The 54,462-nt window shown below is 74.8% G+C and carries 55 protein-coding genes (1 of these 55 only partly in view); 21 read left to right on the top strand and 34 right to left on the bottom strand.

Going from position 1 to position 54,462, the window contains the following annotated elements:
• Positions 1–133: 133 nt before the first annotated feature.
• The 7 genes from ACFC0B_RS37810 to ACFC0B_RS37840 form a co-directional block, all read right to left on the bottom strand.
• Positions 134–1,843, bottom strand: coding sequence for a DoxX family protein (locus ACFC0B_RS37810; protein ID WP_376097029.1), 1,710 nt, complete (start codon positions 1,841–1,843; stop codon positions 134–136).
• A 312-nt stretch (positions 1,844–2,155) separates the two neighbouring features.
• Complete coding sequence (gene rlmB / locus ACFC0B_RS37815; protein WP_376097032.1) at positions 2,156–3,151, bottom strand: 23S rRNA (guanosine(2251)-2'-O)-methyltransferase RlmB; 996 nt, start codon at positions 3,149–3,151, stop codon at positions 2,156–2,158.
• A gap of 139 nt (positions 3,152–3,290) precedes the next feature.
• On the bottom strand, positions 3,291–4,685 hold the full coding sequence (gene cysS / locus ACFC0B_RS37820; protein ID WP_376097035.1) for a cysteine--tRNA ligase: 1,395 nt from the start codon (positions 4,683–4,685) through the stop codon (positions 3,291–3,293).
• A gap of 117 nt (positions 4,686–4,802) precedes the next feature.
• Entirely contained in the window at positions 4,803–5,198 is a 396-nt protein-coding gene (locus ACFC0B_RS37825; protein ID WP_376097038.1) for a PPOX class F420-dependent oxidoreductase, read from the bottom strand.
• Positions 5,199–5,391: 193 nt separating this feature from the next.
• On the bottom strand, positions 5,392–5,892 hold the full coding sequence (gene ispF / locus ACFC0B_RS37830) for a 2-C-methyl-D-erythritol 2,4-cyclodiphosphate synthase (RefSeq protein WP_376097041.1): 501 nt from the start codon (positions 5,890–5,892) through the stop codon (positions 5,392–5,394).
• Complete coding sequence (gene ispD, locus ACFC0B_RS37835; protein WP_376097197.1) at positions 5,882–6,640, bottom strand: 2-C-methyl-D-erythritol 4-phosphate cytidylyltransferase; 759 nt, start codon at positions 6,638–6,640, stop codon at positions 5,882–5,884. Before ispD ends, ispF begins: the two co-directional genes overlap by 11 nt.
• 259 nt (positions 6,641–6,899) lie before the next feature.
• Positions 6,900–7,382, bottom strand: coding sequence for a CarD family transcriptional regulator (locus ACFC0B_RS37840; protein ID WP_030244332.1), 483 nt, complete (start codon positions 7,380–7,382; stop codon positions 6,900–6,902).
• A 416-nt stretch (positions 7,383–7,798) separates the two neighbouring features.
• Here ACFC0B_RS37840 and ACFC0B_RS37845 point away from each other — a divergent pair, with 416 nt between their 5' ends.
• Positions 7,799–8,458: a DUF461 domain-containing protein gene (locus tag ACFC0B_RS37845; RefSeq protein WP_376097044.1), complete on the top strand. Its 660-nt coding sequence runs from the start codon at positions 7,799–7,801 to the stop codon at positions 8,456–8,458.
• 89 nt (positions 8,459–8,547) lie between these two features.
• On the opposite strand, the gene ACFC0B_RS37850 is transcribed toward ACFC0B_RS37845, so the two are convergent.
• Together ACFC0B_RS37850 and ACFC0B_RS37855 are read right to left on the bottom strand one after the other, a co-directional pair.
• On the bottom strand, positions 8,548–9,240 hold the full coding sequence (locus tag ACFC0B_RS37850) for a response regulator transcription factor (protein ID WP_030305055.1): 693 nt from the start codon (positions 9,238–9,240) through the stop codon (positions 8,548–8,550).
• A gap of 2 nt (positions 9,241–9,242) precedes the next feature.
• A complete protein-coding gene (locus ACFC0B_RS37855) occupies positions 9,243–10,526 on the bottom strand; it encodes a sensor histidine kinase (protein ID WP_376097047.1) in 1,284 nt (427 codons plus the stop codon).
• 307 nt (positions 10,527–10,833) lie between these two features.
• Here ACFC0B_RS37855 and phoU point away from each other — a divergent pair, with 307 nt between their 5' ends.
• Both phoU and ACFC0B_RS37865 read left to right on the top strand, forming a co-directional pair.
• The gene (gene phoU / locus ACFC0B_RS37860) at positions 10,834–11,517 is read left to right on the top strand and encodes a phosphate signaling complex protein PhoU (RefSeq protein ID WP_376097050.1); all 684 of its coding nucleotides are present in this window, start codon (positions 10,834–10,836) and stop codon (positions 11,515–11,517) included.
• Between the two features lie 190 nt (positions 11,518–11,707).
• Entirely contained in the window at positions 11,708–11,884 is a 177-nt protein-coding gene (locus tag ACFC0B_RS37865; protein WP_376097053.1) for a hypothetical protein, read from the top strand.
• A 162-nt stretch (positions 11,885–12,046) separates the two neighbouring features.
• Here the strand turns inward: ACFC0B_RS37865 and ACFC0B_RS37870 are convergent, their stop codons facing one another.
• Together ACFC0B_RS37870 and ACFC0B_RS37875 are read right to left on the bottom strand one after the other, a co-directional pair.
• On the bottom strand, positions 12,047–12,634 hold the full coding sequence (locus ACFC0B_RS37870; RefSeq protein ID WP_376097056.1) for a lytic polysaccharide monooxygenase: 588 nt from the start codon (positions 12,632–12,634) through the stop codon (positions 12,047–12,049).
• A 233-nt stretch (positions 12,635–12,867) separates the two neighbouring features.
• Positions 12,868–13,626 (bottom strand): phosphoglyceromutase, encoded by a 759-nt coding sequence (locus ACFC0B_RS37875; protein WP_376097059.1) that lies wholly within the window; start codon positions 13,624–13,626, stop codon positions 12,868–12,870.
• A 148-nt stretch (positions 13,627–13,774) separates the two neighbouring features.
• Between ACFC0B_RS37875 and ACFC0B_RS37880 the strand changes: the two genes are divergently transcribed.
• A complete protein-coding gene (locus ACFC0B_RS37880) occupies positions 13,775–15,124 on the top strand; it encodes an MDR family MFS transporter (protein WP_376097062.1) in 1,350 nt (449 codons plus the stop codon).
• Positions 15,125–15,154: 30 nt separating this feature from the next.
• Here the strand turns inward: ACFC0B_RS37880 and ACFC0B_RS37885 are convergent, their stop codons facing one another.
• Positions 15,155–15,709, bottom strand: a complete 555-nt coding sequence (locus ACFC0B_RS37885) for a YbjN domain-containing protein (protein WP_376097065.1) — start codon at positions 15,707–15,709, stop codon at positions 15,155–15,157.
• Between the two features lie 72 nt (positions 15,710–15,781).
• Positions 15,782–17,167 carry a D-inositol-3-phosphate glycosyltransferase gene (mshA, locus tag ACFC0B_RS37890; protein ID WP_376097068.1) on the bottom strand — a complete coding sequence of 462 codons (1,386 nt, stop codon included), beginning with the start codon at positions 17,165–17,167 and terminating at the stop codon, positions 15,782–15,784.
• A gap of 286 nt (positions 17,168–17,453) precedes the next feature.
• Here mshA and ACFC0B_RS37895 point away from each other — a divergent pair, with 286 nt between their 5' ends.
• A complete protein-coding gene (locus ACFC0B_RS37895) occupies positions 17,454–18,287 on the top strand; it encodes a class I SAM-dependent methyltransferase (RefSeq protein WP_376097071.1) in 834 nt (277 codons plus the stop codon).
• A gap of 152 nt (positions 18,288–18,439) precedes the next feature.
• Here ACFC0B_RS37895 and ACFC0B_RS37900 read toward each other — a convergent pair whose 3' ends face one another.
• Entirely contained in the window at positions 18,440–18,991 is a 552-nt protein-coding gene (locus tag ACFC0B_RS37900) for an O-acetyl-ADP-ribose deacetylase (RefSeq protein ID WP_376097200.1), read from the bottom strand.
• 241 nt (positions 18,992–19,232) lie between these two features.
• On the opposite strand from ACFC0B_RS37900, the gene ACFC0B_RS37905 reads away from it, so the two are divergent.
• Positions 19,233–20,747, top strand: a complete 1,515-nt coding sequence (locus ACFC0B_RS37905) for a PP2C family protein-serine/threonine phosphatase (protein WP_376097074.1) — start codon at positions 19,233–19,235, stop codon at positions 20,745–20,747.
• 106 nt (positions 20,748–20,853) lie between these two features.
• Here the strand turns inward: ACFC0B_RS37905 and ACFC0B_RS37910 are convergent, their stop codons facing one another.
• The 4 genes from ACFC0B_RS37910 to ACFC0B_RS37925 form a co-directional block, all read right to left on the bottom strand.
• On the bottom strand, positions 20,854–21,207 hold the full coding sequence (locus tag ACFC0B_RS37910) for a DUF2516 family protein (RefSeq protein ID WP_376097203.1): 354 nt from the start codon (positions 21,205–21,207) through the stop codon (positions 20,854–20,856).
• Between the two features lie 126 nt (positions 21,208–21,333).
• Positions 21,334–21,852, bottom strand: a complete 519-nt coding sequence (locus ACFC0B_RS37915) for a hypothetical protein (protein ID WP_376097077.1) — start codon at positions 21,850–21,852, stop codon at positions 21,334–21,336.
• 20 nt (positions 21,853–21,872) lie between these two features.
• Positions 21,873–22,286 carry a helix-turn-helix domain-containing protein gene (locus ACFC0B_RS37920; RefSeq protein ID WP_376097080.1) on the bottom strand — a complete coding sequence of 138 codons (414 nt, stop codon included), beginning with the start codon at positions 22,284–22,286 and terminating at the stop codon, positions 21,873–21,875.
• Positions 22,287–22,375: 89 nt separating this feature from the next.
• Positions 22,376–23,488: a MerR family transcriptional regulator gene (locus ACFC0B_RS37925; protein WP_376097083.1), complete on the bottom strand. Its 1,113-nt coding sequence runs from the start codon at positions 23,486–23,488 to the stop codon at positions 22,376–22,378.
• 171 nt (positions 23,489–23,659) lie between these two features.
• Here ACFC0B_RS37925 and ACFC0B_RS37930 point away from each other — a divergent pair, with 171 nt between their 5' ends.
• The gene (locus ACFC0B_RS37930; RefSeq protein ID WP_376097086.1) at positions 23,660–24,277 is read left to right on the top strand and encodes a YceI family protein; all 618 of its coding nucleotides are present in this window, start codon (positions 23,660–23,662) and stop codon (positions 24,275–24,277) included.
• Between the two features lie 235 nt (positions 24,278–24,512).
• Here the strand turns inward: ACFC0B_RS37930 and ACFC0B_RS37935 are convergent, their stop codons facing one another.
• The gene (locus ACFC0B_RS37935) at positions 24,513–25,478 is read right to left on the bottom strand and encodes a LysR family transcriptional regulator (protein WP_376097089.1); all 966 of its coding nucleotides are present in this window, start codon (positions 25,476–25,478) and stop codon (positions 24,513–24,515) included.
• Positions 25,479–25,624: 146 nt separating this feature from the next.
• Here ACFC0B_RS37935 and ACFC0B_RS37940 point away from each other — a divergent pair, with 146 nt between their 5' ends.
• The gene (locus ACFC0B_RS37940; RefSeq protein ID WP_376097092.1) at positions 25,625–26,857 is read left to right on the top strand and encodes an MFS transporter; all 1,233 of its coding nucleotides are present in this window, start codon (positions 25,625–25,627) and stop codon (positions 26,855–26,857) included.
• A 10-nt stretch (positions 26,858–26,867) separates the two neighbouring features.
• The gene (locus ACFC0B_RS37945; RefSeq protein ID WP_376097095.1) at positions 26,868–27,353 is read left to right on the top strand and encodes a macro domain-containing protein; all 486 of its coding nucleotides are present in this window, start codon (positions 26,868–26,870) and stop codon (positions 27,351–27,353) included.
• On the opposite strand, the gene ACFC0B_RS37950 is transcribed toward ACFC0B_RS37945, so the two are convergent.
• Entirely contained in the window at positions 27,341–27,880 is a 540-nt protein-coding gene (locus tag ACFC0B_RS37950) for a GNAT family N-acetyltransferase (protein ID WP_376097098.1), read from the bottom strand. The two genes, ACFC0B_RS37945 and ACFC0B_RS37950, sit on opposite strands and share 13 nt — an antisense overlap.
• A 180-nt stretch (positions 27,881–28,060) precedes the next feature.
• Between ACFC0B_RS37950 and ACFC0B_RS37955 the strand changes: the two genes are divergently transcribed.
• Positions 28,061–28,855, top strand: coding sequence for a TetR family transcriptional regulator (locus ACFC0B_RS37955; protein WP_376097101.1), 795 nt, complete (start codon positions 28,061–28,063; stop codon positions 28,853–28,855).
• 39 nt (positions 28,856–28,894) lie between these two features.
• On the opposite strand, the gene ACFC0B_RS37960 is transcribed toward ACFC0B_RS37955, so the two are convergent.
• On the bottom strand, positions 28,895–30,208 hold the full coding sequence (locus ACFC0B_RS37960) for a GNAT family N-acetyltransferase (protein WP_376097104.1): 1,314 nt from the start codon (positions 30,206–30,208) through the stop codon (positions 28,895–28,897).
• A gap of 134 nt (positions 30,209–30,342) precedes the next feature.
• On the opposite strand from ACFC0B_RS37960, the gene ACFC0B_RS37965 reads away from it, so the two are divergent.
• Complete coding sequence (locus ACFC0B_RS37965) at positions 30,343–31,068, top strand: dienelactone hydrolase family protein (protein ID WP_376097107.1); 726 nt, start codon at positions 30,343–30,345, stop codon at positions 31,066–31,068.
• 21 nt (positions 31,069–31,089) lie between these two features.
• On the opposite strand, the gene ACFC0B_RS37970 is transcribed toward ACFC0B_RS37965, so the two are convergent.
• The 4 genes from ACFC0B_RS37970 to ACFC0B_RS37985 form a co-directional block, all read right to left on the bottom strand.
• Positions 31,090–32,568 (bottom strand): C40 family peptidase, encoded by a 1,479-nt coding sequence (locus ACFC0B_RS37970; RefSeq protein WP_376097110.1) that lies wholly within the window; start codon positions 32,566–32,568, stop codon positions 31,090–31,092.
• A gap of 281 nt (positions 32,569–32,849) precedes the next feature.
• The gene (locus tag ACFC0B_RS37975) at positions 32,850–33,950 is read right to left on the bottom strand and encodes a hypothetical protein (protein ID WP_376097113.1); all 1,101 of its coding nucleotides are present in this window, start codon (positions 33,948–33,950) and stop codon (positions 32,850–32,852) included.
• A gap of 69 nt (positions 33,951–34,019) precedes the next feature.
• Positions 34,020–35,855 (bottom strand): threonine/serine exporter family protein, encoded by a 1,836-nt coding sequence (locus ACFC0B_RS37980; protein WP_376097116.1) that lies wholly within the window; start codon positions 35,853–35,855, stop codon positions 34,020–34,022.
• A 127-nt stretch (positions 35,856–35,982) separates the two neighbouring features.
• Entirely contained in the window at positions 35,983–36,702 is a 720-nt protein-coding gene (locus tag ACFC0B_RS37985) for a DedA family protein (RefSeq protein ID WP_376097119.1), read from the bottom strand.
• 367 nt (positions 36,703–37,069) lie between these two features.
• Here ACFC0B_RS37985 and ACFC0B_RS37990 point away from each other — a divergent pair, with 367 nt between their 5' ends.
• Positions 37,070–38,227, top strand: a complete 1,158-nt coding sequence (locus tag ACFC0B_RS37990) for an acyl-CoA dehydrogenase family protein (protein ID WP_376097122.1) — start codon at positions 37,070–37,072, stop codon at positions 38,225–38,227.
• 86 nt (positions 38,228–38,313) lie between these two features.
• Here the strand turns inward: ACFC0B_RS37990 and ACFC0B_RS37995 are convergent, their stop codons facing one another.
• Entirely contained in the window at positions 38,314–38,580 is a 267-nt protein-coding gene (locus ACFC0B_RS37995) for a hypothetical protein (protein WP_376097125.1), read from the bottom strand.
• Positions 38,581–38,731: 151 nt separating this feature from the next.
• Here ACFC0B_RS37995 and ACFC0B_RS38000 point away from each other — a divergent pair, with 151 nt between their 5' ends.
• The gene (locus ACFC0B_RS38000) at positions 38,732–39,049 is read left to right on the top strand and encodes a cupin (protein WP_376097128.1); all 318 of its coding nucleotides are present in this window, start codon (positions 38,732–38,734) and stop codon (positions 39,047–39,049) included.
• A gap of 33 nt (positions 39,050–39,082) precedes the next feature.
• Here the strand turns inward: ACFC0B_RS38000 and ACFC0B_RS38005 are convergent, their stop codons facing one another.
• Positions 39,083–39,697 carry a TetR/AcrR family transcriptional regulator gene (locus ACFC0B_RS38005; RefSeq protein WP_376097131.1) on the bottom strand — a complete coding sequence of 205 codons (615 nt, stop codon included), beginning with the start codon at positions 39,695–39,697 and terminating at the stop codon, positions 39,083–39,085.
• A gap of 109 nt (positions 39,698–39,806) precedes the next feature.
• Between ACFC0B_RS38005 and ACFC0B_RS38010 the strand changes: the two genes are divergently transcribed.
• Complete coding sequence (locus ACFC0B_RS38010; protein ID WP_376097134.1) at positions 39,807–41,354, top strand: MFS transporter; 1,548 nt, start codon at positions 39,807–39,809, stop codon at positions 41,352–41,354.
• An 89-nt stretch (positions 41,355–41,443) separates the two neighbouring features.
• Here ACFC0B_RS38010 and ACFC0B_RS38015 read toward each other — a convergent pair whose 3' ends face one another.
• Both ACFC0B_RS38015 and ACFC0B_RS38020 read right to left on the bottom strand, forming a co-directional pair.
• Positions 41,444–41,722 carry a type II toxin-antitoxin system RelE/ParE family toxin gene (locus tag ACFC0B_RS38015; protein WP_376097137.1) on the bottom strand — a complete coding sequence of 93 codons (279 nt, stop codon included), beginning with the start codon at positions 41,720–41,722 and terminating at the stop codon, positions 41,444–41,446.
• Between the two features lie 6 nt (positions 41,723–41,728).
• The gene (locus ACFC0B_RS38020; protein ID WP_376097140.1) at positions 41,729–42,010 is read right to left on the bottom strand and encodes a type II toxin-antitoxin system Phd/YefM family antitoxin; all 282 of its coding nucleotides are present in this window, start codon (positions 42,008–42,010) and stop codon (positions 41,729–41,731) included.
• 400 nt (positions 42,011–42,410) lie between these two features.
• Between ACFC0B_RS38020 and tatA the strand changes: the two genes are divergently transcribed.
• The 3 genes from tatA to ACFC0B_RS38035 all read left to right on the top strand — a co-directional run bounded on the left by tatA (position 42,411) and on the right by ACFC0B_RS38035 (position 44,800).
• Entirely contained in the window at positions 42,411–42,722 is a 312-nt protein-coding gene (tatA, locus tag ACFC0B_RS38025; RefSeq protein ID WP_376097143.1) for a Sec-independent protein translocase subunit TatA, read from the top strand.
• 153 nt (positions 42,723–42,875) lie between these two features.
• Complete coding sequence (locus ACFC0B_RS38030; protein ID WP_376097146.1) at positions 42,876–44,180, top strand: hypothetical protein; 1,305 nt, start codon at positions 42,876–42,878, stop codon at positions 44,178–44,180.
• A 5-nt stretch (positions 44,181–44,185) separates the two neighbouring features.
• The gene (locus ACFC0B_RS38035) at positions 44,186–44,800 is read left to right on the top strand and encodes a potassium channel family protein (RefSeq protein ID WP_376097149.1); all 615 of its coding nucleotides are present in this window, start codon (positions 44,186–44,188) and stop codon (positions 44,798–44,800) included.
• Here ACFC0B_RS38035 and ACFC0B_RS38040 read toward each other — a convergent pair.
• From ACFC0B_RS38040 to ACFC0B_RS38050, 3 genes are all read right to left on the bottom strand, one after another.
• A complete protein-coding gene (locus tag ACFC0B_RS38040) occupies positions 44,797–45,171 on the bottom strand; it encodes a VOC family protein (RefSeq protein WP_376097152.1) in 375 nt (124 codons plus the stop codon). The genes ACFC0B_RS38035 and ACFC0B_RS38040 overlap by 4 nt on opposite strands.
• A 71-nt stretch (positions 45,172–45,242) precedes the next feature.
• The gene (locus tag ACFC0B_RS38045; RefSeq protein ID WP_376097155.1) at positions 45,243–45,371 is read right to left on the bottom strand and encodes a hypothetical protein; all 129 of its coding nucleotides are present in this window, start codon (positions 45,369–45,371) and stop codon (positions 45,243–45,245) included.
• Positions 45,368–46,393 (bottom strand): hypothetical protein, encoded by a 1,026-nt coding sequence (locus tag ACFC0B_RS38050; protein WP_376097158.1) that lies wholly within the window; start codon positions 46,391–46,393, stop codon positions 45,368–45,370. The genes ACFC0B_RS38045 and ACFC0B_RS38050 overlap by 4 nt, the downstream gene beginning before the upstream one ends.
• A 199-nt stretch (positions 46,394–46,592) precedes the next feature.
• Between ACFC0B_RS38050 and ACFC0B_RS38055 the strand changes: the two genes are divergently transcribed.
• Positions 46,593–49,100 (top strand): helicase C-terminal domain-containing protein, encoded by a 2,508-nt coding sequence (locus tag ACFC0B_RS38055; protein ID WP_376097161.1) that lies wholly within the window; start codon positions 46,593–46,595, stop codon positions 49,098–49,100.
• A gap of 22 nt (positions 49,101–49,122) precedes the next feature.
• Here the strand turns inward: ACFC0B_RS38055 and ACFC0B_RS38060 are convergent, their stop codons facing one another.
• On the bottom strand, positions 49,123–49,395 hold the full coding sequence (locus tag ACFC0B_RS38060) for a hypothetical protein (protein ID WP_376097164.1): 273 nt from the start codon (positions 49,393–49,395) through the stop codon (positions 49,123–49,125).
• Between the two features lie 129 nt (positions 49,396–49,524).
• Between ACFC0B_RS38060 and ACFC0B_RS38065 the strand changes: the two genes are divergently transcribed.
• The 3 genes from ACFC0B_RS38065 (at position 49,525) to ACFC0B_RS38075 (ending at position 53,980) form a co-directional block, all read left to right on the top strand.
• The gene (locus ACFC0B_RS38065) at positions 49,525–49,929 is read left to right on the top strand and encodes a hypothetical protein (protein ID WP_376097167.1); all 405 of its coding nucleotides are present in this window, start codon (positions 49,525–49,527) and stop codon (positions 49,927–49,929) included.
• Positions 49,930–50,044: 115 nt separating this feature from the next.
• Positions 50,045–51,682 (top strand): DNA repair helicase XPB, encoded by a 1,638-nt coding sequence (locus ACFC0B_RS38070; protein ID WP_376097170.1) that lies wholly within the window; start codon positions 50,045–50,047, stop codon positions 51,680–51,682.
• 237 nt (positions 51,683–51,919) lie between these two features.
• Complete coding sequence (locus ACFC0B_RS38075; RefSeq protein WP_376097173.1) at positions 51,920–53,980, top strand: HelD family protein; 2,061 nt, start codon at positions 51,920–51,922, stop codon at positions 53,978–53,980.
• Between the two features lie 83 nt (positions 53,981–54,063).
• Here ACFC0B_RS38075 and ACFC0B_RS38080 read toward each other — a convergent pair whose 3' ends face one another.
• A protein-coding gene (locus tag ACFC0B_RS38080; RefSeq protein WP_376097176.1) for a copper homeostasis protein CutC crosses the window boundary here: on the bottom strand, positions 54,064–54,462 show its 3' portion. It continues 288 nt past the right edge of the window; 399 of the gene's 687 nt are visible here — the last part of the coding sequence; the start codon falls outside the window, past its right edge; it ends in the stop codon at positions 54,064–54,066.

Raw genomic sequence — 54,462 nt, forward strand, 5'->3', positions numbered from 1 at the left:
GGGGCGCATGTGCGGCGGCGGGGGGGCGCGGGGGGCCCGGGGGTGGGGGGGGGGGGCCGCGGGGGCGGGGGGGGGGCCCCCCCCCCCCCCCCCCGGGCCCCCCGCCGTCACCGGGCCGTTCGCCCGGCCCGTCTCAGGTCGCCGTCGGCGCCCCCGGACGGGCGGAGGACCCGGCGGCGCCGCCGCCGGACAGCTGCGCCAGCGGCGCGCTGCCCAGTACTCCGCCCAGCAGCCCCGAACCGGAGCCGCCGGCGCCGCTCGGGGCGCCGGCCCCGGCACTCGGCGCGGGCTTCGGCGCCGAACCGGTGCCGGTCGCCGGGGCCGGGGTGCCGCGCTGCGCGGGCGCCGAGCCGGCCGGCGACGCGGCGGCCGCCGACCCCGAGGGCGCGCCGGTCTCCGGCTTCGCCGAGGACTTCGCCTTGCCGCTCGGCGTGGCCGTGCTCGGCTTCGACGGGGTCGGGGTCGGCGTCGGGGTGCCGGACGGCGCGGCGGTGGTGGCCGCGGCGCTCGGCGCGGCCGACCGGGACGGCGCCGGCGAGGTCGCCGAGGCGGCCGGGGCCTTGCCGCCGGGGGTGGCGGACGGCCCGCCGCTCGGCCAGACCGGCGTGCCGTAGTCGGTGGCCGGCCGGGACGGCGCCGGGTGCTGCGGCCGGGCGCCGGTGCGGACCGCCGCGCCCAGCATCGAGCCGAGCAGCAGGGTCAGGCCGATGACCACCGAGGTGACCACCGCGCCGCGCCGCAGCACCCGGCGGCGCAGCGCCGCCGGGGAGCCCGCGCCGCAGCGCCGCCAGGCCTCCAGGCCGAGCCGCCCGTCCAGCGAGGCGAACGGTGCCCCGGCGATCAGCAACGGGCTCCACGCCGCCAGGAAGATCAGGTCGGGCGTGTCGTACACCGGGACGGCCCGCCAGCTCACGGTGAACAGCAGCGCGGCGGAGAGCGTCATCGCTGCGCCGGCCGCGAGCCGCTGCCAGAGGCCGAGCACGGTCAGCACGCCGACCACGATCTCGGTGAACGACACCACCAGGCCGGCGCCGACCGGGTGCGCCATGGCGAAGGCCAGCAGCGGCTCGGCGACCTTCCAGGGGTGCAGCGAGGAGAGCCAGCGCATCATCGAGCCGCGCTCGCCGCCGTCGAAGTACACCGGGTCGCAGAGCTTGCTGAACCCGGCGTAGACGGAGAGCGAGCCGAGCACCGCGCGCAGCGGCAGCAGCACCAGGCCGAGGTCGACCCGGCGGCCGGGGTACCAGGGCTGCCTGCCCTCGGCGCCGGCGGCCGAGACCTCGGGCAGCTCGCCGGTGGGCGTCCAGCCCTGCGGCGCGCCGACCGGGCCGATGCCGGCCTCGGTGGCGGTGCCGTCGCCCTCGCGCGACTGGCGCGGCACCGCCCGGGCGCCGTACGGCGGAAGCAGCTGGGTGTCCGCGTCCGCCAGGGAGCCGCCGGACCGTCCGCCGCGCCCGCCGACCCCGGCCGGGACCGCGCCCAGCCGGACGGCCTCCAGCAGCCGGGTGGCCGCGACGTCGTCCGGGCGCGCCTCGCCGGTCCAGGTGACCGGGGTGACCCGGCCCTTGCGGCGCGGCGGCGCCCCGGCGAGGCCGCCGACCAGCACGGGCACGTCGACGGCGGGGACGACGACCTGCGGGGTGACCAGCGGGCGGCGGATCAGCCCCCGGGTGCCGTACGGGTCGCCGAACGCGGCGCCGGTGGAGAGCAGTGCGGCCGGGGCGTCGATCAACGGCGCCACCGGGGCGCCGAGCTTGAGCCGGAAGCTCGCCTGGGTGCTGCTGAGGCGCGCCGGGTCCGACGGCACCTTGACGGTGTTGAGGCCGGGGCCCGAGTCGTCCATCCCGGTGCTGCCACCGCCCAGGAGCGGGCGCCGAGGTGTTCTGGTGTCCACGCCCGTCTAACCGGGTGACACCCGGTTAGGACACTCTCCCGAGTGGATGTCGGGAGCTTCCTTGAAGCGATCATGAGAAAAGCGATCGGACCCGGGCGGATCCGATCGCTTTCCCCTGACTTGCGGGCGGGCGGAGGGCTGTTCCGGAGAACCCGTTGCGCCGGACACCCGCGCTGTGCTCAGGCCTCGACGCGGTGCCCGGGCCTCACGCGGTGCCCCGGCCGCCCCGCGGTGCCCGGGACCGTACCGCGCCGCCGGGCGTCAGCCGACCTTGCCGCGCAGCCGGGCCGCCTCGTACAGCACGACGCCGGCCGCGACGCCCGCGTTCAGCGACTCGGTGAGACCGGACATCGGGATCCGCACCAGCAGGTCGCAGGTCTCCGAGACCAGCCGGGACAGGCCCTTGCCCTCGCTGCCCGCGACGATCACCACCGGCCCGGTCAGCGCGTCCAGGTCGCCGATCTCCGCCTCGCCGTCGGCCGCCAGGCCGACCACCATCAGACCGGCCTTCTGGTACGCCTCCAGGGCCCGGGTCAGGTTGGTGGCCCGGGCGACGGGCAGCCGGGCCGCCGCGCCCGAGGAGGTCTTCCAGGCACCGGCGGTCATGCCGGCCGCCCGGCGCTCCGGGATCACCACGCCGTGCGCGCCGAAGGCGGCGGCGGAACGGACCACGGCGCCCAGGTTGCGGGAGTCGGTGACACCGTCCAGCGCCACGATCAGCGCGTCCCGGCCGGAGTCGGCGGCCTCCTCCAGCAGGTCCTCGGGGTGCGCGTACTCGTACGGCGGGACCTGCAGCACCAGGCCCTGGTGGTTCATCCCGCCGGTCATCTGGTCCAGCTGCGGGCGCGGGGCCTCCATCAGCGGGATGCCGCGGTCGTTGGCGGCCTGGAAGGCGTCGCGGACCCGGTCGTCGGTGTCGATGAACTGCTGGACGTACAGCGCGTTGGCCGGCACGTCGCCCTGCAGGGCCTCGACCACCGAGTTGCGGCCGAAGACCAGCTCGGCACTGCCCGCGCCGCCGCGGCCGCCCCGGCCGCCGCCCCCGGCCCGGCGCATGCCGGCCCGGGCCTTGGCGTCCCGCTCGCGCTTGACCGCGGCGTTGGCGGCCCGCTGCTTCGGGTGGCCCTTGCGCTCCTCCCCGGGCGGGGTCGGGCCCTTGCCCTGGAGCGCCTTCCGGCTGTGGCCGCCGGTACCGACACTCGCGCCCTTCTTCGACCCGGGGTTGCGGCGGTTCCTGCGCTGGCTGTTGCCGGCCATGGCTGTACTTCCTGTCTGTCTGTCCGGCATGGCCGGCCGCCCCGGCCCGTGCCGGTGGCGCCCGACGGCATGCGCTCCGTCATGCGGGAGGGCCGCACCGGTCCGGTACGGCCCACCTCACCCCTCGGTCACCGGGGGGCTACTGGCTGTTGATCGTCCAGCGCGGGCCGGACGGGGTGTCCTCGATCGCCAGCCCGGCCAGGCCGAGCTGGTCGCGGATGGCGTCCGCGGTCGCGAAGTCCTTGCGGGCCCGCGCCGCCTGGCGCTGGTCCAGGACGAGGCGGACCAGCGAGTCGACCACACCGTGCAGGTCCTCGCCGCGCTCCGCCCCGGCCCACTGCGGGTCGAGCGGGTCCAGACCCAGTACTCCGAGCATCGCACGGACCTCGGCCAAGCGCGCCACCGCGCTCTCCTTGTCGTCCGCGGTGAGGGCGCTGTTGCCCTGGCGGACGGCGGTGTGCACGATCGCGAGCGCCTGCGGCACGCCCAGGTCGTCGTCCATCGCCTCGGCGAAGGCCGGCGGCACCTCGGGCGCCGCGTCGACCGGCCCGCAGCGCTCCACGGCGCGCTGGACGAAGCCCTCGATCCGGCCGAATCCCGCCTCGGCCTCGCGCAGCGACTCCTCGCTGTACTCGATCATCGAGCGGTAGTGCGGGGCGGCCAGGTAGTAGCGGAGCACGATCGGCCGCCAGCGCCGGACCATCTCGGAGACCAGCACCGAGTTGCCGAGCGACTTGCTCATCTTCTCGCCGGCCATGGTGACCCAGGCGTTGTGCACCCAGAAGTTGGCGAAGTCGTCGCCGTAGGCCTTGGACTGGGCGATCTCGTTCTCGTGGTGCGGGAAGATCAGGTCGAGCCCGCCGCCGTGGACGTCGAAGGCCGTGCCCAGGTACTTGTGCGCCATCGCCGAGCACTCCAGGTGCCAGCCCGGACGGCCGCGGCCCCACGGGGTGTCCCAGCTCGGCTCGCCCGGCTTGGCCGACTTCCACATGGCGAAGTCGCGCGGGTCGCGCTTGCCGGTCTCGCCCTCGCCGGAGGGCTGCAGCAGGTTCTCCAGCTTCTGGTTGGAGAGCGCGAGGTAGTCGGGGTACGACTTCACGTCGAAGTAGACGTTGCCGTCGGCCTCGTAGGCGTGGCCCCGCTCGATGAGCCCGCGCATCATCTCGACCATCTCGGGGATGTGCCCGGTCGCGCGCGGCTCGACGGTCGGCGGCAGGCAGCCGAGGGCGTTGTAGCCGTCGTTGAAGGCGCGCTCGTTCTCGTAGGCGATCTGCCACCACGGCGTGCCGAGCTCGCGCTCCTTGGCGATGATCTTGTCGTCGATGTCGGTGACGTTCCGGGCGAAGGTCACCTGGTAGCCGCGGTAGGCGAACCACCGCTGCATGACGTCGAAGTTGAGGTAGGACCGGATGTGCCCGATGTGTGGCGCCGACTGGACGGTAGCGCCGCACAGGTAGATCGAGACACAACCCGGTACAAGCGGGACGAAGTCGCGTACCTGTCGGGTGCTGGTGTCGTACAGTCGAATGCTCACAGCGTCAAGCGTAGTGGGCGGCAGGGGGTGCCCCGCGACATTCCGGAATGTCAAGACCCCCGACAGAGCCTTTTCCGTCGGGTGACACCCCGGGGCCGCCCCCGCCGCCCCGGTGGCTCAGATCGAGCCGACCACCTTCCGCGGGGCGACCCGGACGATCACGCGCACGTCGTCCGGACCGTCGTAGCCGTAGGTCTCCTGGCCCTGGTACTTCCGGGCCAGCTCGTCGATCAGCTCCCGGCCGCCCTCGCGGGTCAGCGTGACCTCGCCGCGCACCTCCAGGTAGGTGTACGGGTTCTCCGGCGGGTTGACCAGCAGCGAGACCCGCGGGTCCTTCACCAGGTTGAGGTGCTTGCGGCGCCCCTCAACGGTGGAGAACAGGATGTCCTCGCCGTCGCGCTTCACCCAGACCACGGAGGACTGGGGGCTGCCGTCGGGCTGGATCGTGGTGACCACGGCGAAGCTCTTCGCGTCGAGCAGGGCCTTGGCCTGATCGGAGAGTTGGGCGCTCATCGGATACCTCATCTCGTCGGCAGCGGGTACGGCCCGAGGGGGAAGCCCCGCACGGGCCCGAGCCCGAACACTATCGACTCGCGCCCGCCGGACCCCCGGTGAACACCCGTCAGCCCGGGATTGTTCCCCGGCCGCTCCCCGGCCGCCGCGGACGGCCACCGCTGACGGCTACCGCGGACGGCCGTTGCCGGCCTCAACGCCGTTCGTACACCAGCGCGGTGGCGATCGCCGCGAGCCCCTCCGCGCGCCCGGTGAGGCCGAGCCCGTCGGTGGTGGTGCCGGAGACCGAGACCGGGGCGCCGACGGCGGCGCCGAGCGCGGCCTGCGCCTCCGCCCGGCGCTTGCCGATCTTCGGCCGGACCCCGATCACCTGGATCGCGACGTTGCCGATCTCGAAGCCCGCCGCCCGGACCAGCCGGGCCGCCTCGGCGAGCAGCGTCACCCCGGAGGCGCCGGCCCACTCCGGCCGGTCGGTGCCGAAGTGCGCGCCCAGGTCGCCGATCCCGGCGGCCGAGAACAGCGCGTCGCAGGCCGCGTGCGCGGCCACGTCGGCGTCCGAGTGCCCGGCCAGGCCGTCCCCGGCGCCCGGCCACTCCAGCCCGGCCACCCACAGCGGGCGGCCGGGCTCGAAGGCGTGCACATCGGTGCCGACACCGACCCGGGGGAGGACGGGGGTCTGCGGATCAGTAGGCATCGGCGGCCCTCCGGCGGGCGAGGACGGCCTCGGCGAGGACGAGGTCCAGCGGACGGGTCACCTTGAAGGCCTCCTCGTGGCCGGGCACGACGACCACCCGGCCGCCGAACCGCTCGACCAGGCCCGCGTCGTCGGTGACCGGCGGCAGACCGCCGGCGGCGGCCGCGGCCTCCTCGGCCAGCGCCTTGGCGTGCACCTCGGCCAGCGTGTCCCGGCGGAAGCCCTGCGGGGTCTGCACCGCGCGCAGGGTGGACCGGTCGGGCGTGTCGAGCACCGGCTCGGGCCCGCCGGACACCGGCTCCACCCGCTTGACGGTGTCGGCCAGCGGCACCGCCGGCACCACCGCCTCGGCCCCGGCCCGGACGGCGGACGCCACCGCGTCCACCACCTCGACCGGGACCAGCGGGCGGGCCGCGTCGTGCACCAGCACGATGCCGACCTCGGCGGGGATGGCGGCCAGGCCGAGCCGGACCGACTCCTGGCGGGTCGCCCCGCCGGCCACCACCCGGATGTCCTTGCCCTCCAGTCCGTGGCTGTCGAGCAGGGCGACGACCTCGGCCACCCCGTCGGCGGGAGCGGCGACCACGACCAGGCCGACCGCCCGGCTGCGGGTCAGTGCCCGGACGGCGTGCACCAGGAGCGGCACGCCGCCCAGTTCACGCAGGGCCTTGGGGGCACCCGGCCCCAGGCGCTCGCCGCGGCCGGCGGCGGGCACCACTGCTGCTGCGACTGCTGCTGTGGCGTTCAGGTTTCACTCCTTCGGCGAAGTGGGTATGGCCATGGCGTGCACGACGGGCGCGGACCCCTTCCGAAGCACCACCGTCTTCCGCCCGCTACAGCAGCAGAAACGGTCATGCAGACCCGAGGCCGACCAGGCCGCTCGGGTGCGGGGGCGTCGTCCGGACACGCCTCAGCGCCCGAAGTGCCACTGCACCACCCGCGGACCGTCGGTCCGGTGGGCGGCGCGCCGGCATCGGGCGCTGTGAGCGTTGTGGAGCGGACGGCCGCTACGAGGCGAGCACCTCGTCGAGCAGCGTCTCCGCCTTGTCCTCGTTGGTGTTCTCCGCCAGCGCGAGCTCGCTGACGAGGATCTGGCGCGCCTTGGCGAGCATGCGCTTCTCCCCGGCGGAGAGGCCGCGCTCGCGCTCGCGACGCCAGAGGTCGCGCACGACCTCGGCGACCTTGATGACGTCACCCGAGGCGAGCTTCTCCAGGTTCGCCTTGTAGCGACGGGACCAGTTGGTCGGCTCTTCGGTGTACGGTGCGCGCAGCACCTCGAAGACCCGGTCCAGACCCTCCTGGCCGACCACGTCGCGAACGCCGACGAACTCCGCGTTCTCGGCGGGCACGCGGAGCGTCAGGTCTCCCTGCTGCACCTTCAGCACCAGGTAGGTCTTGTCCACACCTTTGATCTGGCGAATTTCGATGGCCTCGATCAGCGCGGCCCCGTGATGGGGGTAGACCACCGTGTCGCCAACCTTGAACGTCATGTGACAGGACCCCTTCCGTGGCTTTCCAGAATAACACGCTTTTCGGCGCACCCGAAGGGCGTTTTCGCAGGTCAGGGCCGGTCTCGGGGCTTGACAAGGACCCCCATGACGTGCTGCGACCAGTGTTCGAGGAGGGCTTCCCGCAGGTCGGAGGCGGTTCCGCCGCCCGCTGAAACCTCTGGCAACACTCCCGAAACCATGATTTGATCTTGAGCTTTCACCGTTTATCGGGCCGTTTCCGGATCGTGATCCGATCTTGGTCGGCACTTGACCTGAACACGCGGACGTGCCGCCGTCCGGACGCCCGTCCGCACCGGGTGCGCGACACGAAGGGCCCACCCCGTGAGGACGGCATAAGCGAGGTCGATAATCTGAGACCTGACCTTCCGACACGTGACTTAGGAGAAGCCGCCGCCGTGAGCCGCAGCCTTCGACGCGGCGGCATCGCCGCCCTCGCCGCCCTGGCCATCGCCTCGTTGTCCTCCTGCGCCGCCGGGAACACCCCGGCCACCCTGCAGATCAAGCCCGACAACGCGTCGGCCACCCTGGGCACCGATGTCCGTCTGAACAACATCGTCGTGGTCACCGGGGACGAGTCCTCCGGCGAGCACACCGGCCCCGCCAATGTGACGGTGAACATCAGCAACAGCGGGACCGAGGTACTCGAGCTGCAGTCCGTCACCGTCGCCGGTGGCGCCCCCGCCACCTTCGCGGACGACAAGGGCGCCCCGCTGACCAGCATCTCCATCCCGGCCGGCGGCGCGCTGCTGCTCGGCGGGCCGGGCAACCCGACCGCCAGGGTCGCCTCCACCACCGTGAGCGTGGGCGGCTACGTGGCGACCTCCTTCACGTTCAAGAACCACGACAAGCTCGACACCGAGGCCCAGGTCAGCCCGAACAAGGACCTGTACAAGGGCTACGGTCCGACGGCCCCGGCCGCCGTGCCGAGCAAGGCCGCCACCCCGGCCGCCGGCGCCACCACCCCGGCCGCCCCCGGCACCGCCACCACCCCGGGCGCCACCACCCCGGGCTCCACCGGCACCGCCTCGGTCCCGGCGGTCCCGGCCGCCCACTGAGGCCCGGCTCCGCCGCACCCCGGCAGCGCGAACGCCCCTCCGGCACCGGCCGGAGGGGCGTTTCGTGTCGCCGGGCCCGCGGGCCCGGTCTACGGCTCGAACTTGTAGCCGAGGCCGCGCACCGTGACCAGGTAGCGCGGCGCGCCCGGGTCCGGCTCGATCTTCGCCCGCAGACGCTTGACGTGGACGTCCAGCGTCTTGGTGTCGCCGACGTAGTCCGCGCCCCAGACCCGGTCGATCAGCTGCATCCGGGTGAGCACCCGGCCGGCGTTGCGCAGCAGCATCTCCAGCAGGTCGAACTCCTTGAGCGGCAGGTCGACCTTGGCGCCGTCCACGGTCACCACGTGCCGGTCGACGTCCATCCGGACCGGGCCCGCCTCCAGGGCGCCCGGGCCGCCGCCGTCGCCGGGGCCCTCGTTCTCGCCGCGGCGGCGCAGCACCGCGCGGATCCGGGCGACCAGCTCACGGGTGGAGTAGGGCTTGGTGACGTAGTCGTCCGCGCCTATCTCCAGACCGACCACCTTGTCGATCTCGCTGTCCTTGGCGGTGACCATGATCACCGGCACGTTGGAGCGGACCCGCAGCTGGCGGCAGACCTCGGTACCGGGCAGCCCCGGAAGCATCAGGTCGAGCAGGACGAGGTCGGCGCCGTTGCGTTCGAACTGCTCCAGGGCGTCGGGGCCGGTGGCGGCGATGGCCACCTCGAAGCCCTCCTTGCGGAGCATGTACGAGAGGGCGTCGCTGAACGACTCCTCGTCCTCGACCACCAGTACTCGGGTCACGATCAGGCCTCCGGGGCAAGCTGGGGGGTTGTTTCTGACAGGAATTGCGCGGACTCCCCCGCGCGGGGGCGGTCCACGGGTGCCTGCCCGGCGGGCAGGCGGAGGGTGAAGGTGGAGCCCTGGCCCTCGACGCTCCACACCGACACGGTGCCGCCGTGCGAAGCGGCCACGTGCTTGACGATGGAGAGGCCGAGGCCGGTGCCGCCGGTCTGCCGGGAGCGGGCGGGGTCGACGCGGTAGAACCGTTCGAAGACCCGCTCGCGGTCCTTCTCGGAGATGCCGATGCCCTGGTCGGTCACCGAGATCTCGATGAGCTCGCCGTCGGCCTCGCCCAGCGCGGCGGCGCTGGAGATCCGGCGGGTGGCGATCGCGACCCTGGTCCGCGGCGGGCTGTAGTTGACGGCGTTCTCGACGAGGTTCCCGAGCGCGGCGGCGAGCTGGCCGCGGTTGCCGTGCAGGTAGAGGCCGGCGATGCCGCCGGCCGCGATGAGGATCTGCTTGGCGGCGGCCTGCTGGCGGCAGCGGTCGATCGCCTCGGCGATCAGCTCGTCCACCGCGACCGGCTCCGGGTCGACCATCAGCCGGTCGTCCTGGACCCGGGAGAGGTCGATGATCTCCTGGACCAGGCTGGCCAGCCTGGTCGCCTCGATCTGCATCCGGCCGGCGAAGCGCTGCACCGCCTCCGGGTCGTCGGCCGCGTCCGCGACCGCCTCGGAGAGCAGTGAGAGCGCGCCGACCGGGGTCTTGAGCTCGTGGCTGACGTTGGCGACGAAGTCGCGGCGGACGGCCTCCACCCGGCGGCGCTCGGTCTGGTCCTCGACCAGCACCAGGACCAGCCGGGAGCCCAGCGGGGCGACCCGGGCCGAGACCGCGAGCGGTTCGGCGGCGCGCGCCGCACCCGGGCGGGGCAGCTCCAGTTCGAGCTGGCGGATCTCGCCGTCCCGGCGGGTGGAGCGGGCCAGCGCGAGCAGCTGGTCGACGGCGACCGCGCCACCGCGCACCAGGCCCATCGCGTAGGCCGCCGAGCTGGCCTTGACCACGTCGTCGCCCTCGCCGAGCACGATCGCGCAGGAGCGCAGCACGGAGAGGACGGTGTCGACCCCCGGCGGCAGCGGGGGTTCCTGCGCCGGGGCCAGGCCCTGGTGGCGACCCTGGTTCCGATTGGTTCCGCCGTACCTGCCCCTCGCCTGCTCGCGCTCGCTCCAACGGAAGGCGATCGAGGCCGTGAGGCCGACGCCGAGCCCGGCTATGGCGCAGGCAGCGGCGGCGGCCACGTTCACGTCCATACCGCCAGCCTAAGCGCACGGTGCGGGCGCTCCCCAAGGGCCCGATCAAGGGATCGGCCACGCGTTGCCGAGAATTCACCTTCAGGTAGCTGCCGGTTCACCGAACGGGTCGTGCGTGGTCGCCCGGACGGCCCAGAGTGGGCGCCGGAGCCCGTGTGGGAGGGACGGCACGGCCGGACGGCCGCCCGCCGCCCCGGGTGTGCGCGTACGATGCGCGCCACCAGCAGCGGTCATCCGTACGGCGTTCGGAACGTCGTACCGGGTGACCGGTCGGCACCGCCACCGACACAGCTACTGAGGAGAGAGCATGCGCGACGCGTACCACGAGGAACTCGACTCGATCGGCGACAGCCTGGTCGAGATGGCCCGGCTGGTCGGTTCGGCCCTCGGGCGGGCCACCACCGCGCTCCTCGACGCGGACCTGGCGCTGGCGGAGAGCGTGATCGCCGCCGACGAGAAGATCAACGAGCTGCACCACGAGCTGGAGAACCGGGCGATCGACCTGCTCGCCCGTCAGCAGCCGGTCGCCACCGACCTGCGCATCGTCGTCACCTCGCTGCGGATGAGCGCCGACCTGGAGCGCTGCGGCGACCTCGCCCAGCACGTCGCCAAGGTGGCGCGGCTGCGCTACCCCGAGTCGGCCGTCCCCGTCGACCTGCACGCGACGGTCCTGGAGCTGGGCCAGCTCGCCCAGCGGCTGGTCGCCAAGGCCGGCCTGGTGATCGCCACCAAGGACGTCGACAAGGCGCTGGAGCTGGAGCAGGACGACGACGCGATCGACGCGCTGCACCGCGAGCTGTTCGCGCACCTCATCGACGAGCGCTGGCACCACGGCATCGAGACCGCGGTGGACGTCACCCTGGTCGGCCGCTACTACGAGCGGTTCGCCGACCACGCGGTCTCGGTGGCCAAGCGCGTGGTGTACCTGGTGACCGGCGAGCACGTGGAGGAGTTCGTCGCGGCGACCGAGGCCGCCGCCGAGGTGGAGTGACCTCGCGCGGCCTGCCGTCCCCGGACGGCGGTCGTCCCCGGGGGTGAGTAAACCCCGGGCCGGGGTGGTGGGGGAGCACGAGCAGCCGGACTCCCCACCACTGCGCGCCCGTTGACGCTCCCTCCGGTCGGCGGTTTCACTCGAAGCCGTGGGCACCGAGGTGTGCCCGTCCGAAGGAGGGGTCAGCGCGATGAAGGCAAACCCGACCGGCCCGGCATCGGCTCCCGAGACCATCGAACCGCCCGCCCCGAAGCTGCTGCCCGTCCTCGCGGCCGGCTGCGGCTGCGGACCGGGCTGCGGCTGCGGCTGCCAGTCCGGCGCGCCCTGCCAGTGCGGCGGGGTCGACGGCGGCTGCTGCGGCCACTGAGACCGTCCGTCCACCTCCTCCCCCGGCGCCACCGCGGAGCTCCGGGGTGCACGGCTGCCGTGGGAGACGGCCGCGCACCCCGGTCTCCTCACCGCCGGGCCGCCGACGGGGTCCGTTGGGAGAGCACCCGCCGGGCGGTGGTCGCGCCGGACGGGCCGGGCGTCAGAACGTGACGTCGGCGCAGGAGTAGAAGGCGTTGCCGGTGTCCGCGACGTCCCAGACCGCGACGACCACCTGGTGGCCGGTCCGGCCGGACGGCAGGGTCGCGGTGTGGCTGAGCGTGCTGGGCACCTGGGTGCCGTTGTAGGGGACGTTCAGGAACGGCGTCAGCTCCAGGTTGGCCCGGGTGACCTTCTGCGTCGCGCTGTAGCCGGGCTTGGTCAGGTAGTACCGGAAGCCCGAGGTCGCGTGCCGGGCGGTGAACCGCCAGGTGAAGGTCAGCCGCTGGCCCGCGGAGACCGCGGTGGTCGGCCAGGCGCCGCCGCGCGGGTCGTCCAGTTCGGCGAACCGGCTGTTGCCCCCGGCGCAGATGGTGCCGTCGGCAGGCCCCGCGCCCGGGAAGCCCTTCGGCCCCTCGACGCTCTGCGGCTCCCACCGGATCGCTCCGCAGTCGGTGACGGTGCCCGCGCCGCAGAGCGCGGCCCGGCTGGGTGGGGTGGTGATGTAGCCGTGCGACTGCGCCGGCAGCGCGACCGCGACCGGCACCGCGAGGGCGGCGGTCACGGCTCCGACGACATGACGTGTGCGCATGGTGCTCCTCCGTGGGGGTGGATGGAGAGTGCGCCGGGCGCGGACACGCGCGCGTGGGGGGCTGGCATGCCTGCGCCGGGTCGGTGCTCACACCGTAGGAGCCGCCACCCGGGCCGTCAATGGTCTGAACCATTTCTGCGACCGGGCGAACTTCCCCGGACCATGGTCGAGTTGAACGCGAAGGGCCCCGCTCCCCCGAGACGGGGAGCGGGGCCCTCGACGGCCGGTCCGGGCTACTTCTTGCCCTGGTTCTTCACGGCCTCGATCGCGGCGGCGGCGGCCTCCGGGTCGAGGTAGCGACCGCCCGGGACGGTCGGCTTGAAGTCGGCGTCCAGCTCGTAGACCAGCGGGATGCCGGTCGGGATGTTGAGGCCGGCGATGTCCGCGTCGGAGATGCCGTCGAGGTGCTTGACCAGCGCGCGCAGGCTGTTGCCGTGGGCGGTCACCAGGACGGTCCGGCCCGCGGCGAGGTCCGGGACGATGGCGTCGTACCAGTACGGCAGCATCCGCTCGACGACGTCCTTCAGGCACTCGGTGCGCGGACGCAGCTCGCTCGGGATCCCGGCGTAGCGGGCGTCGCCGGCCTGCGAGTACTCGGAGTCGTCGGCCAGCGCCGGCGGCGGGGTGTCGTACGAGCGGCGCCAGAGCTGGAACTGCTCCTCGCCGAACTCGGCCAGGGTCTGGGCCTTGTCCTTGCCCTGGAGCGCGCCGTAGTGCCGCTCGTTCAGGCGCCAGCTGCGGCTGACCGGGATCCAGTGGCGGTCGGCCTTGTCCAGGGCGATCTGCGAGGTGCGGATGGCACGGCGCAGCAGCGAGGTGTGCAGCACGTCCGGGAGGAAGCCCTCGGCGGCGAGCAGCTCGCCACCGCGCGCGGCCTCCTTCTCGCCCTTCTCGTTGAGGTCGACGTCGACCCAACCGGTGAACAGGTTCTTCTGGTTCCACTCGCTCTCGCCGTGGCGGAGCAGGATGAGTCGGTACGTCGTGTCAGCCATGGCCCCCAGCTTAGTGGAGCCCGGAAAACCCCTGGTCGTGGCCTCGCCAGGCGGGTAAGGTGTGCTCCGCGCCAGAGACTCTTACCTCCGCGCTGAGCGGTCCTGCCCGTACGGCTCAGCGGACGTCCGCCTGCCCGGGAGCCCCCACATGCCCGACCCGTCCCTCACCACCCGCGCCTCCAGAGCCGTCACCGAGGCGGTGAGCGGACTCCCGCGCCAGTTCTGGTGGCTCTGGACCAGCACGCTCATCAACAAGCTGGGCGCGTTCGTGGTGACCTTCCTGGCACTCTACTTGACCACCGACCGGGGCTACTCGGCCTCGTACGCGGGTCTGGTCGCCTCGCTGTTCGGTCTGGGCTCGGCGTTCGCCTCCCTCGTCGCCGGCGTGCTGGCCGACCGGATCGGACGGCGGCCGACCCTGGTCGCCGCCCAGCTCGGCACCGCCCTGTTCACCGCGCTGCTCGGCTTCAGCGACGGACAGGTGACCATCGCGGCGGTCGCCTTCCTGGTCGGCTTCTGCAACAACGCGACCCGGCCGGCGACCTCCGCGATCATCGCGGACATCGTGCCCGCCGAGGACCGGGTCCGCGCCTTCGCGCTGAACTACTGGGCGATCAACATCGGCTTCGGCCTCTCCGCGGCGGTCGCCGGCCTGATCGCCACCCACGGCTACCTCACGCTGTTCCTGCTGGACGCGCTCTCCACGGTGGTCTGCGCGGTGGTCATCTTCGTGCGCATCCCCGAGACCAGGCCCGACGCGCCCGCCGCGGACCGGGACGGAGCGGCGGCCCGGCCGGCGATCGGCCTGGGCGCGGTGTTCCAGGACGGCCGCTTCATGGCGGTGGTGGTGCTCAACCTGCTGCTCGCCCTGGTCGCCCAGCAGGGCTCCACCACACTGGCCGTGGACATGGGCCGGGCCGGCATCACCTCCACCCAGTACGGCCTGGTGATCGGCCTCAACGGCCTGCTCATCGTGGTGCTCCAGATCCCGCTCACCCGGTGGATGGAGGGGCGGGACCGGACCGCCCTGCTGGTCGCCAGCGCGCTGTTCATCGGCTGGGGCTTCGGGCTGACCGCGCTGGCCGGCTCCTCGGCCTGGTTCTACGCCTTCACCGTGGCGGTCTGGACGCTCGGCGAGATCCTGAACGCCCCGACCATGATGGGCCTGGTCGCCGAGCTGTCGCCGGCCGAGGCGCGCGGCCGCTACCAGGGCGTCTACTCGCTCTCCTGGTCGCTCGCCTCGTTCCTCGGCCCGGCGGCGGGCGGGGTGCTGCTGGAGCGGGCCGGCAGCGGGGTGATGTGGGGTGCCTGCGCGGTGCTCGGCACGGTCGCCGCGGGCGGCTACGTCCTGCTCGGCCGGCGGCCGGGGGCGGCGCTGGCGAAGTCCGCGGCCGTGGCGACGGCCCCGGCCTCCGGTACGTCCCCGGTCCCCGGTACGTCCCCGACCCCCGGCCCGGAGCGGGCCGCCGAGCCGGAGCGGGCCTCGGCGGGCGGCTGAGCAGGACGGACCCGGCTGATCGGCGACCGGCTACTCGGCGACCGGCTGCTCGGCGGCCGCGGCCACCGGCGGGGCGTCCGGGCCCGGGACGGCGAGGTGGGCGAAGGCGGCCAGGTTGCGGGTCGACTCCCCGCGCTTGGTCCGCCACTCCCACTCCCGCCGGATCGCGGTGGCGAACCCCAGCTCCAGCAGCGTGTTGAACGGCTCGTCGGCGTTCTCCAGCACCGTGCCCAGCAGCCGGTCCACGGCGTCCGGGCTCAGCGACTCCAGCGGCAGCCGGCCCGCCAGGTAGACGTCCCCGAGCCGGTCGACCGCGTACGCCACGCCGTAGAGCCGGGTGTTGCGCTCCAGCAGCCAGCGGTAGACCGCCTCGTGGTTCTCGTCCGGGCGGCGGACCACGAAGGCGTTCACCGACAGCGTGTGGTCGCCGACCCGCAGGGCGCAGGTGGTGCTCAGCTTCCGGGTACCCGGGAGGGCCGCCACCAGGGTGTACGGGTCGGCGGGCGCCGGCTCCCAGGCCACCCCGGCCTCGTCCAGGGCGGTGCGCAGGAGGGTCAGGGCCTCGTCCTTGGTGCGGATTGCCATGGGGGTGACGTTACTCGGCGGTACGCCCGCGCGCAGCAGCGCACCGGCGGCGGCCGGCCGGTCCCCGGCGGCTCAGGCCCGCCGCTGGCGCGCCCCGGCCAGCCGGCCGACCGACCGGGCCAGGCTGCCGGCGTACACCTCGGCGGTGGTCGCGGCGGCGGTGTCCCAGCCGAACCCGGCCGCGTGCCGGGCCGCCGCGGCGCCCCGCCGGGCCACCAGCTCCGGGTCGGTGGCGTACGGCTCCAGCGCGTACGACCAGTCCACCGGGTCGTGGCCCGCCACCAGGGTGCCGGTCTCGCCGTCCCGGACGGCGACCGGCAGACCGCCCACCGCGGCCGCCACCACCGGCGTGCCACAGGCCTGCGCCTCCAGCGCGACCAGCCCGAACGACTCGCTGTACGAGGGCATCACCAGCGCCGTGGCGGCCCGGTACCACTCGGCGAGCAGCGCCTGGCCCACCGGCGGGTGGAACCGCACCACGTCGCCGATGCCCAGCTGGGCGGCCAGCTTGTGCAGGCTCTCCGGCCGGGCCAGCCCGGTGCCGGACGGCCCGCCGACCACCGGCACCACCAGCCGCTCGCGCAGCTCCGGGCGCCGCTCCAGGAGCACGGCGACCGCGCGCAGCAGCACGTCCGGGGCCTTCAGCGGCTGGATGCGGCCAGCGAAGAGCAGCACCGCGGCGTCGGCGGGCAGTCCGAGCCGGGCCCGGGCCGCCCGGCGGGCCCGCTCGGCGCCCGGTGCCGCCGGGCGGAACACGTCCAGGTTGACGCCCGGGTGGACGACGGCCAGCTGGTCCGGGCGCGCCGCGTAGAACCGGGCCAGCTCGGCGGCCTCCTCGGTGGTGTTGGCGATCAGCCGGTCGGCCGCCTCCACCACCTGGGTCTCGCCGATCACCCGGGCCGCCGGCTCGGGAGTGTCGCCCTCGGCCAGCGCCGCGTTCTTCACCTTGGCCATGGTGTGCATGGTGTGCACCAGCGGCACGCCCCAGCGCTGGGCGGCCAGCCAGCCGACCTGGCCGGAGAGCCAGTAGTGCGAGTGGACCAGGTCGTAGTGGCCGGGGCGGTGGCCGGCCTCGGTGCGCAGCACCCCGTGGGTGAAGGCGCACAGCTGGGCGGGAAGGTCCTCCTTCACCAGCCCCTCGTACGGGCCCGCCGTGACGTGCCGGACCAGCACGCCCGGGGCCAGCTCCACGGTGGGCGCGTCGTCCGAGCAGATCGCCCGGGTGAACACCTCGACCTCGATGTTGAGCTCGGCCAGGCGCTTGGCGAGCTCCACGATGTAGACGTTCATGCCGCCCGCGTCGCCCGTCCCCGGCTGGTGCAGGGGGGAGGTGTGGACGCTGAGCATCGCTATCCGGCGCGGGCGGCGCCGGCCGCCCTGGACGAGCGACTGGAGCCGGCCGCGCGCGGGCGTGGCCGGCTGGGCACGGCGAACCGAACGGACGGGGTGCTGGATCACCTGGCTGAAGCCTCCTCGTGTACTGCCCGCCTCAGCAGCCCTGCTTGCCTGCTGCCTGCTGTCCGGTGTGTGCGCCACCGCCCGCGGGCCGCACGTCCGCGGCGCGCGGTGCGGCGCGCCCGACCGCTGCCCCGTCCGGGCACACATCACCATCAGTCTGCCAACCACGCGATCGCCGACCGGCATTCCCGGGCCGCCGCATGAGATCGGCCACCGCACGGGACCGGCCACCGCACGGGACGGGCCGCACCGTCGACGGCCGCCGCGGGCCCGTACCCTGTGGGGCATGGCCGCCTCCTCCCCCGACACCGTGACCGCGCCCGCCCGCGGACGGGCCGGGAGGCCGGTGGGCACCGTGACCCGAGGCACCACCAACACCAACCGGCTGCGCCGGATGGACCGCTGGATCGCCCACGCGCTCGGGCCCGCGCTGCGCTCCGCCGGGCACCCGCCGATCGCCGTGGACCTCGGGTACGGCGCCGCGCCGTGGACGGCCGTCGAGCTGTCCGGGCGGCTGCGGGCGGTACGGCCGGACGTCCGGGTGGTCGGGATCGAGATCGAGCCGGCCCGGGTCGCCGCGGCGCTGCCGTACGCGGTGCCGCCGCTGCTGACCTTCCGGCGCGGCGGCTTCGAGGTGCCGCTGGAGGGCGGGGCGCCCGCCCAGCTGATCCGGGCCGCCAACGTGCTGCGGCAGTACGACGAGTCGGCGGTGGCCGGCGTCTGGGAGCGGCTGTGCGCCCGGCTGGCCCCGGACGGGCTGCTGGTGGAGGGCACCTGCGACGAGATCGGCCGGCGGCACGTCTGGGTGGCGCTCGGCCCGGAGGGGCCGCGGACGGTCACCTTCGCAGCCCGGCTGGGCGGCCTCGGCCAGCCCTCCGACCTGGCCGAACGGCTGCCGAAGGCGCTGATCCACCACAACGTGCCCGGGCGGCCGGTGCACGCGTTCCTGCGCGACTTCGACCGCGCCTGGGCGGCGGCCGCGCCGTACGGGGCGTTCGGCGCCCGGCAGCGCTGGGCGGCCGCCTGCGGCTCGCTGGCCGGGTCCTGGCCGCTGGTCGACGCACGCGGGCGGTGGCGGCAGGGCGAGGTCACCCTGCCCTGGACGGCGCTGGCCCCGTAGGCCCCGGACCCGCAGGCCCCGGACCCGTCGGACCCGGTCACCGCCGCACGGCGGGCGCCGGTGACCGGGTCGATGGTTTCACTCGAACGAGTTATCGAATACCTCTGGCGTGTTGACGCCTCGTCACGCCACCATGGGACCCGGCCCGGCGTTCACTCCGGTCCCGTCAGCCCCAGCTCCCGCCCGACACCCGCGAACACCCCGTACATCTCGGCCCCGAACAGCACGAACCGCACCTCCTCCGGTCCGCTCCCCGGCTCCGCCGTCACCGCCGCGACGGTGCCGAGCGCGATCCTGGCCGCATCCGCCGGCGGCCACCCGAAGATCCCGGCCGACACGGCCGGGAAGGCCACCGTGCGCGCACCCAGCTCCGCCGCCACCCGGAGCGACTCGCGATAGCAGGAGGCCAGCAGCTCCGCCCGCCCCTCGTACTCGTCCGCCAGGTAGACCGGCCCCACGGTGTGCACCACCCACCGGGCCGGCAGGTCGCCGGCCGTGGTCGCCACCGCCTTCCCGGTGGGCAGCCCCCGTCCGTACCGCGAGGCCCGCAGCCCGCGGCACTCGTCCAGGATCTGCGGCCCGCCCCTGCGGTGGATCGCCCCGTCCACACCACCGCCGCCCAGCAGGGAGGAATTGGCCGCGTTCACGACCACGTCCACCTGCTGCGCCGTGATGTCACCCTCGACCAGGGTGATGCGCGTCACCATCACAGAACTCCTCTCCCCGCCCGCCCCGACACCCGTCGGCACGGGCCTCCGCCCGAACCCTCACCACCCATCCAACACACCGCCACCGGCGTGGCGACAGCCACAACGGCGCCGGTCGGTCAGAGAAATCCCCGGAGATCACGTTATGGTCGCCAGAAGTTCCCCGACGCAGGGTGCCAAGCGGGCACTGCGGACGGACGCCGGCCGTTACGCATGCGGGGAAAGGGAGGATCAGCCGATGCCCGCAACGGGAGACGGGCGGGCACCTGCTGCCGCGGACCCGCCGGGCGCCCAGCACGGCGCCCGCCCCGGAGGTGCCAGCGAACGGTCCGTCCCCGAACGGTCTGCCTCCGACCGATCCTCCGCGGCGACCCGGCAGTCGGCCGGCCCGGCCACGGCGGCCGCGCCGATACCCCACCCGCGGTCGGACGCCGCCCCCGCGGCGCCCTCGACCACCCCCGCCTCCATCCCCGCCTCCGCCGCCCCGCTGAAGCTGCTGGTGATCGAGGACGACGCCAGCGACGCCCAGCTGCTCAAGGCGGCGGTGGCCGACAGCGGCGCCCCGATCGAGATCCACTGGACCCGCGGCCTCGACCAGGCCTTCGCCCTGCTCGCCCCCGGCACCCGGCGCGGCCGCCCGCGCGGTTCCGACCTCGGCCGCGGTGACTTCAGCTGCGTCCTGCTCGACCTCGCCGCCCCCGCCGACCTGCCGCACCCCTCGGACCCCTCGGACGGCCTGGAGGGCCTGCACGAACTGCTCCGCCGGGCCCCGCACACCGCCGTCGTGGTCCTCACCGACGCCGCCGGAGCCGAACTCGGCGCCGCCGCCGTGGCCGCCGGCGCCCAGGACTTCCTGGTCAAGAACGAGACCGACGGCCCGCTGCTGGCCCGCGCCCTGCGCTACGCCGTCGAGCGCAAGCGCGCCGACGAGTCGCAGCGCCGGCTCGTCGAGGCCGAGCTGCGCGGCCAGGAGAACGCCCGCCTCCAGCGCCACCTGCTGCCCACCCCGCTGCTCGACGGCGCGAACCTCTCCTTCACCCGCCGCTACCGCCCCGGCCGCCGCCGCGCCCTGCTCGGCGGCGACTTCTACGACGCGGTCCGCACCGAGGACGGCACCGTCCACGTGGTGATCGGCGACGTCTGCGGCCACGGCCCCGACGAGGCGGCGCTCGGCGTGGCACTGCGGATAGCGTGGCGGACCCTGGTCTTCGCCGGCCTCACCGGCGAGACCCTGCTGACCACCCTCCAGCACGTGCTGGAACACGAACGGCGCAGCGACGAGATCTTCGCGACGCTCTGCATGCTGAGCATCGAGCCGGGCGAGGCCGACGCCCCCGGGGCCGTCGAACGGGCCCGGCTCCACCTCGCCGGCCACCCGCCGCCGCTGCTGCTCGGCGAGGACCACACCCCGATCGGCCTGCCCGCCGACCACGCCGGCCCCGCGCTCGGTCTGCTCCCCTGCGACGACGGCCAGGCCGTCTGGCCGGCCCACCGGTTCGAGCTGAGCCCCGGCTGGCGGCTGCTGCTCTACACCGACGGGCTGATCGAGGGCCGGATCGGCGCCGGCTCCCGCCGCCTCGGCCAGGACGGCCTGGCCGACCTCATCGGCGACCACCAGTCCGCCGGGCTCACCCGGGGCCGGCTGGTCGACAGCGCGATCGCCGAGGTCGAGGAGCTGAACGGCGGCGCCCTGACGGACGACGTCGCGGTGCTGCTGCTGGAGCGCAACCCGGTGCAGCTGATCCTCGGTTAGGCGCGGACCCGCCCGGGCCGGACACGCCCGGGCCCGCGCCGGACGGCACGAGCCCCGGCGTCCGCGCGGTGGAACCGCCGGACGCCGGGGCTCGGTGGTCCCGCCGTCACCAGGGCCCGTACGGCCCCATGTTGCGCTGGTCGCCCCGGCCGCCGCCCCGGTTGGTCAGCGCCCGGATCGCCGGGCGGACGTCGACCACGTAGACGATCGCCGCGACCAGGCCCGCCAGGGTGAGGAAGCTGGTCATGAAGTTCGCGCCGAACAGCAGGTCCACCCCGAAGGCGGCGCCGAGGATCGCGAGCCAGAAGCCCTTGGTCTTCTTGTCGGCCGCCCGGTAGCCGTCCTCCGGGCGGGTGGCGGCGTCGATCAGCGCGAACAGCTTGTAGCCCAGGATGGCGACGGCCAGCCACCAGAACGGATTCAAGTAGTCCAGGTACAGAATCTGGGCCACTCCGCCCATCACGGCCTCCTCGTCTCGCTGCGGCACCCCGTCCGTCCATCCTGGCACGGCGGGGCGTCCGCCAAGGGGTCAACGACCCGGCGGCGCCCGATGCGCCCCGGGGCTCCGCGGCCCTGCTCCGCGGCCCTACTCCGCGGTCTTGCGGGAGCGGCCGCGCTTCGGGGCGACGGGCGCCTCGTCCTCGACCAGCTCGCCCTCGACGAGTTCGCCCTCGGCCGCCGCCGCGTCGACCCGCTCGGCGACCGCCGCGTCCGCGCCGGCCTCGGCCTCGCGCCCGCGCTCGACCGCCACCTTGCCGCGCTCGGCGAGCCCGTCGTAGGTCTCCTTGGCCTTCACCGCCAGTTCGACGGCGCGGCCGACCTGCTGGAGCGCGAAGGTCTGCGCCTTCTCCTGCAGGACCTTGAGGTCGGCCGGCAGCGCGGTGACCGTACCGGTGACCTTGGCCTGCGCCTCGACCAGCCGGGCCTGGGCCTCGGTCAGCCGGGCGGTGGCCTTCTCCTGGGCGCCCTTGCGGTCGGCCGCGAGCGCCTCGACCCGGCCCGGCACCTCCCGCAGCTTCGCGTAGGCGAGGTCCCCGGCGCCGGCGAGGGCGTACAGCGGGGTCGGGTCGGTCAGGGTCTTCTTGATCTCGTCCGTGATCGGCACGGCCGGTCCTCCCGTGGTGTCTAGGGTGCCTTGCCCTCGTGCTCGTCCGCGCTCCCGCCCGCGCCCTCGTCCGCGCCGGACGGTTTCCCGGCGGCGTTCTCCTTGAGGAAGGCGTCGTAGACCGCGAGCAGCGCCTGCTTCTGCTGCTCGTTGATCAGCGGATCGGCCAGGATCGAGGCCCGCAGTTCCAGGCCCTCACCGCGCCGCTCCTCCAGGATCCCGGCCTGGACGTAGAGCGTCTCCGCAGAGATCCGCAGCGCCTTGGCGATCTGCTGCAGGATCTCCGCGCTCGGCTTGCGCAACCCTCGCTCGATCTGGCTGAGGTAGGGGTTGGACACGCCGGCGGCCTCCGCCAGCTGCCGCAGCGAGTACTGCGCGTTGCGCCGCTGTTCGCGGATGTACTCGCCCAGCGAGCCGACGTTCAGGGAGGCCATGGGGCCACCCTGCCCCACCCTGCTTGCTTTTGCAAGCGCTGCGCTAGCACCAGCAAACGCCCCCGCCCACCGGGCCGGGCCGGGGCGCGTCAGGCCGGGAGGCGGACCGGCATGAGCACGGAGAAGGTGCCGGGGCGGTCGGGGGTGCGGAGGGCGAGGGGGGCGACCGGGCCGCCGAGTTCGAGGACGAGCTGGCCCGGGGCGCCGGCCGCGAGGGCCTCCAGGAGGAAGTCCCGGTTGACCGCCACCCGGAAGGCGTCCGGGCCCGGCACGCCGGGGTCGGGGGCGGCGACGGTGAGGCGGCCGGCCTCGTCGACGGCCAGGACGGCGACCTCGCAGTCGGCGCCGTCCGGGCCGGACGGGAGGCTGCGGGTCGGGGCGGACGCGACCGCCTCGCGCAGGTCGGCGGCGGTCAGGCCGACCCGGTGGACGGGGTCCAGCCGGACCAGCGCGCGGTAGTCGGGGTAGTCGTGGTCGAGCGCGGCGCCCTCGATCCGGTGGCCGTCCACCGCGACGCGCACCGCCGCACCGCCGAGCGTCAGTTCCACCGGCCCGTCGGCGGAGCCGAGCAGCGCCCGGACGGCGTCGGCCAGGGCGGTCGGCACGATCGCGGCGGCGGAGGCGGCGGCGACGCCAGGGGTGCCGGAGGCGTCGACGGGGACCTCGGCGAGGGCCATCCGGTAGCGGTCGGTGGCGACCAGCCGCAGCAGTCCGCCGTCCAGGTCGAACAGCACGCCGGACAGGACCGGCAGTTCCGGGTCGCTGCCGACGGCGAACCGGACGGCGTCCAGGGCCCCGGCCAACGCGCGGGCGGGGACGGTGAAGCGGTGCTCTTCGGGGGTGGCGGTCATCGGGTTCTCCCTCTGGTCGATCAGCCGTCGGATCAGGGAGAGCTCCCGGCGCGCGTCGGCGAGGCCGTCCTCCAGACGGCGCAGGTGCGCGTCGAGCACCCGCCGGCCCTCGCCGCTGCCGGGGGCCGCGCCGAGCACGGCCCGGATGCCGGCCAGCGGCAGGCCCACCCGGCGCAGCCGGGCCAGCAGCCGGGCGTCGGCGAGCTGCTCGGGCGCGTACCAGCGGTAGCCGGTGCGCGGGTCGACCCGGGCCGGCGCGAGCACGTCGGCGCCGTCGTAGAAGCGCAGGGCGCTCACGCTCAGACCGCTGTCGCGGGCCAGCTCTCCGATGCTGCGCAGGTCGCTCTCCATGCGGGGACTCTGGGGCCTCGACCAGGTCGAGGGTCAAACCGGACGGCCGGACCGGCTCCGACCCTATCGACAGGCCTCCGACCAGCATGGTTGAACTTTGAACGAAACCGGTCTACAGTGGAGCCAACAAGTTGAAGCCTAAACAAATGGCTTCGAACCCGAGGAGGAGCCATGGGCCTGTTCAACCGCACCAAGAACAACGTCGCCGCCGCGACCACCACCACCGTCGCCGTCACCGAGGGTCCGGACCTCGGCCACCTCTCGGGCGACTGGACCATCGACGCCACGCACAGCGAGATCGGCTTCGCGGTCCGCCACGCGATGGTCACCAACGTCAAGGGCCGCTTCACCGAGTACGACGGCAAGCTGCACCTCGACGGCACCACGCCGACCAACTCCAGCGCCGAGCTGGTCATCAAGGTCGGCAGCGTCGACACCAACCAGGCCCAGCGCGACGAGCACCTGCGCACCAGCGACTTCTTCGCCGCCGAGACCTTCCCCGAGATCCGCTTCAGCAGCACCGCCGCCGAGCGCGTGCGCGACGACTCCTACCGGCTGACCGGCAACCTGACCATCAAGGACGTCACCCGCCCGATCGTCCTGGACCTCGACTTCACCGGTGCGGCCGTCGACGCCTACGGCGTGGACCGGGTCGGCTTCGAGGGCAAGGCCGTCCTGGACCGCACCGACTGGGGCCTGACCTACAACGCGGCCCTGGAGACCGGCGGCGTGCTGATCGGCGAGAAGGTGAAGCTCACCTTCGACATCTCCGCCGTGAAGGCGGCCTGACCCGGCCGACCACGGCCCCGGGCCCTGTGGGCCCACCCCGACCGCGGGCGCGCGACGCCCCCCGACGACCGCGCGCCCGCACCCGACTCCACCCCTGCCGACCCCCGAGCGGCAGGGGCGGAGTCGTCTTCGGCTCGAACAACCTTCCGGCACCCGGCGATTCCTCGATCCGGGCGGATTCGCACACCGCCTCCGCCGGGACCGCGACCGGACCCGCAACCGGACGGCGGACCGCTCAGGACACCAGCAGCGCGGCGTCCGGCGCCGGGAGCCAGCTGTCCGCCGGACGGCGCAACCACGCCTCGCGCGCGCCGAGTTCGGCGGCCGCGGACAGCAGCGCGGTCAGCCCGGGATGCCGCAGGTCCGGGCGGTGCACCAGGCTCACCAGAGTGAGCGGCACCGGCTCGGCCAGCGGCACGTTCACCGCGCCCGGCAGCGTCGGGCCGCCGGCGGTGGTCAGCATCGGATCGCCGTGCCGGGCGAGGTAGCGGGCGGTCTCGTCCACCCCCACCGGCGGGACCCGCGGCGGCGCCGGCTCCAGGCCGTGCTCGCGCAGCAGCCGCAGGCCGAGGTCGGTCCACTCGGTGGTGGCCGGGTTGCCCGCGCAGACGTCCACCGGGTGGCCGGCCAGGTCGGCCATCCGCAGGACCGGCCGCCCGGCGAGCGGGTGGCCGGCCGCCATCATCACCGAGATCCGCTCCAACCGGACCGGTCGCTGGGCGAGTTGGGCCCGCATCCCGGCGGGCAGACCGGCGAATCGACCGAACGAGACGTCCAGCCGGTGGGCGAGCAGTTCACCGGCCGCGGCTGCCAGACCGCCGTGGAAGCGGGCCAGGAGTTCACCCTCCGGCCAGGCGGCGCGGGCCCGTTGGAGCACCCGGTAGCCGGCGAGGTCCGGTCCGGTGACGTCGCTGATGAGGTCGAGCAGCAGCGGACGGTGCTCGGCACCGGCCAGGATCTCGTCGTGCAGCGCCAGCAGGCGGCGCGCCCGGGGCAGCAACCCGTGCCCGGCGGCGGTGAGTTCGACGCTGCGCGTGGTGCGGGTGAACAGCGCGTCGCCGAGCAGCCGCTCCAGCGTCCGGACGTCCCGGCTGAGCGCCTGCTGGGCCACGTGCAGGCGCTCGGCGGCCCGCCCGAAGTGCAGCGTCTCGGCGGTCGCGACGAAACCGCGGAGCAGACGGGGGTGCAGGTCACGGGGCATGGCGGCAGGCTAGCAACGCTCCCGGGCCGGGCGGACCGGGGCCATTGACACCATGCTGTTGTCGATGCGGCCGAACTGGTGTTGGACCGCGCCCGCCCGGCGGACCGAAGCTGGGGGCTCCCCTGCCCCTCGTCCCCCGGAGTCCCGTGCTCGCCCCGTACCGACGCCTGTTCACCCGCCCCGGCGCCGCCGCCTTCACCCTGGCCGGGCTGCTCGGCCGGCTCTCGATGTCGATGACCGGCGTCTCGCTGGTGGTGCTGCTCGCCGAACGGCGCGGCTCGTACGCACTGGCGGGCGCCGTCGGGGCGGCCGGCCTGATCACCGGGGCGATCGGCATGCCGGTGATCGGCCGGCTGGTCGACCGGTTCGGGCAGGCGCGGGTCACCGTCCCGGCGGTGCTCTACAACGTGCTGCCGCTCTCCGCGCTGCTGCTCTGCGTCCGCACCGGGGCGCCCGACTGGACGCTCTACGCCTGCTGGGCGGCCGGGGCGGCGGCGCCGAACCTCGGCGGCATGGCCCGGGCCCGCTGGGCGCACCTGCTCCGGGACGAGCCGGACGACCTGCACCTCGCCAACTCCTTCGAGCAGGTGCTGGACGAACTCTGCTTCATGGCCGGACCGGTGCTCGGCATGGTGCTGTGCACCTCGATCGCGCCGGAGGCCGGCCTGCTCACCGCCGGCGGGCTCGGCGCGGTCGGCGCGCTGCTCTTCGCGGCCCAGCGCCGCACCGAGCCGCCGCTCGCCGACCGCCCGTCCGCCGGGCGGCACGGCTCGCCGCTGCGGGTGCCGGGGCTGCGGGTGCTGACGCTGGCCTTCCTCAGCACCGGCATGGTCTTCGGCGCGCTCGACCTCACCACCGTCGCCTACGCGGACGCGCTGGGACACCGGCCGGTCGCGGGCGGACTGCTGGCCCTGGTGGCGGCCGGCTCCTGCGTGGCGGGGCTGGCCTTCGGGACGCTGCGGCCGAGCGGGCCCGCGGGCGCCCGCTTCCTGTGGGGCGCCGCGGCGATGGCGGGCCTGCTGCTCCTGCCGCTGACCGCCGGACTGGGCGGCGCGGGGCTCGTGCTGCTCGGGGCGGCGCTGTTCGCGGCCGGGACGGGGACCGCGCCGACCATGGTCACCGGGATGACGCTGATCCAGGACCTGTTGCCGCGCCGGCAGTTGAACGAGGGCATGGCGATCGCGGTGTCCGGCATCCTGGTCGGGATCTCGGCCGGCTCGGCGCTGGCCGGCGCGGTCGCCGAGCACGCGGGGCCGGGCGCCGGCTACTGGATCCCGGCGGGGGCGGCGGCGCTCGCCCTGCTGATCGCCCTCGCGGGCCGCCGCCACCTGGCCGTTCCGGCGGAAAGTCCCGAACGTGCTGTCGGTGCGGCGCGCTAGCGTTCGGGGCATGACGGCAGCAAGCACCATCACCTACGTCCGCGGCGACGCCACGGCGCCCCTGGGCAAGGGCGTGAAGGTCGTCGCACACGTCTGCAACGACCTCGGCGGCTGGGGGAAGGGGTTCGTACTGGCGGTCTCCCGGCGCTGGCCGGAGCCGGAGGCGGCGTACCGGCGGTGGCACCGGGAGCGGGCGGGGAACGACTTCGGGCTCGGCGCCGTGCAGCTGGTGCGGGTCGGGCCGTACCTCTGGGTGGCCAACATGGTCGGCCAGCGGGGCGTCCGCACGGGCCGCTCCTCCGGGCCGCCGGTGCGGTACGAGGCGATCGACGCCGCGCTGGCGACGCTGGGCGGGCACGCGCTCGACCTGGGCGCGTCCGTGCACATGCCGCGGATCGGGTGCGGCCTGGCGGGCGGGCGCTGGCCGTCGGTGGAGCCGCTGGTGACGGCCCGGCTGAGCGGTCGAGGGGTGCCGGTGACGGTCTACGACCAGTGACGGGCGAGGTCGGAGGCCGGCCAGGTGTACTCGTACTCCGGCAGCGTGTGGCCGCCGGGGAAGACGCCGTCGCGCACGGCGGTGCGGTGGGCGCCCTCGCGCTCGTAGAAGGCGATCGCGCGGGTGTTGGCCTGCAGCACTTCCAGGTAGAGGTCGGTCCGGGGGTGGCGGTGGGCCGTGTGGGCGCGGGCGGCGTCCAGGAGCTCGCGGCCGATGCCGCCGCCGGTCAGCCCGGGGCGGACGTGCAGGTTGTCGAGCAGGATCCGGCCGTCCCAGTGCGGGACGAGGTAGGCGAACCCGACGACCTCACCGTCCCGTTCGGCGATCAGCAGCTCGGGGGTGTTCTCCGGACCGCCGTACTCGGCGGCCAGCCGCAGCTCCCAGATCTCACGCCGCTCGGCGGCCAGCCCGTCGCCGAGCGCACTGTCGGGGACGATCCCGGCGTACGCGGTGCGCCAGCTGGCGGCGTGCAGTTCGGCGACGGCCTCGGCGTCCGGGGTACCGCCCGGGCGGATCAGGGTGCTCACGGGTCCAGCATCCCATCCGCGCTTGAACGCGTTCAAGTCATGACTTAGAGTCAGCGCATGCCTTTGAACGTGTTCGAAAAATACGGGCGGGCGGAGTCGGCACCGGATGCGGAGGGGGCATCCGGTGCCGCACGCCCCGACACCGCCTGGGACTGACCCGATCGGGCTAGGCTCGGGGCCGTGGACGACCTGGCAGCGAACGGCACGAGCGCGGCGAACGACAGCACCGGTACGGACGGAGGTGCCGCGGGCCCCGCCGAGACGCGCGGCAGCCGCGCGCAGCCGAAGACCGACAAGAGCGAGCAGACCCGGGCGCTGATCCTGGAGACCGCGATGCGCCTGTTCCAGGAGCGCGGCTACGAGAAGACCACCATGCGCGCCATCGCCACCGAGGCGGGCGTCTCGGTCGGCAACGCCTACTACTACTTCTCGGCCAAGGAGTTCCTGATCCAGGGCTTCTACGACCGTATGACGTACGAGCACGCGGCGGACGCCAGGACCCGCATGGCGCACACCCGGGACTTCGCCGAGCGCCTGGAGATCGCCCTGGTCTCCTGGCTCGACACGGCGGCCCCGTACCACGAGTTCGCGGCGCAGTTCTTCCGCACCGCCGCCGACCCGAGCAGCTCGCTGAGCCCGTTCTCCAACGAGTCCCACCCGGCCCGGGCGACGGCGGTCGAGCTGTTCCGCGAGGTGCTGCAGGGATCCGAGCTGGCGCCGAAACTGGACGCCGAACTGGTCGAGCTGCTGCCCGACGTGCTCTGGCTGCACCTCATGGTCGTGGTGCTCTACTGGGTCTTCGACCGGACCGAGGACACCGAGCGGACCCGGGAGTTCGTCCGCCGGTCGACCCCCATGGCGGCCCGGGTGATCAACCTCTCGCGCTACCGGGTGTTCCGGCCGATCGTCCGCGACGCCAAGGGCCTCATCCAGGACTTCATCCTGCCCACCATCGGCAAGACCGCCGTGAAGTAGCGGACACCCCCGGCCGCGCGGGCCGGGGGTGGACGCCGGTCAGAAGCCGTCGATGTTCCAGGACAGCAGCGGCGCGCGCAGCAGCAGGTCCGCGGCGGCCACCGCGCCCGGGCGCAGCTCGGTGACCAGGCCCGCGACGGCGAGCCGGGGCAGCGTCTCGCCGGCCAGGTAGAGCGCGCCGAGCGCCGAGGCGTCCAGTGCCAGGTCGGCCTCGTCGGTGGTCCGCGTACAGCGGCCGGTGCCGTCCGCGGCGACCTCGATCGCCCAGCGGCCGGCGGCGTAGCCGTCCCGGTCCTCGACGTCCAGCACCACGCGGCCGGCCGCGCCGTAGGTCCGGGCGTTGAAGGCGGCCTCGACGTCCAGCACCCGCAGCCACATGAAGTCGGCGTTCTCGGCGTGCGGGGTGGCGGCCCGCGGCTCGTTCAGCAGCATCGGCAGCGGGTCGTCCGGGCCGACGTTCGCGACCGAGACCTTGCGCACCCAGTCGATCGAGACGAGGTAGCGCCACAGCTCGGTGGCGGTGGGCCGGTCGAGGGCGAAGAAGTCGAGGACGGTGAGCGCGCAGTTCGGGTAGGAGCCGTCCCAGCTGTCGTCGACCTTGTAGACGGCCAGGCCGGTGGGGGTGCCCTCGGCGTCCCGGTGGACGGCGGCGAAGGGCTCCTTCCAGTCGAAGCCGGGGACCTCGATCTCACCGGTGTGGCGCTGCCAGGTGAGCTCGTCGCGGTCGATCACGCCGGGCTGGGTGACCCGCCAGCGGTCGAACAGCTCGGGGCCGATCTTGCGCAGCTCCTCCATGGTGACCAGGTCGATCCGCCCGCCGGGCACGGTGGGCAGGCCGGCCCGCAGACCGCCGGCGCGGAGCAGGTCGATGTTCCAGCCGTGGCCGCGGGTGGCGGGCCCGAAGCCGTACCGGCCGTAGATGTTGTACTCGGCGGCGATCAGGATGGCGACGGCGGAGCCGCGCTCCCGGGCCGCCGCGAGGTCCCCGGTCATCATCCGGCGGAGCAGGCCGCGCCGCCGGTGGGTGGCGGTCACGGTGACGGCGGTGATCGCGTCGGCCTTCACCACGGCGCCGCCGGGGACGGTCAGTTCGGCGTCGAAGCTGCGGAAGGTGGCGACGATCCGGCCGTCGTCGAACGCCCCGGTCATGCGGCCCGGCTCCCACTGGCGGCGGCGGAACTCCGTCGCCCGGCCCACGTGCGAGCGCAGGAAGCCGACGGCGAGCGCCCGGTCCCACGCCTCGACCTCGTCCTCGCCGACGGCGCGGATCTCGATCGCGTCGACGCCGTCGCCCTGTTCCTTCACGCGGCCGCTGCCCGGATCACGGGGGCCGCCAGTCGTTTCGTTGCCCATTCGCTCACCGTACGGCGGGATTTCGGCGAGGTCACCCGATTTATTCCGGGGCGGAGGACGGCCTCCGCGCCCGCCCCGTTCGCCCACGGTGAAGACCGGCCCGCGCCGGCCCGCCCGGCGCTAACGTCCGGTCCATGACGACGGTCACCACACGCACGGTCGCCTACCCGGCCGACGGACTGACGATGATCGGACACCTCGCGCTGCCCGCCGGCACCGGCCGCCGGCCCGCGGTCCTGCTCGGCCCCGAGGGGCCGGGCCTGAACGACGTCCAGCGCCGGCGGGCCGACGCCCTCGCCGAACTCGGCTACGTGGCGCTGGCCTTCGACCTCCACGGCGGACGCTGGTTCACCGACCCCCAGGAGATGCTCGCGCGGGTGATGCCGATGCTCGACGACCCCGACCGGTTGCGGGACATCGGCCACGCGGCGCTCGACGTGCTGCGCGGCGAACCGCGGACCGACCCCGACCGGATCGCCGCCGTCGGCTACGGCACCGGCGGCGCCATCGCCCTCGAACTCGGCCGCGCCGGGGTCGACCTGCGGGCGATCGGCACGGTCAACGGGCTGACCACGGGACGCCCGGGCGAGGCGGCGCGCATCCGCTGCCCGGTGTGGGCCGGGGTCGGGTCGGAGGACCCGATCATGCCGCCCGCGCAGCGGGAAGCGTTCGCCGCCGAGATGCAGGCCGCGGGCGTCGACTGGCGCCTGGTGGTCTACGGCGGGGCGCTGCACGCCTTCCACCACCCGCCGGTCGACCAGGCCGTGGTCCCCGGTGTCGGCTACCACCCGCGGCACGCGGAGCGGGCCTGGCGCGACGTCCTCGGCCTGCTCGCCGAGTGCCTGCCGGTGGCGGGGTGAGCGGACGAGGGCCGGACCGGGTCAGGGGCGGGCGTAGAAGTCCGGGGTGCCCATGATCCAGAGGCTGGCCTGCTTGATCGGCACGCCGGCCCGGGGGGCCTCGATCATCTGGTCGTCGCCGATGTAGAGGCCGACGTGGTGGATGTCGGCGGCGCGGCCGGTGGTGCTCCAGAAGACCAGGTCGCCGGGGCGGAGCTGGCGGTAGGTGACCGGGGTGGACTGGGCGTACTGGTCGGCGGCGAAGTGGTTGAGCCGCTTGCCGCCCTCGCGCCACGCCATCATGGTCAGCCCGGAGCAGTCGTAGCCGCCCGGCCCCTCGCCGCCCCACACGTAGGGCAGGCCGATCCGGGAGCGGGCGAAGGCGATGGCGGCCGCCGCGCCCTCGGACGACCAGGGGCGCGGCGGCGGGGGTGCGGCGGCGGAGCCGGCCGGCGGGGGCGTCCGCGCGGCGGCGGCCTTCTCCACGGCGGCGTTCTCGGCGGCGGCCTTCTCGGCGGCCTCGGCGGCCGCCCGTTCGAAGGCGGCCCTGGCCTCGGCCTCCCGGGCGGCCTGCTCCGCCGCGGCCTGTTCGGCGGCGGCCCGCTCCGCCGCCTCGCGCTCGGCGGCCGCCTTCTCGGCGGCCGCGCGGGCGGCGGCCTCGGCCTCCCGCGCGGCGATCGCCTCCAGCGCCTCGCGCCGCTGCCGCTCCAGCTCGACCGTGGTGTTCCGGGCGGCGGCCAGCTCGCCGAGCAGCCGCTCGCGCCGCAGCCCGGTCGCCGCGACCTGGCTCCGCTGGTCCGCCAGCCGGGCCTCGGCGCCGGCCCGGGCGGCGCCGACCGCGGCGGCGGCGCGTTCGGCGGCCCCGGTCGCGGTGCGCGCGGCGGCGGAGGCCCGGGCCGCCCCGGCGGCCGTGGAGACCGCCGCGTCGAGGATCTGCCGGGTGCGGTCGCTGGCGACCCCGATCACCGCGGCCCGGTCCCCGGCCTCGCGCGGGCCGTGCGCGCCGAGCAGGGCGTCGAGCGCGGAGAGCTCGGCGCCGGCGCCCTGCCGGTACGTCTCGGCGGCCAGGGCGGCGGCCTCCTCCGCGGCCTCGGACCGCTCGGCCTCGGCGGCGGCCGCCCGGGTGACGGCGGCGGACTCCTCGGCGCGGGCCCGGGTGAGGGCGAGCTGGGCCCCGTTGTAGGCCTCGACGGCCTGCTCGGCGGTCCGGGCGGCCCGGTCGGCCTCGGCCCTGGCCTCGGTGAGCGCGGCCTCGATGGCGGTGACGGTGCCGGCCCGGCGATCGGCCTCGGTCCGGGCCCGATCGATCTCCTCCGCGGAGGGGTAGGCCGGCTCCCCCGGTCCGGCGGTGGCCGGGACGGAGCCGGCGGCGGCGGACGGGTCGGGGGACGGCGGCGGCGGACCGGGCGGCCCGGCGGGGGCGGACGGACCCGGCTCCGCCGGGGCGGCGGCCGCGGCGGGGAGCAGTCCGATCAGGGCGGTGAGGGACAACAGGAGGGTCGGCAGGAGCCTGGGCGCCACGGTTCACCCCTTCGAACGGTCACGAGGGAGTGGAGCGGCCGCTCGCGCGCACCGCCGCGGGACCGGGGTGACGACGGGACCGGCCGGTGCCCGCCGCCGGCGACCCGGCGAATCCTCCCATTACGTGACAGGACGGTCACTGACCGCCATGTTCTCAAGCCGGGCGGCTTTCACCCGTCAAGCCCGCGCCGCCGACCGGGTGTCGGTCCGATGATCCGACCGCGCCCCGGTCCGACCGAGCCCGGGTCCGACCGAGCGGACGGGCCACCGGGGCGGACCGGCTACCGGCTCATCCTCCGGGTGCGCGGCCGCAGCCAGCGGTGCCGGCCCTCCCGGGGCGCCGGGCCGGCCGGCCCGACCGCGTACGTCCGGCTGCGCCCGGCCCGGACCACCCGCCGCCGCTGCTGGGAGCGGCCGTGCCGCCCCGCCCGGTCGGCCGGCCCGTCGTACCCGCCCGGGCCGCCGGCCGCGACGACGCCGCGGTGGCTCCCCGACGGGTGCTCGGCGGTACCCGCCGCCGAGCGGCGGTCGGCCAGCCGGGCGGACCGCCGGGCCAGCGCCCGGGCGGCGTGCGCGTCCAGGTGGGCGGTGGCCCGGGCGGCCATCCGCTCCGCCACCCGGTGGGCGGCCGGGTGGTGCGCCGGGACCTTGTCGGGCGCCCCGGCGATCAGGTCGAAGAGCCAGGTCCGGGCCCGGTCCGCGCGCCGGTGCAGACGGCGCTCGCGCCGGAGCGCCCGGGCCCGCAGGCGCGGGCTCGCGGCGTACCGCCAGCGCGCCCAGGGGCTGCTCGGGCGGGCCAGCCGGACCGCGCCGACCCAGGAGAGGCCGGGCACCATGATGCCGAGCAGCCCGGTCCACACCTTGCCCTTGAGCAGGGTGACGACCATCGCCAGCGCGTTCACCGAGATGATGGTGACCAGCCCCCACCTGGTCTCCCCGGTGGGCTCGGCCCCGAGTGGGACGTACCCGACGAGCAGCAGGCCGGTGAAGAGGATGCCGAAGATCACCGCGTCCACCGACTTGCGGCCCTGCTCGCCCCAGTAGACGTCGTCCAGGTGCAGGATCAGCGCGAACTCGTCCAGCACCAGGCCGCAGCCGATGCCGAAGAGCAGCCCGAAGACGTCGATCCACGGGTGCCCGCCGTAGGTCGCGAACACCCCGATGCCGCCGACCAGCAGGAAGCCCAGGCCGAAGACCATGTGGTGGATGTGCAGCCCGCCGGGCGTCACGTTGCCGGGCCACCAGCGCACCTGGGCCCTGATCATCCGCACGCTGAACCGGATGAAGACGAAGGAGGTGATGAACCCGACCAGCAGCAGGAACAGCGGTTGCTTGTGCGCGGCGACGATGTGCTCGCGGTAGCCGTCCAGCAGTGTGGTCATGGGTCTTACCTTCGTTCCTGGTACTGCGTGCGGTCTGCCGCGACATGGCCCGGGGGCCAACGGCCGGCGTCAGAAGCCGCGGGTGCGCTTGGCGGCCCGGCGGGGGATCACCGGGGCGAGCGAGGGACGCTCGACCCCGACCGGGAGCTTCATGAAGAGCCGGGCGATCTCGCCGCCCAGGTTCACGCCGATGGCCAGCGCCATGGCGATCGCGGCGGCCCGGGTGATCTGGACCAGGCCCGCGCTGGGGTGGCCCTGGGCGAACGAGAGCATCCCGAGGTAGAGCGCCGAACCCGGCATCAGCGGCCCGATCGCGGCGGTGACGTACGGCAGCGCGGACCCGTTGCGGTAGCGCGCCATCAGCTGGCCGAAGAGGCCGACCAGGCCGGCCGCCACGCCGGTCGCGACGATCGGCGAGACCCCGGCGTTGTAGGCCAGCACGCCGTAGCTGGCCCAGCCGATGCCGCTGTTGAGGGTGACCAGGGCCAGCGAGCGGCGGTCGGTCTGCAGCAGCATCGCGAAGGCGAGGGTCAGCACCATCGCCGCCACCATCTGGACCGGCGGGTAGTTGTTCCCGACCAGCGACTCGTCCGGCCGCAGCTTCGCCTCGAAGCCGACGCCCAGGTAGAGGATCAGCATCACGCCGATGACGATGCCCGCCACCAGGTAGATCACCTCCAGCAGGCGGGCCGCGGCAGTGATGTAGAAGCCGGTCAGGCCGTCCTGCACGGCGGCGACCAGGGCGCGTCCGGGCAGCAGCGCGAACAGTCCGCCGGTGATCACCACGGAGCCGCGCAGGCCCAGCTCGTTGAAGGAGAGCACGATGCCGGAGGCCGCGGCCGGCATCGCGGCCAGCACGAACTGGTAGAACTCCGGCAGCCCGCGGCGGGCGATCAGCGAGGCCAGCCGGTCGCCGAGGACGGCGGCGACGAAGGCGCTGAGGAAGACCAGCCAGGCCTTGTCGTCGATCTTCCCGCCGACCAGGAAGGTCGCCGCACCGGCCAGCAGACCGGTGTTCAGCGCGAGCAGCCAGGCCGCGTACGGGTGCCGGTTGCGGCGGATCACCGCGAGCCTGCGGTAGGCGTCGTTGACGCTGACCCGCTCGGCGGTGATGTCCGCGACCAGCTCGTACACCGCGTTCAGCCGGGTGTAGTCGGAGGTGCGGCGGCGCACCACGCGGTCGGCGGTGATCGGCGGCTCGACCAGCGAGGGCTGGTGCGAGATGCCGATCAGGGTGAAGGTGACCTGCGGTTCGCAGCGGTCCAGCCGGTAGGCGTGCGCGATGCCGAGCATGGCCGCCTCGACGTCCTCGGCGGCCTCGCCGCTGGCCAGCAGCAGTTCGCCGATGCGCAGGGTGAGGTCGAGGATGCGCGGCACGTTGCGGGCGGCGGCGGCCGCGGGGTGCAGCTCGCGGGCGGTGCGCTCGAAGGCGGGGCGCTCGGACATCGGGGTGCGCAGCAGGGTGCGCATCCGGTCCGGCCAGGGCGCCTCGCCGGGAGCGCCGGGGCTCAGGGAGCCGAGGGGGATGCCGGTCGGCGGGGTGTAGCCGGCGGCCCGCCACTCCTCGGGGGTGAGGGTGTCCTCGGCCGCCGAGCGGCGGCGGTACACCGGGGCGAGCGGCTCGTCGGCGGCCTCCCGCGGCCCGGCGGGCGCCGACGGCTCCGGGGCGGCCGGCTCGGGCTCCGGGGCCAGCAGGCCCTTGGTCTCGGGGACGGGCGGGGCGAGCGGGATCTCCACGGTCGGCTCGGTGACCGGGGCGGGGTGCCCGAGCAGCCCCTCGGTGGGCGGCGCCTCGGAGGGGTGCAGCGGCGGCGCGCCGGCGGCCGGGCGGGCCTGCCGCTGCGGACGGCCGCCCCGGCCGCCCCTGGCCCTCTTGCCGCCGCCCGGTCGGCCCCGCTTCGGCACTTCCGCTCCTTGCCGCCCCTGGCGGTGCCGGTCCCCCGGGCCGCCGTTCGATCTCGGGATACACCTTGCCTGATCGAACTGCCGGACGCACATGTACGCGGCGGCGGGCGCGGGCGCCCCCGGACGCCTACCCGGCGCGGTGGCGGCCGCCGGCGGCCGGGGCCGCGGCGGCGTCGGCCCGGACGGCGTCGGTCCCGGAGGGGGCGTCCCCGGACGGGGCGGCCCGGCCGGAGCGGCGGGCGCGGAGCAGCTCGACGGCCACCGGGATCACCGAGACCAGCACGATGCCGACCAGGATCGCCTCGATGTTGTCCCGGACGAACGGGATCTGGCCGAGGAAGTAGCCGAGCACCGTGACGCCGGCGCCCCACAGCACGCCGCCGACCACGTTGAAGAGGACGAAGACCCGGTAGTTCATCCTGCTCACCCCGGCGACGATCGGGGTGAAGGTGCGGACGATCGGCACGAAGCGGGCCAGCACGATCGCCTTCGGCCCGTGCCGGTCGAAGAAGGCCGCCGCCTTCTCCACGTTCTCCTGCTTGAACAGCCGGGAGTCGGGGCGCCGGAACAGGCTCGGACCGACCTTCCGTCCGAACAGGTAGCCGACCTGGTCGCCGGCCACCGCCGCGAGCACGATCAGCGCGCAGACCAGCCAGAGCGGCTGGTCCAGGTAGGTGCCGCCGGCCACCAGCAGGCCGGTGGTGAAGAGGAGCGAGTCACCGGGGAGGAAGAAGCCGATCAGCAGGCCGGACTCGGCGAACACGATGGCGAGGATGCCGATCAGCCCGAAGGTGGAGATCAGGTGGGTCGGATCGAGCCAGGACGGGCCGAGGGCGAGGCTGGTCACGGTGCGGACTCCTGAGGGCCTGAAGGATAGGTCGACTCTTGGCAATGGAACAGTAAAGCATTCACCAAGGACGCATCGAACGGCCCTACCGCCGACAGCAGTCGGACAATCATCCGGACAACACCGTCGGGCGAATCCCCCTCCCTCCGGTGGAGTCCGTCCGGGACACCGGTGAATCCCGGACGGGCGACGCCGGGCCACGGCACTGCGGAGCGGCGCGGACGCCGCCCTCCCCACCCTGGACAGTCGAAGCTACCGGGGATTAACTTGTGGGGCGATCGTCGGGGCCGGCCGGGCCCGCCACGTCGGACCCCGCCGAACGTCGGGCAGCACCGAACGCCAGGCACCGTCGAAGGGAGGCGCCGCCGTGCGCCGCACCGTGTTCACCGAGGACCACGAGGCCTTCCGGGAGACCATCCGGGACTTCATCGCCAACGAGGTCGTCCCCGTCTACGAGAGCTGGGAGGCCGAGGGCCACCCGCCGCGGGACTTCTACCGCCGACTCGGCGCGCTCGGCGTCTTCGGCATCGAGGTGCCCGAGGAGTACGGCGGCGCGGGCGAGAGCGGCTTCAAGTACCAGGCGGTGATCGCCGAGGAGACGGCGCGGGCCGGCGTCGGCTTCGGCTCGTCCGGGGTGCACACCGGCCTGGTGCTGCCCTACCTGCTGGAGTACGCGACCGAGGAGCAGAAGCGGCGCTGGCTGCCCGGCTTCGTCTCCGGCGACCTGATGACCGCGATCGCGATGACCGAGCCGGGCGCCGGCTCCGACCTCGCCGGCATCTCCACCACCGCGCGGCTCTCCGAGGACGGCACCCACTACGTCCTCAACGGCGCCAAGACCTTCATCACCGGCGGCGTCCTGGCCGACCTCGTCCTGGTGGTCTGCCGCACCGCGCCGCACGACCCGGAGAACCGCCGGGCCGGACTCTCCATCCTCTGCGTGGACACCTCGTCCCCCGGTTACAGCGTCGGCCGCAAGCTGCAGAAGATCGGCCTGCGCACCTCGGACACCGCCGAGCTGGCCTTCTCGGACGTCAAGGTGCCGGTGGAGAACCTGCTCGGCGAGGAGGGCCGGGCGTTCGCCTACCTGACCCACAACCTGGTGCAGGAGCGGCTGGCGATCGCGGTCGGCGCGTACGCGGCCGCCGCGGCGGCGGTGCGGTTCGCGGTGCGGTACGTCAAGGACCGCAAGGTGTTCGGCCAGGCGGTCGCCGAGTTCCAGAACACCAAGTTCACGCTGGCCGACTGCGAGGCCCAGGTGGTGGCGCAGCAGTCGATGGTCGACCGCGCGCTGGAGCTGTACCAGAACGGCGAGCTGACGGTGGCGGACGCGGCGGCCGCCAAGCTGTTCTGCACCGAGTCGGCGTCCGGCGTGATCGACAAGTGCCTGCAGCTGCACGGCGGTTACGGCTACATCCTGGAGTACCCGATCGCCCGGCTCTACACCGACAACCGGGTGTTCCGGATCTACGGCGGCACCAGCGAGGTCATGCGCAGCATCGTCGCCAAGTCGCTCGGACTGTAGCCGGCCGCACCGCGGCCGGCCGCGGCACCCGCACGGCGTCCACCCGTCCGGCGGAGTCGGGCGGGTGGACGGCCGGGCTCCCGCGATCAGTTGGGCGAGTGGTGCTCGGCGCGCCAGGCGTCCCAGCCGGCCGAGGACGCCACCTTGGCCTCGTGCAGGGCCCGCTGGGCCAGGGCGGTCGGCGGGGTGTCCAGCCCCCGCACCCAGGCGCGGCCGGCCGTGGCCAGCGCCGCGCACACCATCACCGCACCCGCCGTGCCGAACACCGCGCCGATGCCGGTCAGCACCGCGCCGCCGGCCAGCAGCGAGCGGTTGACCTGGAACCCGCTGAAAAAACGCTCGTTGGTCGCCATGCCTCCACGATGGGGGCAGTCGGCCGCCGCCGCACGCCGAGCGCACCCGCCCGCGACCCGGCTCGGCGTGCGGGCGGGGGGCGCGTCCGGGACGCTGGGCCGCAGGAGCGCCCGCGCAGCAGGACGGCACCGGACGGCAGGAGGACGCGCGATGGTCGATCTCGAACAGCTCGTCGCGGAGCACGCGGCCCTGGCGGCCGAGAGCCCGCACGGCCGCAGCGCCCATCTGGTGCTGCACGACGGGGTGCTGCGGCAGACGGTGATCGCGCTGACCGCGGGCACCTCGCTCGACGAGCACAACGCCCCGGCCGCCGCCAGCGTGCAGGTGCTGCGCGGGCGGGTCTCGCTGACCATCGCCGGGCGGCACGAGGAGCTCTCGACGGGCCAGCTGCAGGCCGTCCCGCAGGAGCGGCACGGCCTGCTGGCCCACATCGACTCGGTGGTGCTGCTGACGGCCGTCACCGCCTGAGTCCCGCGCCACCGCGGCGCCCGCCGGGCGGTCTCAGGCCGCGGGGCCGTGCCAGGCCTCCGCGGGCCTCGGCTTCAGCAGCGAGCCGCCGACCAGCTCCAGCCCGCGCAGCAGGTCCCGCCCGCCCGGCGCCATGTCGGGCGCGGCGAGCCACTGCCCGGCCAGGCCCACCAGCAGCGCCTGGTAGAAGGTGCCGCGGGCCAGCTCCTCCTCGGTGTCCGACACCCCGGCGAGCCCCTGGAACACGGCCGACAGCCCGAGCCGCCCGTCCTTCTGGGCCCCGGCCAGCGCCTCCCGCAGCTCGGGCGCCCGCTCCACCTGCACCATCGCCTCGAACTGCGCGGCCCAGAGGCCGCGGTGCTCGGCGATGGTCTCCCGCACGCCGTCCCACACGGCGACGAACCGTTCCTCCGGGTCGTCGGACGCCTCGTTGGCCTTCGCCACCACGGTCCCCACCATGACGCCCCACTCCCCGGTCGCCTCGATCAGCGCCGCGTTGAGCAGCGCCTCCTTGGAGCCGAAGTGGTAGCCGATGGCCGCCAGGCTCACGCCGGAGGCGGTGGCGATGTCCCGGGCGGTGGTCCGCCCGTAGCCCTTCTCGATCAGGCAGCGCTTGGCGCCGGCCATGAGGTCCTCTCGATTTCCCATGCCCGAATGCTACGTCCGATCAAGACGGATGTCTTGCACGCCTGTCTGGCACGAATGATTTAGACGCTCGTACTAGACAACCGTCTGACACATCCGTACCGTCGTCCTCATGACCGCCACCACAGGCCGCGCAGGCCGTCGCGAATGGATCGGCCTCGCCGTCCTGTTGCTCCCGACCCTCGTCCTCACCATGGACATGGGCGTGCTCTTCTTCGCCGTCCCCTACATCTCCAGCACGCTGGCGCCGAGCGGCACCCAGCAGCTGTGGATCATGGACATGTACTCGTTCCTGCTGGCCGGGCTGCTGATCACGATGGGCGCGCTGGGCGACCGGATCGGCCGCCGCCTGCTGCTGATGATCGGCGCCATCGGCTTCGCCGGCGCCTCGCTGCTCGCCGCCTCCGCGGACAGCGCCGGCCAGCTGATCGCCGCCCGCGCCCTGCTGGGTGTCGCCGGGGCCACCGTGATGCCCTCGACCCTCGCGCTGATCCGCAACATGTTCCACGACCCCAAGCAGCGCCAGGTCGCGCTCGGCGCCTGGGGCGGCATCCTCACTGCCGGCGCCACCCTCGGGCCGGTCGCCGGCGGCCTGCTGCTCGACCACTTCTGGTGGGGCTCGGTCTTCCTGCTCGCGATCCCGGTGATGGCCCTGGTCCTGCTCGCCGCCCCGGTGCTGCTCCCCGAGTACCGCTCCCCGCAGCACGGCAGCTTCGACCTGCTCGGCGCCGTCCTGTCGCTGGCCGCCATCCTGCCGCTGATCTACGGCGTCAAGACGCTCGCGGTGGACGGCTGGGACCTGCTCGCCGCGCTCGCCGTCCCGGTCGGCCTGCTCCTCGGCGGCGCGTTCTACTGGCGGCAGCGCACCGCCGCCCACCCGCTGCTCGACCTCGGCCTGTTCCGCATCCGCGCCTTCAGCGGGGCGATCAGCGTCAACACCGTGGCGATGTTCGCGATGATGGGCTTCACCCTCTTCACCTCGCAGTACCTGCAGCTGGTCAAGGGCATGAGCCCGCTCACCGCCTCGCTCTGGTCACTCGTTCCCAGCGTGGGCGTCGGCGCGGCCGTCGGCATCACCTCGGCGCTCGCCGGCAAGGTCCGGCCCGCGGTGATGATGGCCTCGGGCTTCCTGATCGGCGCGGCCGGCTTCGCGATGATGACCCAGGTCGGCGCGGACTCCCCGCTGGCGCTCATCCTCACCGCGGCGGGTGTGCTGGCCGCCGGCACCGTCGGCACCATGACCCTGACCGCCGAGCTCGTGGTCTCCTCGGCCCCCGCCGAGCGGGCCGGCGTCGCCTCCGCCACCTCCGAGACCGCCGTCGAGCTCGGCAGCTCCCTCGGCATCGCCCTGCTCGGCGCCGCCGGAGCCGCGGTCTACCGCTCCCAGGTGGACGGCGCCCTGCCGGCCGGGGTGGAGGGCGAGGCCGCCCGCGCCGCGCAGGACACCCTCGGCGGCGCGGTCACCGTCGCCGCCCAGCTGCCCGGTCAGCTCGGCGGCGAACTCCTCGCCACCACCCGCACCGCGTTCACCGAGGGCCTGCACGTCGCCGCGGTCGTCGGCCTCGTCCTGGTGCTCGGCGCCTCCCTCCTCGCCTACCGCCTGATGCGCCACCTGCCCGCCGCCGCCCCGGCCCCCGCCCCCGAGCCGGCCGCCGCCTGACCCCGCCCCGCCGCCGATCCCCCGCCGCGCGTCATCGCAGCCCCCGCCCCCACCCGGCCGGGGGCTGCCGCGTTCCCGGCCGGCGGGAATCATTGATCGCGGTACACCTCGCGACGGTTCCCCACCGCCAGGACCCAGACGACCAGTTGTCCCCCTTCGACCGTGTAGACCGCCCGGTGGTCCCCTACCCGCAGTCGCCACCGCGCGCTGTGCCCCTGCAGTGCCTTGATGTCGAACCCGGTGGTATCCCCGAGATCCAACGCCCTCTGCAGGTCCGAGAGTCGGCGGAGGATCCGCATCGCGTCCGGCCGGGGAACCTTCAGGAGGTCCCGCTGGGCGTGCGGCGTGAACCTCGTGACGTAGCCCACGGCCCGTCAGCCCCTGTGGTCGCGGATCAGGGCGGCCATCTCCTCCAGCGAGACCGAACCTTCGGTCCCTTCGGCCTCCGCCTCGTCGGCGAGGCGGTTGAGCCAGGCCTCCTCGGTCCGCTCCGCTATCCGGGTCAGCCGCCGGTACTCGTCGATGTCGATCACGACGGCCTCCTGCTTCCCCCGTCGCGTGATGATCGTCGGTGTCTCCTCCCTCCTCGCCCGGTCCAGCACATCGGCGAGGTGGCTCCGGACCTCGGCCATGGATTCCACTACCGGCTCACTCATGGCATCAATGTACGGGATGTACATGGATCCGCAGCGGGAACTCCATCGGCCGCTGCGACAAGGCCCGGGCGCCGGGACAGCCGGAACCGGCCAAAACGCGGGGGCGGTGTGGCGCGAAGAGGGGTGGTCCGCGGGGGTGCGGGCGGGCGGGGCGGCGGGTGGCGGCGCGGGCCGGCCGGTACGCGGGGGCGGTGGGGAGTGGCCTGACCTCGGCGGATGCGGGGGCTCCCGGCGGGCCCTTCGGGACGGGGCCCCGTCCGCCCCCGCAACATCTGGTTTTTGACCAGCGTTTCCCGGCCGGTGTATACGTTCGCCGCCACGGGCAGGCATACTGGCCAGGACGGGCGCTTTGCCCAACTGTGACGTATGACTCTAGACGAGAAGGGACCGGTGGCCAGGGATGCTGCGTAACGGTCTGGAGCCCTGGCACGTGCTCGTGGTGCTGGCTGTCGTGATCCTGCTGTTCGGGTCGAAGAAGCTGCCGGAGATGGCCCGCGGCCTCGGAAAGTCGATGCGGATCCTCAAGGCGGAGACGAAGGCGATGCGCGAGGACGACACCCCCGCCGCCGACGCCGCCCAGGGCACCGCTCAGAGCACCGCCCAGAGCACCGCCGCCCCGGCGCAGCCGGCTGCCGAGCAGCCCCGCCAGGCCGTGAACCCGACCAATGTGACCAAGGCCACCGAGCAGCCGCGGTCCACCACCACCGCCTGAGACCCGGCGGCGCGAACCCGGCCGAAGCCCCCGCCCCGCGGCGGGGGCTTCGTCGTGTCCGGCTGTTCGGCCGCCCCTCCCACGGACTCGACTGGCCGTCCCTTTTGATCCGTTATCTCCTGGTGTGCACGACAGGAGGAACGGAGTCGAGGCATGGCGACCAACGAGCCCGGCGGCGGCCGGCCCGACGAGTTCGCCGAGCTGCGCGCCCGGCTCAGCGCCGTCGAGGCCCGCGAGGCCCGCGAGGCGACGTCGCCGCCCCGGCGCCACCGGACCCGCTCCGCCTTCGCCGTCCTGCTGGTCCTGCTCGCCTGCGTGCTGACGCCGTTGAGCGTCGTCGCCGTCTGGACCAGGTCGCAGATCACCGACACCGACCGCTACGTCGCCACCATGGCGCCGCTGGCCACCGACCCGGCCGTCCGAACGGCCGTCACCGACCGGGTGACCGACGAGATCGTCAAACAGATCCCGGTCGACTCGCTGCTCTCCTCGGTCGCCCCGGCGGACCGCCCCCTGCTGAACACGCTGCTCGGCGGCATCGGCCAGGCGCTCACCGACGGGATCGCCGGCTTCGTGCACGACCAGGTCCAGCGGGTGGTGGCGAGCGACGCGTTCGCCACGATCTGGGCCGACGTCAACCGGCAGGCCCACGCGGCCGTCGAGAAGATGCTGACCGGTCAGGGCGGCGGGGCCGTCGCGATCAAGAACGACACCGTGGTGCTCGACCTCGCGCCGCTGATCGACCGGGTGAAGGCCCGGCTGGTCGACAACGGCCTGTCGATCGCCGCGCGGATCCCCGAGGTGCACACCCAGTACACGCTGGTGCAGTCGGACGCGATCCCCAAGGTCCGCACCGGCTTCCGGCTGCTGGACCTGGCCGGCTTCTGGCTGCCGGTGCTGACCGCGGCCTGCGCGGTCGGCGGCGTGCTGCTGGCGGTCCGCCGCCGCCGGGCCGTCGTCACGGTCGCCCTGGGCATGGCCGGCGGGGCGCTGCTGCTGGGCATCGCGCTGTCCGTCTTCCGCGCCCTCTACCTGGACCGGCTGGCGTCCGGGGTCGACCTGGCCGCGGCGCAGGCGGTGTACGACACGCTGGTGCGGTACCTGCGGTCGGCGGTCCGGGTGGTGGTCGCGCTCGGGGTGCTGGTGGCGCTGGGCGCCTGGATCGGCGGCCGGGGGCGGTGGGCCGGGACGACCCGGGGCATGTGGGCGTCCGGGCTGGGGGCGGTGCGGCGCGCCGCCGAACGGGCCGGGCTGCGGCTGGGGCCGGTGGGACGGTTCGTGCACCGGTGGAAGGCCTGGCTGGGCTGGGCGGCGGTGGCGGTGGCCGCGCTGGCGTTCCTGCTGTGGAGCTATCCGACCGTCCTGGTGACGCTCTGTCTGGCGCTCGCGCTGGTGGCGGCGCTGGCGGTGCTGGAGTTCCTGGACGAGCCCGGCGGCGGACCGGCCGGGGCGCGCTGACCGGGATGAGCAGCCAGCAGCCGCCGCAGGCGCCCCCACCCGCGTCCCCGCCCGCGCCCCGGGAGAACCTCGACCTGCGGGCCTGGGGCCTGCTGCTCGGCTCGTTCACCCTGCTGATGGTCGGCTACTTCACCGTCCCGCTGCGGGTCCTGGGCCAGGACCGCCCACTGCTGAGCTGGCTGCTGTTCGGGGTGGTGCTGACCGGGCTGACCGGGCTGCTGGTGGCCAGGATCGTCGACACCTTCCGCGGCACGGGCCATCACCCCGGGGTGTGGCTGGCCTTCCTGATCTGCCTCTCGCTGACCGTCTTCGCCGGCACCTACTACGTGCTGGCCGACCGTCCGGGCGAGTTCGTCGGCCTGGAGACCCGACTGGACTCGCTGTACTTCACGGTCGTCACGATGGCGACCATCGGCTACGGCGACATCACCGCGTCCGGGCAGGGGCCGCGACTGGTGGTGCTGCTGCAGATCACCTACAACTTCGTCTTCCTGGCGGCGGCGGCCGGCGCGCTGAGCCGGACCGTCCGCAGCGGCATGGAGACCCGCGCCCACCGCGAGGGCCCCGAGCACGAGCACCACCACGTCCGGGCCCGGCGCCGCCGCCGTCACCGGCCCTAGGAGCGGCTGCTGTCGATCACGCAGAAGCGGTTCCCGTCCGGGTCCTCGACGACGACGAAGTCCGGGTCCGGCGGGTAGAGGTCCCAGTCGACCCGCCGCGCGCCGAGGCCGACCAGCCGCTCCACCTCGGCCGCCTGGTCGGCCGCGTCCGCCGCGTAGAGGTCCAGGTGCACCCGCGGGTGGCGCTGCGGCGGGCTGGCGCTCCGACCGAGCGCCACCTGCACCCCGGGGGCGCCGTCCGCCGGGACCAGCACCACCCAGTCGTCCTCGACCGGGCGGTCGCGGGGAACGTACCCCAGGGCCTCGCCCCAGAACGCCGCCGCGCGGCGGACGTCCGCCACCCCGAGCACCACCGAACCGATTCTCAGCATGCCGGCGATTGTGCCGGACGGGGCGGGACGGAGGGAACGGGCAGGCCGACCGGCGGGCGGGCGGGCCGCCGTCACCGCTCCCGGTCCACGTCCGGGCGCGGGCAGCCGCGGCGCAGGCCCTCGGAGTACGCCACGTGCGGGTCGGGCGAGGGGCCGAGCGCCTTGAGGTGGCGACGTCCCTGGCGCGGAGGGGGAGTCACCCGCCCGCGCCCTCCGCCGCGCCGCCGCGCCGGCGCAGCGACATCAGGAGAAGGAAGACGGCCGACAGCACGGCCGCCACCCGCAGCACGCCCGGCGCGGAGCTCCACATCACCTGGTTCGCCTGCTCACCGGGGTTCAGGGCCGTGCCCCAGCGGCCCTGGGCGCGGCCCCAGACCCAGAGCGAACTGCCGCTGATCGTCATCAGCGGGATCCCGAACACGGCCACCTTGCGGGTGAGGTCGGACAGGTGGCGGGACATGTAGCCGAGCGCCCAGCCGATCAGCATGGCGATCAGCTGTCCGGTGACGGCGCCGCCGATCAGCACCGCGGCGGAGAGCAGCAGCAGCGGTGAGGGGCGGTGGCGGGCGGGCGCCCCGGCCTTGGCGGGCTTCCCGGCGGCGCCGGGGTCCGCGGGGGCGCCTTCGGCGGGGGCGGCCCCGTCCCCGGCCGCCCGGCCCCGGCGCCCCTTGGCCTTCTTCGGCCGGCCCTTCTTCGTCGGGGCGGCGGCGGGCGGCTCGGTCGCCGCGGCCTCGCCCGCCGCGGGGTCCTCGCCCTCCGCCACGGGCCCGTTCTCGCCCTCGGGCGCGGTCCGCTGCTCGGGGATCGGCCGGTTGGACACGACCGGGCCGTCCCCGAAGTCGATGCTCACGTAGTCCCAGTCGCCCGTGTTCACGGCGCGGTACGCGGGCGGCAGCGCCTCGGGGTCGGCGGGGGCGTCCTCGGCCGGCTCCGCCGTCCACGGCGAGCCGCCGTCCTGCCCGGGCTTCGTCAGCGGGGTGGCCGGCCCGGACCTCGGGGCACGCGTGGGCGGCGGCAGGAACGCGGCGGGCGCCCCGCCCTTCGATCCGGACGCCGGCGGAGGTCCAGCGGGTCGCGGCGGCACCGAGGGGCGCGGCGGCGCGGCGGGCGCCGGCTCCTGCGCGTACACGCTGTCCCCGTCACCGCCCCGGCCCGCCGCCCCCGGGGCGGCCGGCGGCTCGCTCCAGGGCCCCTGCTTGCGCCACCACTCGCCGTCCGACATCCCACACACCCCGCCTTGCCCGTACCGAACCGGACCCGCCACGCGTCCGGACGCGGCGTCAGCCCCGCCGACCGTGACGGTACCCACCCGCCGCCCCGCCACGCGAGCCGGAGCGCCCCCGGGCGCGCCCCACCGCACCGGCCGTCCCGCCGACGCCGGGACCCTCCTGTCCCGCCGCCGCCCGACTAACCTAGGTCGAATGACCACACAGCAGGGCCCCCAACGCCAGGCCAAGTCCGCCGCCGGCCCCCGCACCCTCGCCGAGGAGCTCCGCGCCCGGCCCGACGACGACCTCGCCGCCCTGCTCCGGTCCCGCCCCGACCTGCTCAACCCCGTGCCCGGCGACCTCACCCAGCTCACCGCCCGGCTCTCCTCCCGCGCCTCCGCCCTGCGCGCGCTGGAGCGGCTGGACCGGTTCACCCTGCAGGCCGCCGAGGCCCTCGCCGCGCTCCCCGACGGCTCCCCGTCCACCGCCGTCCGGACCCTGCTGGCCGGACCGGTCAAGGTGAAGCCGCACCCCGGCGCCACCCCGCTGAGCGCCGCCGACCGGTCCGCCGTCGCCTCCGCGCTCCCCCGCGCCCTGGCCACCCTGCGCGACCGCGCGCTGCTCTGGGGCCCCGACAACGGCCTGCGGCTGGTCATCGCCGCCCGCGAGGCGCTCGCCCCGACCGCCACCAACCCCGGCCGCACCGGTCTCGGCCCGACCTTCGCCGAGGCCAGCACCGGCATGTCCCCGGCCCGCCTCCAGCAGCTGCTCGCCTCCGCCGGGCAGCCCGCGACGCCCGACCCGGTCACCGCCGTCGCCGCGTTCACCGCGCTGCTCACCGACCGCAGCCGCTGCGAGGGCCTGCTCGCCACCGCCCCCGAACCCGCCCTGCGGCTGCTCGACCGGCTGGTCTGGGGCCCGCCCACCGGCACCGTCCCGGACGCCACCCGCCCGGTCACCGCCGAGGACGCGCAGAGCCCGGTCGAGTGGCTGCTGGCCCGCGGCCTGCTGCTGCCCAGCAGCCCGGGCAGCGTCGTGCTGCCCCGCGAACTCGCCCTCCACCTGCGGGGCGGCCGCTCGCACCGCGCCGTCGAGCCGCTCGCGCCCGAGCCGGCGCCCGCCGCCGCGCCGCGCGACCCCCAGGTGGTGGACGGCGCCGCCGCCGGGCAGGCGCACACCGCCGTGCGGACCGTCGAGGAGCTGCTCGACCTCTGGGGCCTCACCCCGCCGCCCACCCTGCGCGCCGGCGGCCTCGGCGTGCGCGACCTCAAGCGCACCGCCCAGGCCCTGGAGAGCACCGAGCCGATCGCCGCCTTCTGGCTCGAACTCGCCTACACCGCGGGCCTGCTGGCCCCGGACGGCGAGGCCGACGAGCGCTGGGCACCGACCCCGGGCTACGACGAGTGGCTGCGGCTGGACACCGCCGAACGCTGGACCGTGCTCGCCCGCGCCTGGCTCGCCGCCACCCGCGTCCCGGCCCTCGCCGGCACCGCCGACGGCAAGGGCAAGCCGCGCGCCGTGCTCGGCCCCGAGCTGGACCGCACCCTCGCCCCGCCGGTCCGCCGCGCCGCTCTGGCCCTGCTCGCCGAACTCCCGCCCGGCACCCCGGCCACCGCCGAGGAGCTGCTGCCCACCCTGCGCTGGCAGCGCCCGCTGCGCGGCGGCCCGGCCGCCCCCGACGGTGGCGGCGACCTGCGCGACCAACTGGTCGCCCGGACCCTCGCCGAGGCCGAACTCCTCGGCATCACCGGCCGCGGCGCGCTCGCCGCCCCCGCCCGGGCCCTGCTCACCGCCGAGCACGACCCGGCCGCCGTGCTCGCCCCGCTGCTGCCCCGGCCGCTCGACCACGTCATCCTGCAGCCGGACCTCACCGCGATCGCCCCCGGCCCGCTGCTCACCCCGCTCGCCCAGGCGCTCGCGCTCTGCGCCGACATCGAGTCCAAGGGCGGCGCGACCGTCTACCGGTTCACCCCCGGCTCGGTGCGCCGCGCGCTGGACGCCGGACGCACCGCCGCCGACCTGCGGGCCTTCCTGGCGCAGCACTCCCGCACGCCCGTCCCGCAGCCGCTCGCCTACCTGATCGACGACGTCGCCCGGCGGCACGGCCTGCTGCGGGTCGGCGCCGCCTCGTCCTACCTGCGCTGCGACGACCCGGCGCTGCTGAACGAGATCCTGGCCGACCGCCGCTCCGCGGACCTGCGGCTGCGGCTGCTCGCGCCCACCGTGCTGGCCGCCCAGGCCGCCCCCGACGTCCTGCTCGCGAGCCTGCGCGCCATGGGGTACGCACCGGCCGCCGAGTCCGCCGAGGGCGATGTGCTGATCACCCGCCCGGACAGCCACCGCACCCCGCCGCGCGCGGCCCCGGTCCCCGTCCCGGACGGCCCGCCCGCGCCGGACGACACCCTGCTCGCCGCCGCCGTCAAGGCGATCCGGGCCGGCGACCGGGCCGCCACCGCCGTCCGCCGCGAGCCCAACGTCCCGGCCGGGCGCCAACTCCCGCGCACCGCCGCCGCGGAGACCCTCGCGGCGCTGCAGACCGCGGTCCTGCTCGGCGAGCGGATGTGGATCGGCTACCTCAACGCGGAGGGCCTCGCCAGCCAGCGGATCATCGACCCGGTCAAGGTCGAAGGCGGCTACGTCACCGCCTTCGACCACCACGACGGCGAACTGCGCACCTTCGCGCTGCACCGGATCACCGGCGTCGCCGAACTCGACGAGTAGCGGCCCCGGACCCCCGGGGGGCTCAGTGTGCCTGCCCCTGCTCCTTGGCCGCCTGCTCCGCCTGCTTCTCCTTCATCGCCTTCTCCGCCATGGCGGCGAGGTCCCCCTGCCCGACCGGCATCACCGAGTTGGCCCCGGCCAGGTCCGCGAGCAGGAACCCGGGCGCCGCCAGCAGCCCGCCCGGCCCCTCCCCGATGCCCGCGACCGCCTGCGCGGAGGTGGCCGTGGAAGCGGTGGCCGCGAAGGCCGTCCCGACGAGGGCGAGAGCGGTGAGAACACGCTTCGACTTGTTCATGCCCTCCCCAACGAGCCACCCCGCCGCCGGTCACCCCCCGCCACCCCGTCAGCACCGCGCGTACCGCCGGTTGACGCCCCGCTCCCACCGGCGTAGTCCGGAGTGCGGGGGGTGACGAAAGGAGTCATCATGCTCGGCGATCTCATCGGTGAGACCCAGGGCCAGGACACCGGCCGGCGCGTGCTCGACGCCGGGGACGGCCACGTCGTCGTCGAGGTCTCGTTCGAGGGCAGCGGCAGCTACTACGGCACCGCCGTCACCGGCTTCGGCACCTACGAGTCCGAATTGCGCGCCGACGGCACCCTGCGCGGCGAGGGCCAGGGCGTCGACATGACGGCCGACGGCCAGGGCGTCGTCTGGCACGGCACCGGCATCGGCCACTTCACCGAGGGCGGCGGCACCAGTTGGCGCGGCGCCCTCTTCTTCCACACCGCCTCGCCCCGGCTCGACCGCCTCAACCACGTCGTCGGCCTCTTCGAGTACGAGGTCGCCCCGGACGGCAAGTCCACCGGCACCTTCCACGAGTGGAAGTAGCCCTCCCGCCCCGAGCGGTCCCGCGCACCCGGCCTGATGGGCGACACTGGAGGGTCGGCGTCCCGAAGGACCCGCAGACCCGACCGACCTGTCAGCCAGTGGAGGGCTCCCCCGCGTGAACGACGGACCGCTCATCGTCCAGAGCGACAAAACTCTTCTCCTGGAGATCGACCACCCCAAGGCCTCCGACTGCCGCCGGGCCATCGCGCCGTTCGCGGAACTGGAGCGCGCGCCCGAGCACGTGCACACGTACCGGGTGACGCCGCTCGGGCTGTGGAACGCGCGGGCGGCCGGACACGACGCCGAGCAGGTCGTGGACGCCCTGGTGACGTACTCGCGCTACCCGGTGCCGCACGCGCTGCTGGTCGACGTGGCCGACACTATGGCCCGGTACGGGCGGCTGCGGCTGGTCAAGCACCCCACCCACGGGCTGGTGCTCACCACCACCGACCGGCCGGTGCTGGAGGAGGTGCTGCGCTCCAAGAAGATCATCCCGCTGGTCGGCGCCCGGCTCGACCCGGACACCGTGGTGGTGCACCCCTCCGAGCGCGGGCAGATCAAGCAGGTGCTGCTGAAACTCGGCTGGCCCGCCGAGGACTTCGCCGGCTACGTGGACGGCGAGGCGCACCCGATCGACCTGGAGGAGGACGGCTGGAGCCTGCGCCCCTACCAGGCGCAGGCGGTGGAGGGCTTCTGGCACGGCGGCTCGGGCGTCGTCGTGCTGCCCTGCGGCGCCGGCAAGACGCTGGTCGGCGCGGCGGCGATGGCGCACGCCAAGTCGACCACGCTGATCCTGGTCACCAACACCGTCTCGGCCCGCCAGTGGAAGCACGAGCTGGTCAAGCGGACCTCGCTCACCGAGGACGAGATCGGCGAGTACAGCGGGACCAGGAAGGAGATCCGCCCGGTCACCATCGCCACCTACCAGGTGATGACCACCAAGCGGAAGGGCGTCTACGCCCACCTGGAGCTGTTCGACGCCCGCAACTGGGGCCTGGTCGTCTACGACGAGGTCCACCTGCTGCCGGCCCCGGTCTTCAAGTTCACCGCGGACCTCCAGGCCCGCCGCCGGCTCGGCCTGACCGCCACCCTGGTGCGCGAGGACGGCCGCGAGGGCGACGTGTTCAGCCTGATCGGCCCCAAGCGCTTCGACGCCCCGTGGAAGGAGATCGAGGCGCAGGGCTACATCGCGCCCGCCGACTGCTGCGAGGTCCGGGTCACCCTCACCGACTCCGAGCGGCTCGCCTACGCGACCGCGGAGCCCGAGGAGCGGTACCGCTTCTGCGCGACCACGGCGACCAAGCGCCGGGTGGTGGAGGCCCTGGTCAAGAAGCACGAGAAGGACCAGACCCTGATCATCGGCCAGTACATCGACCAGCTGGACGAGCTCGGCGAGGCCCTGGACGCCCCGGTGATCAAGGGCGAGACCAGCAACACCCAGCGCGAGAAGCTGTTCGACGCCTTCCGCAACAAGGAGATCGGCGTCCTGGTCGTCTCCAAGGTCGCCAACTTCTCCATCGACCTGCCGGAGGCGACCGTCGCCATCCAGGTCTCCGGGACCTTCGGCTCCCGGCAGGAGGAGGCCCAGCGCCTCGGCCGGGTGCTGCGCCCCAAGGCGGACGGCCACGCCGCCCACTTCTACTCGGTGGTCGCCCGGGACACCGTCGACCAGGACTTCGCCGCGCACCGCCAGCGCTTCCTCGCCGAGCAGGGCTACGCCTACCGCATCATCGACGCGGACGACGTGCTGTAGCGGCGCGCTCCGACGCGGTATCGCAACGGGCCCGCGGGGCCGGTGGGGCCCGCGGGGCTGGAACCGGGGGGCGGACGCGGCTAGGATCGTCCGTCTGCCCCCTCCCGAACCGTGGTACCTGCTGAAGTCGCGCAGGCAGCCGGGGGAGGTACCGGCCGTTCGGCAACCGGCCGGTATCCACCGTGAGCTCCTACGATCCGCTGCGCCCGTCCCCGGGGGCAGCCGGGAAGGTTCGCTGTGCCCGCCACCCCCACCACCGACCCCCTGCAGCGCGAACGGGACCACCTCGCCGCGTCCAGGACCGCGCTGCGCGCGATGCGCGAGGACGTCGAGTCCCTGGACATCCGCGACGTCACCGGCACCTGGGTCACCGCCCTCGTGCTGCAGAACCAGATCGAGGCCAGGATCGCCGCCCTGGCCGACCTCTCGCACACCCCGCTGTTCTTCGGCCGGCTCGACTACCTGCACGCGATCAGCGAGGAGTTGAGCGAAGGATCCGGAGGGGAGAGCTTCTACATCGGCCGCCGCCACGTGCACGACGCCGACGGCGACCCGATGGTGATCGACTGGCGCGCGCCGGTCTCCCAGCCGTTCTACCGGGCCAGCCGCACCGAGCCGATGGACGTCGAGCGCCGCCGCCGCTTCGGCTACACCGGCGGCGAGCTCACCGCGTACGAGGACGAGCACCTCTCCGACCCGGCCGAGCACGACGCCTCCTCCGCCCTGCTGGCGGCCGAGATCGAGAAGCCGCGCGTCGGCCCGATGCGCGACATCGTCGCGACCATCCAGCCGGAGCAGGACGAGATCGTCCGCGCCGACATCTCCGGCACCCTCTGCGTGCAGGGCGCCCCCGGCACCGGGAAGACCGCCGTCGGCCTGCACCGGGTCGCGTACCTGCTGTACGCGCACCGCGAGCGGCTGGCCCGCACCGGCACCCTGGTGATCGGTCCGAACAACGCCTTCCTCTCCTACATCGAGCAGGTGCTGCCCGCGCTGGGCGAGCTGGACGTCGCGCAGGCCACCGTGCAGCAGCTGGTCGGGCACGTCGAGGTGCGCGGCGAGGACTCCCCCGAGGCGGCCCGGCTGAAGGGCGACGCCCGGATGGCGGAGGTGCTGCGCCGGGCGGTCCGCTCCGGCATCGCGCTGCCCACCGAGCCGTGCGTGGTGATCCGCGGCTCCCGCCGCTGGCGCGTCCCGGTCCACGAACTGGTCGGGATCATCGAGGAGTTGAAGGCCCGCGACATCCGCTACGGCGCGGCGGCCGAGGCGCTGCCGCAGCGGATCGCGCACGCCGTGCTGCTGAAGATGGAGCAGGGCGGCGAGGCCCCGGACGACCGGGTGCAGGACGCGGTGGCCCGCAACACCGCCGTGAAGGCGACGGTCAAGGCGTGCTGGCCGGCGGTCGACCCGGCCAAGCTGGTGCTGCGGCTGCTCTCCGAGCCGGAGTTCCTGGCCGCGTGCGCGGACGGCGTGCTGAGCGCCGAGGAGCAGGCGGCCGTGCTGTGGCCCAAGCGGGGCCGCTCGGTGAAGACCGCCCGCTGGACCGCCGCCGACGCCGTGCTCGTCGACGAGGCGACCGACCTGGTGCGGCGCACCGCCTCGCTGGGCCACGTGGTGCTGGACGAGGCGCAGGACCTCTCGCCGATGCAGTACCGCGCGGTGGGCCGCCGCTGCACCACCGGCTCGGCGACCGTGCTGGGCGACCTCGCCCAGGGCACCACCCCCTGGGCGACGGCGAGTTGGCCGGAGGCGCTGCACCACCTGGGCAAGCCGGCCGCCCACATCGAGGAGCTGACCAAGGGCTTCCGGGTGCCGGAGGAGGTCATCGCGTACGCCTCCCGGCTGCTGCCGTCGATCGCCCCCGGCCTGAACCCGGCCAGTTCGGTCCGCGAGGCCCCGGGTTCACTGACGATCCGTCAGATCGCCGAGGAGGAACGGGCGGAGGCCGTGGTCGAGGCCTGCCGGCGGGCGCTGGAGCGGGAGGGGTCGACCGGTCTGATCGCGGCCGACGCGCGCGTCCCGCTGCTGGCGCAGGCGCTGGCGGAGGCCGGGCTGGCGCACCTCGCCCCCGGCACCGAGACCAGCGCCGAGGCCCGGCTGACGCTCGTCCCGGCCTCGCTGGCCAAGGGCCTGGAGTACGACTACGTGGTGCTGGACGAGCCGGCCGCGGTGGTCGCGGGCGAACCGGACGAGCGGACCGGCCTGCGGCGGCTGTACGTGGCGCTCACCCGTGCGGTCTCCGGCCTGGAGGTGCTGCACGCCGAGCCGCTGCCGGCGCAGTTGGACGGCCTCGACTGAACGGCCGCAGCTGAACGGGCCTCGGCCGAACGCCCGGGGCCGGCCCGTCGCCACGGCGGGCCGGCCCCGGTGCCCGGCGGAGTTCAGCCGCCGATCAGCGCCCGCCACTCGGCGACCTTGGCCGCGTCCACCGGCGACCGCCAGCCGTCCACCCGGACCGCGCCGCCGACGTGGAAGGCGTCGAACCCGGCGGCGAGCAGCCCCGGCAGGTGCTCGGCGCGCAGGCCGCCGCCGATCAGGATCCGCTGGGTGTAGCCGGGCTCGCCGGCCCGGGCCAGCTCGGCCAGCAGGACGTCCCGACCGGCGTCCACCCCGCCGGCCGCGCCGGAGGTGAGGAAGGTGTCCAGGCCGGGCAGCGCGCCGACGGCGGCGCGCACGGCGGCCCGGTCCGCGCTGTGGTCGATCGCCCGGTGGAAGGTCCAGCGGCAGCCGGCCACCGCCTCGGCGACGGCCTCGGTGGCGGCCAGGTCGACACCGCCCCC

Origin of the sequence: Kitasatospora sp. NPDC056184, from assembly GCF_042268405.1 — a bacterium.
Lineage (GTDB): Bacteria > Actinomycetota > Actinomycetes > Streptomycetales > Streptomycetaceae > Kitasatospora.

What these genes read in the sequence shown, in the direction of transcription:
- ACFC0B_RS37810 (WP_376097029.1), bottom strand. Translation starts at nt 1,843, where the DNA reads ATGGACGACTCGGGCCCCGGCCTCAACACCGTCAAGGTGCCGTCGGAC.
- rlmB (WP_376097032.1), bottom strand. Translation starts at nt 3,151, where the DNA reads ATGGCCGGCAACAGCCAGCGCAGGAACCGCCGCAACCCCGGGTCGAAG.
- ACFC0B_RS37825 (WP_376097038.1), bottom strand. Translation starts at nt 5,198, where the DNA reads ATGAGCGCCCAACTCTCCGATCAGGCCAAGGCCCTGCTCGACGCGAAG.
- ispF (WP_376097041.1), bottom strand. Translation starts at nt 5,892, where the DNA reads ATGCCTACTGATCCGCAGACCCCCGTCCTCCCCCGGGTCGGTGTCGGC.
- ACFC0B_RS37840 (WP_030244332.1), bottom strand. Translation starts at nt 7,382, where the DNA reads ATGACGTTCAAGGTTGGCGACACGGTGGTCTACCCCCATCACGGGGCC.
- ACFC0B_RS37855 (WP_376097047.1), bottom strand. Translation starts at nt 10,526, where the DNA reads ATGGACGTGAACGTGGCCGCCGCCGCTGCCTGCGCCATAGCCGGGCTC.
- phoU (WP_376097050.1), top strand. Translation starts at nt 10,834, where the DNA reads ATGCGCGACGCGTACCACGAGGAACTCGACTCGATCGGCGACAGCCTG.
- ACFC0B_RS37865 (WP_376097053.1), top strand. Translation starts at nt 11,708, where the DNA reads ATGAAGGCAAACCCGACCGGCCCGGCATCGGCTCCCGAGACCATCGAA.
- ACFC0B_RS37870 (WP_376097056.1), bottom strand. Translation starts at nt 12,634, where the DNA reads ATGCGCACACGTCATGTCGTCGGAGCCGTGACCGCCGCCCTCGCGGTG.
- ACFC0B_RS37875 (WP_376097059.1), bottom strand. Translation starts at nt 13,626, where the DNA reads ATGGCTGACACGACGTACCGACTCATCCTGCTCCGCCACGGCGAGAGC.
- ACFC0B_RS37880 (WP_376097062.1), top strand. Translation starts at nt 13,775, where the DNA reads ATGCCCGACCCGTCCCTCACCACCCGCGCCTCCAGAGCCGTCACCGAG.
- ACFC0B_RS37885 (WP_376097065.1), bottom strand. Translation starts at nt 15,709, where the DNA reads ATGGCAATCCGCACCAAGGACGAGGCCCTGACCCTCCTGCGCACCGCC.
- ACFC0B_RS37895 (WP_376097071.1), top strand. Translation starts at nt 17,454, where the DNA reads ATGGCCGCCTCCTCCCCCGACACCGTGACCGCGCCCGCCCGCGGACGG.
- ACFC0B_RS37905 (WP_376097074.1), top strand. Translation starts at nt 19,233, where the DNA reads ATGCCCGCAACGGGAGACGGGCGGGCACCTGCTGCCGCGGACCCGCCG.
- ACFC0B_RS37910 (WP_376097203.1), bottom strand. Translation starts at nt 21,207, where the DNA reads ATGGGCGGAGTGGCCCAGATTCTGTACCTGGACTACTTGAATCCGTTC.
- ACFC0B_RS37920 (WP_376097080.1), bottom strand. Translation starts at nt 22,286, where the DNA reads ATGGCCTCCCTGAACGTCGGCTCGCTGGGCGAGTACATCCGCGAACAG.
- ACFC0B_RS37925 (WP_376097083.1), bottom strand. Translation starts at nt 23,488, where the DNA reads ATGGAGAGCGACCTGCGCAGCATCGGAGAGCTGGCCCGCGACAGCGGT.
- ACFC0B_RS37930 (WP_376097086.1), top strand. Translation starts at nt 23,660, where the DNA reads ATGGGCCTGTTCAACCGCACCAAGAACAACGTCGCCGCCGCGACCACC.
- ACFC0B_RS37935 (WP_376097089.1), bottom strand. Translation starts at nt 25,478, where the DNA reads ATGCCCCGTGACCTGCACCCCCGTCTGCTCCGCGGTTTCGTCGCGACC.
- ACFC0B_RS37945 (WP_376097095.1), top strand. Translation starts at nt 26,868, where the DNA reads ATGACGGCAGCAAGCACCATCACCTACGTCCGCGGCGACGCCACGGCG.
- ACFC0B_RS37960 (WP_376097104.1), bottom strand. Translation starts at nt 30,208, where the DNA reads ATGGGCAACGAAACGACTGGCGGCCCCCGTGATCCGGGCAGCGGCCGC.
- ACFC0B_RS37965 (WP_376097107.1), top strand. Translation starts at nt 30,343, where the DNA reads ATGACGACGGTCACCACACGCACGGTCGCCTACCCGGCCGACGGACTG.
- ACFC0B_RS37975 (WP_376097113.1), bottom strand. Translation starts at nt 33,950, where the DNA reads ATGACCACACTGCTGGACGGCTACCGCGAGCACATCGTCGCCGCGCAC.
- ACFC0B_RS37995 (WP_376097125.1), bottom strand. Translation starts at nt 38,580, where the DNA reads ATGGCGACCAACGAGCGTTTTTTCAGCGGGTTCCAGGTCAACCGCTCG.
- ACFC0B_RS38000 (WP_376097128.1), top strand. Translation starts at nt 38,732, where the DNA reads ATGGTCGATCTCGAACAGCTCGTCGCGGAGCACGCGGCCCTGGCGGCC.
- ACFC0B_RS38005 (WP_376097131.1), bottom strand. Translation starts at nt 39,697, where the DNA reads ATGGGAAATCGAGAGGACCTCATGGCCGGCGCCAAGCGCTGCCTGATC.
- ACFC0B_RS38010 (WP_376097134.1), top strand. Translation starts at nt 39,807, where the DNA reads ATGACCGCCACCACAGGCCGCGCAGGCCGTCGCGAATGGATCGGCCTC.
- ACFC0B_RS38020 (WP_376097140.1), bottom strand. Translation starts at nt 42,010, where the DNA reads ATGAGTGAGCCGGTAGTGGAATCCATGGCCGAGGTCCGGAGCCACCTC.
- tatA (WP_376097143.1), top strand. Translation starts at nt 42,411, where the DNA reads ATGCTGCGTAACGGTCTGGAGCCCTGGCACGTGCTCGTGGTGCTGGCT.
- ACFC0B_RS38030 (WP_376097146.1), top strand. Translation starts at nt 42,876, where the DNA reads ATGGCGACCAACGAGCCCGGCGGCGGCCGGCCCGACGAGTTCGCCGAG.
- ACFC0B_RS38035 (WP_376097149.1), top strand. Translation starts at nt 44,186, where the DNA reads ATGAGCAGCCAGCAGCCGCCGCAGGCGCCCCCACCCGCGTCCCCGCCC.
- ACFC0B_RS38040 (WP_376097152.1), bottom strand. Translation starts at nt 45,171, where the DNA reads ATGCTGAGAATCGGTTCGGTGGTGCTCGGGGTGGCGGACGTCCGCCGC.
- ACFC0B_RS38050 (WP_376097158.1), bottom strand. Translation starts at nt 46,393, where the DNA reads ATGTCGGACGGCGAGTGGTGGCGCAAGCAGGGGCCCTGGAGCGAGCCG.
- ACFC0B_RS38055 (WP_376097161.1), top strand. Translation starts at nt 46,593, where the DNA reads ATGACCACACAGCAGGGCCCCCAACGCCAGGCCAAGTCCGCCGCCGGC.
- ACFC0B_RS38060 (WP_376097164.1), bottom strand. Translation starts at nt 49,395, where the DNA reads ATGAACAAGTCGAAGCGTGTTCTCACCGCTCTCGCCCTCGTCGGGACG.
- ACFC0B_RS38065 (WP_376097167.1), top strand. Translation starts at nt 49,525, where the DNA reads ATGCTCGGCGATCTCATCGGTGAGACCCAGGGCCAGGACACCGGCCGG.